At 65.7% G+C, this 55,526-nt stretch carries 54 protein-coding genes (1 of these 54 running past the window's edge); 23 read left to right on the top strand and 31 right to left on the bottom strand.

Annotated features, from left to right (window positions below; translation table 11 throughout):
* The 3 genes in view from DXK50_RS14965 to DXK50_RS14955 are tightly spaced (each overlapping or abutting the next) and all read left to right on the top strand, a layout consistent with a single transcriptional unit that may run on beyond the window.
* Positions 1-2,880, top strand: the 3' portion of a protein-coding gene (locus tag DXK50_RS14965; protein WP_212630859.1) for a CHASE domain-containing protein. 12 nt of this gene lie to the left of the window's left edge; 2,880 of the gene's 2,892 nt are visible here — the last part of the coding sequence; its start codon lies off the left edge, out of view; the stop codon is at positions 2,878-2,880.
* Positions 2,873-3,259, top strand: coding sequence for a response regulator (locus tag DXK50_RS14960; protein WP_161867902.1), 387 nt, complete (start codon positions 2,873-2,875; stop codon positions 3,257-3,259). Before DXK50_RS14965 ends, DXK50_RS14960 begins: the two co-directional genes overlap by 8 nt.
* Positions 3,252-4,928, top strand: a complete 1,677-nt coding sequence (locus DXK50_RS14955; RefSeq protein WP_212630858.1) for a diguanylate cyclase — start codon at positions 3,252-3,254, stop codon at positions 4,926-4,928. Before DXK50_RS14960 ends, DXK50_RS14955 begins: the two co-directional genes overlap by 8 nt.
* A gap of 121 nt (positions 4,929-5,049) precedes the next feature.
* On the opposite strand, the gene cysW (DXK50_RS14950) is transcribed toward DXK50_RS14955, so the two are convergent.
* From cysW (DXK50_RS14950) to DXK50_RS14905, 10 genes are all read right to left on the bottom strand, one after another.
* Entirely contained in the window at positions 5,050-5,877 is an 828-nt protein-coding gene (cysW, locus tag DXK50_RS14950; RefSeq protein ID WP_161867900.1) for a sulfate ABC transporter permease subunit CysW, read from the bottom strand.
* On the bottom strand, positions 5,874-6,713 hold the full coding sequence (cysT, locus tag DXK50_RS14945) for a sulfate ABC transporter permease subunit CysT (protein WP_161867899.1): 840 nt from the start codon (positions 6,711-6,713) through the stop codon (positions 5,874-5,876). Before cysT (DXK50_RS14945) ends, cysW (DXK50_RS14950) begins: the two co-directional genes overlap by 4 nt.
* A 220-nt stretch (positions 6,714-6,933) precedes the next feature.
* On the bottom strand, positions 6,934-7,950 hold the full coding sequence (gene cysP / locus DXK50_RS14940; RefSeq protein WP_161867898.1) for a thiosulfate ABC transporter substrate-binding protein CysP: 1,017 nt from the start codon (positions 7,948-7,950) through the stop codon (positions 6,934-6,936).
* Between the two features lie 362 nt (positions 7,951-8,312).
* The gene (locus tag DXK50_RS14935) at positions 8,313-8,528 is read right to left on the bottom strand and encodes a TOBE domain-containing protein (RefSeq protein ID WP_024309981.1); all 216 of its coding nucleotides are present in this window, start codon (positions 8,526-8,528) and stop codon (positions 8,313-8,315) included.
* Between the two features lie 89 nt (positions 8,529-8,617).
* A complete protein-coding gene (ssuB, locus tag DXK50_RS14930) occupies positions 8,618-9,433 on the bottom strand; it encodes an aliphatic sulfonates ABC transporter ATP-binding protein (protein WP_212630857.1) in 816 nt (271 codons plus the stop codon).
* A complete protein-coding gene (gene ssuC / locus DXK50_RS14925; protein WP_212630856.1) occupies positions 9,430-10,224 on the bottom strand; it encodes an aliphatic sulfonate ABC transporter permease SsuC in 795 nt (264 codons plus the stop codon). The genes ssuB and ssuC overlap by 4 nt, the downstream gene beginning before the upstream one ends.
* Before the next feature lie 276 nt (positions 10,225-10,500).
* Entirely contained in the window at positions 10,501-11,649 is a 1,149-nt protein-coding gene (gene ssuD / locus DXK50_RS14920; protein ID WP_212630855.1) for an FMNH2-dependent alkanesulfonate monooxygenase, read from the bottom strand.
* A gap of 91 nt (positions 11,650-11,740) precedes the next feature.
* On the bottom strand, positions 11,741-12,721 hold the full coding sequence (locus tag DXK50_RS14915; RefSeq protein WP_212630854.1) for a sulfonate ABC transporter substrate-binding protein: 981 nt from the start codon (positions 12,719-12,721) through the stop codon (positions 11,741-11,743).
* A 76-nt stretch (positions 12,722-12,797) separates the two neighbouring features.
* Entirely contained in the window at positions 12,798-13,391 is a 594-nt protein-coding gene (gene ssuE / locus DXK50_RS14910; protein WP_212630853.1) for an NADPH-dependent FMN reductase, read from the bottom strand.
* Between the two features lie 9 nt (positions 13,392-13,400).
* Entirely contained in the window at positions 13,401-14,039 is a 639-nt protein-coding gene (locus DXK50_RS14905; RefSeq protein ID WP_212630852.1) for a peroxiredoxin, read from the bottom strand.
* A 116-nt stretch (positions 14,040-14,155) separates the two neighbouring features.
* On the opposite strand from DXK50_RS14905, the gene DXK50_RS14900 reads away from it, so the two are divergent.
* Complete coding sequence (locus tag DXK50_RS14900) at positions 14,156-14,611, top strand: GNAT family N-acetyltransferase (protein ID WP_212630851.1); 456 nt, start codon at positions 14,156-14,158, stop codon at positions 14,609-14,611.
* Here DXK50_RS14900 and DXK50_RS14895 read toward each other — a convergent pair.
* From DXK50_RS14895 to DXK50_RS14855, 9 genes are all read right to left on the bottom strand, one after another.
* Positions 14,608-15,306, bottom strand: coding sequence for a response regulator (locus tag DXK50_RS14895; RefSeq protein WP_212630850.1), 699 nt, complete (start codon positions 15,304-15,306; stop codon positions 14,608-14,610). The two genes, DXK50_RS14900 and DXK50_RS14895, sit on opposite strands and share 4 nt — an antisense overlap.
* Positions 15,306-17,954: a sensor histidine kinase gene (locus DXK50_RS14890; RefSeq protein WP_212630849.1), complete on the bottom strand. Its 2,649-nt coding sequence runs from the start codon at positions 17,952-17,954 to the stop codon at positions 15,306-15,308. The genes DXK50_RS14895 and DXK50_RS14890 overlap by 1 nt, the downstream gene beginning before the upstream one ends.
* Before the next feature lie 10 nt (positions 17,955-17,964).
* Positions 17,965-18,522 (bottom strand): potassium-transporting ATPase subunit KdpC, encoded by a 558-nt coding sequence (kdpC, locus tag DXK50_RS14885; protein ID WP_212630848.1) that lies wholly within the window; start codon positions 18,520-18,522, stop codon positions 17,965-17,967.
* 174 nt (positions 18,523-18,696) lie between these two features.
* Entirely contained in the window at positions 18,697-20,754 is a 2,058-nt protein-coding gene (gene kdpB, locus DXK50_RS14880; protein WP_212630847.1) for a potassium-transporting ATPase subunit KdpB, read from the bottom strand.
* A 13-nt stretch (positions 20,755-20,767) separates the two neighbouring features.
* Positions 20,768-22,456 carry a potassium-transporting ATPase subunit KdpA gene (kdpA, locus tag DXK50_RS14875; RefSeq protein WP_212630846.1) on the bottom strand — a complete coding sequence of 563 codons (1,689 nt, stop codon included), beginning with the start codon at positions 22,454-22,456 and terminating at the stop codon, positions 20,768-20,770.
* 10 nt (positions 22,457-22,466) lie between these two features.
* Positions 22,467-22,556, bottom strand: a complete 90-nt coding sequence (locus DXK50_RS14870; RefSeq protein ID WP_021490657.1) for a hypothetical protein — start codon at positions 22,554-22,556, stop codon at positions 22,467-22,469.
* A 270-nt stretch (positions 22,557-22,826) separates the two neighbouring features.
* On the bottom strand, positions 22,827-24,161 hold the full coding sequence (chrA, locus tag DXK50_RS14865; protein WP_212630845.1) for a chromate efflux transporter: 1,335 nt from the start codon (positions 24,159-24,161) through the stop codon (positions 22,827-22,829).
* Positions 24,162-24,893: 732 nt separating this feature from the next.
* Entirely contained in the window at positions 24,894-26,138 is a 1,245-nt protein-coding gene (locus DXK50_RS14860; protein ID WP_212630844.1) for an MFS transporter, read from the bottom strand.
* A 434-nt stretch (positions 26,139-26,572) separates the two neighbouring features.
* Entirely contained in the window at positions 26,573-26,857 is a 285-nt protein-coding gene (locus DXK50_RS14855) for a hypothetical protein (protein ID WP_212630843.1), read from the bottom strand.
* Between the two features lie 174 nt (positions 26,858-27,031).
* Here DXK50_RS14855 and DXK50_RS14850 point away from each other — a divergent pair, with 174 nt between their 5' ends.
* The gene (locus tag DXK50_RS14850; RefSeq protein WP_212630842.1) at positions 27,032-27,661 is read left to right on the top strand and encodes a class I SAM-dependent methyltransferase; all 630 of its coding nucleotides are present in this window, start codon (positions 27,032-27,034) and stop codon (positions 27,659-27,661) included.
* A 57-nt stretch (positions 27,662-27,718) separates the two neighbouring features.
* On the opposite strand, the gene DXK50_RS14845 is transcribed toward DXK50_RS14850, so the two are convergent.
* The 3 genes from DXK50_RS14845 to DXK50_RS14835 all read right to left on the bottom strand — a co-directional run bounded on the left by DXK50_RS14845 (position 27,719) and on the right by DXK50_RS14835 (position 30,031).
* Positions 27,719-28,024, bottom strand: a complete 306-nt coding sequence (locus DXK50_RS14845) for an NIPSNAP family protein (RefSeq protein WP_212630841.1) — start codon at positions 28,022-28,024, stop codon at positions 27,719-27,721.
* Between the two features lie 139 nt (positions 28,025-28,163).
* Positions 28,164-28,790, bottom strand: coding sequence for a DUF998 domain-containing protein (locus DXK50_RS14840; protein WP_212630840.1), 627 nt, complete (start codon positions 28,788-28,790; stop codon positions 28,164-28,166).
* 23 nt (positions 28,791-28,813) lie between these two features.
* Entirely contained in the window at positions 28,814-30,031 is a 1,218-nt protein-coding gene (locus tag DXK50_RS14835) for an MFS transporter (RefSeq protein WP_212630839.1), read from the bottom strand.
* Positions 30,032-30,136: 105 nt separating this feature from the next.
* Between DXK50_RS14835 and DXK50_RS14830 the strand changes: the two genes are divergently transcribed.
* Positions 30,137-30,910 carry an AraC family transcriptional regulator gene (locus DXK50_RS14830; protein WP_161867877.1) on the top strand — a complete coding sequence of 258 codons (774 nt, stop codon included), beginning with the start codon at positions 30,137-30,139 and terminating at the stop codon, positions 30,908-30,910.
* Positions 30,911-31,057: 147 nt separating this feature from the next.
* Here DXK50_RS14830 and DXK50_RS14825 read toward each other — a convergent pair whose 3' ends face one another.
* The gene (locus tag DXK50_RS14825; RefSeq protein ID WP_212630838.1) at positions 31,058-31,969 is read right to left on the bottom strand and encodes a LysR family transcriptional regulator; all 912 of its coding nucleotides are present in this window, start codon (positions 31,967-31,969) and stop codon (positions 31,058-31,060) included.
* 101 nt (positions 31,970-32,070) lie between these two features.
* On the opposite strand from DXK50_RS14825, the gene DXK50_RS14820 reads away from it, so the two are divergent.
* The 5 genes from DXK50_RS14820 (at position 32,071) to modC (ending at position 38,141) form a co-directional block, all read left to right on the top strand.
* Positions 32,071-33,000 (top strand): DMT family transporter, encoded by a 930-nt coding sequence (locus tag DXK50_RS14820; RefSeq protein ID WP_212630837.1) that lies wholly within the window; start codon positions 32,071-32,073, stop codon positions 32,998-33,000.
* A gap of 195 nt (positions 33,001-33,195) precedes the next feature.
* Entirely contained in the window at positions 33,196-35,283 is a 2,088-nt protein-coding gene (locus DXK50_RS14815) for a sensor domain-containing protein (protein ID WP_249186879.1), read from the top strand.
* Positions 35,284-35,535: 252 nt separating this feature from the next.
* Positions 35,536-36,291 (top strand): molybdate ABC transporter substrate-binding protein, encoded by a 756-nt coding sequence (gene modA, locus DXK50_RS14810; RefSeq protein ID WP_212630836.1) that lies wholly within the window; start codon positions 35,536-35,538, stop codon positions 36,289-36,291.
* Positions 36,292-36,336: 45 nt separating this feature from the next.
* Positions 36,337-37,017 carry a molybdate ABC transporter permease subunit gene (modB, locus tag DXK50_RS14805; RefSeq protein WP_161867873.1) on the top strand — a complete coding sequence of 227 codons (681 nt, stop codon included), beginning with the start codon at positions 36,337-36,339 and terminating at the stop codon, positions 37,015-37,017.
* Entirely contained in the window at positions 37,017-38,141 is a 1,125-nt protein-coding gene (gene modC / locus DXK50_RS14800) for a molybdenum ABC transporter ATP-binding protein (protein ID WP_212630835.1), read from the top strand. The genes modB and modC overlap by 1 nt, the downstream gene beginning before the upstream one ends.
* A gap of 56 nt (positions 38,142-38,197) precedes the next feature.
* Here the strand turns inward: modC and DXK50_RS14795 are convergent, their stop codons facing one another.
* Positions 38,198-39,022 carry a sigma 54-interacting transcriptional regulator gene (locus DXK50_RS14795; RefSeq protein ID WP_212630834.1) on the bottom strand — a complete coding sequence of 275 codons (825 nt, stop codon included), beginning with the start codon at positions 39,020-39,022 and terminating at the stop codon, positions 38,198-38,200.
* 113 nt (positions 39,023-39,135) lie between these two features.
* Complete coding sequence (locus DXK50_RS14790; protein ID WP_212630833.1) at positions 39,136-39,717, bottom strand: alpha/beta hydrolase; 582 nt, start codon at positions 39,715-39,717, stop codon at positions 39,136-39,138.
* A gap of 245 nt (positions 39,718-39,962) precedes the next feature.
* Here DXK50_RS14790 and oscA point away from each other — a divergent pair, with 245 nt between their 5' ends.
* The 5 genes from oscA to DXK50_RS14765 all read left to right on the top strand — a co-directional run bounded on the left by oscA (position 39,963) and on the right by DXK50_RS14765 (position 44,068).
* Positions 39,963-40,142 (top strand): sulfur starvation response protein OscA, encoded by a 180-nt coding sequence (oscA, locus tag DXK50_RS14785; RefSeq protein ID WP_161867869.1) that lies wholly within the window; start codon positions 39,963-39,965, stop codon positions 40,140-40,142.
* 88 nt (positions 40,143-40,230) lie between these two features.
* Positions 40,231-41,232, top strand: a complete 1,002-nt coding sequence (locus DXK50_RS14780; RefSeq protein WP_212630832.1) for a sulfate ABC transporter substrate-binding protein — start codon at positions 40,231-40,233, stop codon at positions 41,230-41,232.
* A gap of 98 nt (positions 41,233-41,330) precedes the next feature.
* Positions 41,331-42,143 carry a sulfate ABC transporter permease subunit CysT gene (gene cysT, locus DXK50_RS14775; protein ID WP_212630831.1) on the top strand — a complete coding sequence of 271 codons (813 nt, stop codon included), beginning with the start codon at positions 41,331-41,333 and terminating at the stop codon, positions 42,141-42,143.
* Between the two features lie 10 nt (positions 42,144-42,153).
* Positions 42,154-43,020 carry a sulfate ABC transporter permease subunit CysW gene (gene cysW, locus DXK50_RS14770; RefSeq protein WP_161867866.1) on the top strand — a complete coding sequence of 289 codons (867 nt, stop codon included), beginning with the start codon at positions 42,154-42,156 and terminating at the stop codon, positions 43,018-43,020.
* A 55-nt stretch (positions 43,021-43,075) separates the two neighbouring features.
* Positions 43,076-44,068, top strand: coding sequence for a sulfate/molybdate ABC transporter ATP-binding protein (locus tag DXK50_RS14765; RefSeq protein WP_212630830.1), 993 nt, complete (start codon positions 43,076-43,078; stop codon positions 44,066-44,068).
* 186 nt (positions 44,069-44,254) lie between these two features.
* Here DXK50_RS14765 and DXK50_RS14760 read toward each other — a convergent pair whose 3' ends face one another.
* Entirely contained in the window at positions 44,255-44,947 is a 693-nt protein-coding gene (locus DXK50_RS14760) for an ArsR/SmtB family transcription factor (RefSeq protein ID WP_161867864.1), read from the bottom strand.
* 85 nt (positions 44,948-45,032) lie between these two features.
* Between DXK50_RS14760 and DXK50_RS14755 the strand changes: the two genes are divergently transcribed.
* Both DXK50_RS14755 and DXK50_RS14750 read left to right on the top strand, forming a co-directional pair.
* On the top strand, positions 45,033-45,392 hold the full coding sequence (locus DXK50_RS14755; protein ID WP_212631076.1) for an antibiotic biosynthesis monooxygenase family protein: 360 nt from the start codon (positions 45,033-45,035) through the stop codon (positions 45,390-45,392).
* Complete coding sequence (locus DXK50_RS14750) at positions 45,389-46,126, top strand: sulfite exporter TauE/SafE family protein (protein WP_212630829.1); 738 nt, start codon at positions 45,389-45,391, stop codon at positions 46,124-46,126. The genes DXK50_RS14755 and DXK50_RS14750 overlap by 4 nt, the downstream gene beginning before the upstream one ends.
* A gap of 10 nt (positions 46,127-46,136) precedes the next feature.
* Here DXK50_RS14750 and DXK50_RS14745 read toward each other — a convergent pair whose 3' ends face one another.
* Complete coding sequence (locus tag DXK50_RS14745; RefSeq protein ID WP_161867862.1) at positions 46,137-46,538, bottom strand: hypothetical protein; 402 nt, start codon at positions 46,536-46,538, stop codon at positions 46,137-46,139.
* Between the two features lie 122 nt (positions 46,539-46,660).
* On the opposite strand from DXK50_RS14745, the gene DXK50_RS14740 reads away from it, so the two are divergent.
* The gene (locus tag DXK50_RS14740) at positions 46,661-47,449 is read left to right on the top strand and encodes an MmyB family transcriptional regulator (RefSeq protein WP_161867861.1); all 789 of its coding nucleotides are present in this window, start codon (positions 46,661-46,663) and stop codon (positions 47,447-47,449) included.
* Positions 47,450-47,579: 130 nt separating this feature from the next.
* Positions 47,580-48,326, top strand: coding sequence for a hypothetical protein (locus DXK50_RS14735; RefSeq protein WP_212630828.1), 747 nt, complete (start codon positions 47,580-47,582; stop codon positions 48,324-48,326).
* Between the two features lie 177 nt (positions 48,327-48,503).
* On the opposite strand, the gene DXK50_RS14730 is transcribed toward DXK50_RS14735, so the two are convergent.
* Entirely contained in the window at positions 48,504-49,028 is a 525-nt protein-coding gene (locus DXK50_RS14730; protein ID WP_212630827.1) for an Mpo1 family 2-hydroxy fatty acid dioxygenase, read from the bottom strand.
* Between the two features lie 108 nt (positions 49,029-49,136).
* Between DXK50_RS14730 and DXK50_RS14725 the strand changes: the two genes are divergently transcribed.
* Positions 49,137-49,820: a Crp/Fnr family transcriptional regulator gene (locus tag DXK50_RS14725; protein WP_212630826.1), complete on the top strand. Its 684-nt coding sequence runs from the start codon at positions 49,137-49,139 to the stop codon at positions 49,818-49,820.
* 53 nt (positions 49,821-49,873) lie between these two features.
* Positions 49,874-51,862 (top strand): metallophosphoesterase family protein, encoded by a 1,989-nt coding sequence (locus DXK50_RS14720; RefSeq protein WP_212630825.1) that lies wholly within the window; start codon positions 49,874-49,876, stop codon positions 51,860-51,862.
* A gap of 69 nt (positions 51,863-51,931) precedes the next feature.
* Here DXK50_RS14720 and ycaC read toward each other — a convergent pair whose 3' ends face one another.
* Positions 51,932-52,561, bottom strand: a complete 630-nt coding sequence (gene ycaC, locus DXK50_RS14715) for an isochorismate family cysteine hydrolase YcaC (protein ID WP_013717727.1) — start codon at positions 52,559-52,561, stop codon at positions 51,932-51,934.
* Between the two features lie 156 nt (positions 52,562-52,717).
* Between ycaC and DXK50_RS14710 the strand changes: the two genes are divergently transcribed.
* Positions 52,718-53,623, top strand: a complete 906-nt coding sequence (locus DXK50_RS14710; RefSeq protein ID WP_212630824.1) for a LysR substrate-binding domain-containing protein — start codon at positions 52,718-52,720, stop codon at positions 53,621-53,623.
* An 87-nt stretch (positions 53,624-53,710) separates the two neighbouring features.
* Here the strand turns inward: DXK50_RS14710 and DXK50_RS14705 are convergent, their stop codons facing one another.
* Complete coding sequence (locus DXK50_RS14705; protein WP_212630823.1) at positions 53,711-55,333, bottom strand: MFS transporter; 1,623 nt, start codon at positions 55,331-55,333, stop codon at positions 53,711-53,713.
* 79 nt (positions 55,334-55,412) lie between these two features.
* A partial coding sequence (locus DXK50_RS24965; protein WP_249186896.1) for a hypothetical protein occupies positions 55,413-55,526 on the bottom strand: 114 nt, incomplete at its 5' end.

Genomic DNA, 55,526 nt, shown 5'->3' with positions numbered 1-55,526 from the left:
CGCGCCCTGCTCGCGTCTCTGTTCAGTCGCGTCAACCTGCTGGCCTGGGCGGTGCTGGCGCTGGCCTTGGGAGCGACGTTGCTGGCCTGGTACAACCTGCGCCAGAGCCAGACCGAGTCCGCCACCCGTCAGTTCGAACTGCTCACCGAGGAGCTGAGCCGGGCCATCGTCAAGCGTATGGAAGAACAGGAGAGTATCCTGCTCGGTGCCGCCGGTCTGTTCGATGCCAGCGAAGACGTCAGCCGTGCGGATTGGCGCGCCTATACCGAGCGCCTGCGCCTGGACGAGCGCTATCCGGGCATTCAGGGGCTGGGCTTTGCGCAGATGCTGGAGGCGCAGCAACTGCCAACATTCGAGAGCGAGATTCGCGCCGAGGGCTTTGCCGATTTTCACATGCAGCCACCCGGCCAGCGCGAACGTTACGCTGTGATCCGCTTCATCGAGCCTTTCACCGGGCGCAACCTGGCCGCCTTCGGCTTCGACATGCTGTCCGAGCCGGTGCGCCGCGCGGCCATGCTCGACGCCGGACGCAGCGGCCAGAGCCGCCTGTCCGGCCGCGTCATCCTGCGCCAGGAGACCCACGGCAAGGTCCAGCCAGGGCTGCTGCTGTACGTCCCGCTGTACTGGCCACAACGCCCGCTGGACACCCCGGAGCAGCGCCTGGCCGCGCTGCGCGGCTTCGCCTACAGCCCGTTCAGGATTCACGACCTGATGCATGGCATCCTCGGCGAACGTCAACGCGAGCTGGACTTCGAGCTGTACGCCGGCGGCGCCACCAGCGAAGGTGCCGAACTGCTCTATAGCAGTCGCGGCGACGTACCAATAACGCAGCCGGCCGACAGCCAACACCGACTTGAGATGTTCGGCCAGACCTGGCACCTGGACTTCCACTACGCACCGGGCTACCTCGCCCGCGAACACCGCGGCGAGGTGGCACTGCTGGTGCTCGGCGGCTGCATCAGCCTGCTGCTGTTCTTTCTGGTCAGCACCCTCAGCCTGCGCCGCGCTCAGGTACAGGAACTGGCCGCACGCATCACCGAGCAGTTGCATCGCAGCGAGGAACGTCTGGCGCTGGCGCTCAAAGGCAGCAATGACGGCTGGTGGGATATCGACGTCAAGGCCGGCAGCTTTTTCGCCTCGGCGCGCGGCTGGCAAATGCTCGGTTATCCAGAACAAGGGCCGCCAGGCTTTGCCGACGACCCCCTGGCCTGGGAAACGCTGGTGCACCCGGAAGACCTGCCGGCGGCACGCGCCCGTCTGTATCAGGCGTTTCATGAGGGCGCCAGCAACTTCACCCTCGACTGTCGCCTGCTGCGTGTCGACGGCAGCGAACTACCGGCGCTACTACGCGGGTATATCCAGCGCGACGCCAGCGGCTACCCGCTGCGCATCACCGGCACCACCATGGACCAGAGCGAAGCCAAACGCATCGAGCGTCTCAAGAGCGAGTTCGTCTCCACCGTCAGTCACGAGCTGCGTACCCCGCTGACCGCGATTGCCGGCTCGCTCGGGCTGATCAACGGTGGCGCCCTCGGCGCGGTACCGGAAGGTATGCGCACCATGCTGAGCATCGCTCAGGCCAACAGCCAGCGTCTCAGCCATCTGATCAACGACCTGCTGGACATGGACAAGCTGGAAGCCGGCAAGATGCAGTTCGATCTGCAGCCCTGCGAACTTGCTGCCCAGCTCGAGGAGGCGCTGGCCAGCAACCAGGCCTATGCAGCCCAGCGCCAGGTGCAGCTGCACCTGAGCGACTGCCCGCCGGTGCGGGTACGGGTCGATGCCATGCGCCTGCAGCAGGTGCTGGCCAACTTCATTTCCAACGCGGTGAAGTACTCGCCGCCCGGGGCCGAGGTACGTCTGCGTGCCGAACGTAGTGGCTCCCGCGTGCGTGTCGAAGTGATTGACCAGGGCCCGGGTATCGCCGCCGAATTTCGTCAGCGCATCTTCAGCAAGTTCTCCCAGGCTGACGCCAGCGACAGCCGCAGCAAGGGCGGTACCGGGCTCGGCCTGGCCATCAGCAAGGAGCTGATCGAGCGCATGGGCGGCCAGATCGGCTTCGACTCGGTCGAAGGCCAGGGTGCCTGCTTCTGGTTCGAGCTGCCGATGCTGGCCGAAGCCGCCCTGCCCGCTTCTGGCGACGGCCGTCGCAGCCTGCTGGTGGTCGAAGACGAACCGGACATTGCCAGCCTGCTGCGCCAGTTGCTGGAAGACGCCGGCTATCGCGTGCGCCTGGCCCACAGCCTGGACGAAGCACGTGCCTGCCTGCGCGAGGAAACGCCTGCCGCCATCAGCCTCGATCTGCGTCTGCCGGACGGCGACGGCCTGCAACTGGTGCAGGAACTGCGTGCCGATGCACGCTACCGCGAGCTGCCGATCCTGGTGGTTTCCGCCGCTTGCGAGGAAGGTCGCCTGGCGCTCGAGGGCGCGCCTGCGCTGGATTGGCTGAGCAAGCCGATCGACTCACAGCGCCTGCTCGGCAGCCTTGCCCAGGCCCTGCAGAACCTGCCGCACAGCCCACGCGTACTGCATGTCGAGGACGATTACGATCTGCGCCTGGTAGTCGCCGAACAAGGCCGCGGACTGGCCGAGTTCGTGCCCGCCGACAGCCTCGCCGAAGCACGCCGCCTGCTCGCCGAAGAGCCTTTCGATCTGGTCCTGCTCGACCTTGGCCTGCCCGACGGCAGCGGCCTGGAGCTGGTCGACGAACTGCAGCGCGAGCACCCGGGTCTACCGGTAGCCGTGCTCTCGGCCAGCGAGATGAACGGCTGCGAGTTGGCCGGGGTAAGCGAAACACTGGCCAAATCGCGCAATGATGGGCAACACTTCCTGCACATGCTTAACCGCCTATTACCCGCCAAGGAGACCGGCCATGACTGAGCTCAAGCGCATCCTTCACGTCGAGGACGATCCCTCGATCCAGGCCGTGGCCAAGGTCGCTCTGGAAGCCGTCGGCGGTTTTCAGGTACTGAGCTGCTCCAGCGGCCTGGAAGCGCTCGATCAGGTGCAAGGCTTCGCTCCCGACTTCATCCTGCTCGATGTGATGATGCCCGGTATGGACGGTCCGCAGACGCTGGAAAAACTGCGCGAACTGGTGGACATCGACAGCGTACCGGTGGCCTTCATGACCGCCAAGGTACAGCCCGGCGAAGTGGCCCATTACCGTAGTCTGGGCGCACTCGACGTGATCGTGAAACCCTTCGACCCCATGCAACTCGCCGCCCAGATCCGGCAGATCTGGAGTCAGCGCCATGGCTGAACAGGGCAATGCCATCCCGCAGACCTTGCAGCAGCACCTGCAGCGGCTTGGTCAGCAGTTCGCCGAGCGCCTGCGTCAGGAGCTTCCGCAACTGACGCAACAGGGCGAGCAACTGCTCGCAGCCGGCGACGAGCAGCGCGGGCAGCTGTTGCAAGCACTGCGCGACCAGCTTCATCGCCTCGCCGGCAGTGCCGGCACCTTCGGTTTCGATCAGTTGGGCCAGCAAGCGCGAGAACTGGAACAGCAGGCCGAACGCTGGCTGGATCAGCAGCAGCGCCAGCAGCAGGACCTCGACGTCTTCGTCGCCGCGCTGCTGCAGCTAGGCGAGCAGTCGGATGCCGACAGCAGCCCGGACGAACAACCGAAAGCAGCCAAGCCGCTGGCACGTACGGAGAGCGATACACGGCTCATCTACATTCTCGAAGACGAAATGACCGTCGGCGAAAACATGCGCCTGACGCTGAGCAACTTTGGTTATCGTGCCGAGCACTTCCGTACTACAACCGATCTCGATACCGCCCTGCTGCAGCAACTGCCCGATGCACTGATCGTCGACGTCAACCTGGCCAACGAAGACCGCAGCGGCCTGGATTACGCCGCACGTCTGCAGCAGCGCCTGGAAGTGCCTCTACCGTTGCTGGTGTTGACCCATCAGGACGACTTCGCCACCCAGCTGCAGGCGGTGCGTGCCGGCGCGCAGGGTTTCTTCGCCAAGCCGGTGGACATCCCGCAGCTGGAAAGCCGCCTGGAGCGCTGTTTCGCCCAGCAGAACGGCGAGCCCTACCGGGTGCTGATCGTCGACGACGACCGCGACCTGGCCAGCCGTTACAGCCTGGTGCTGCGCGACGCGGGCATGCTGGTGGAAATTCTTCAGGACCCGGCGCAGATCTTCGAGCATCTGCGCGATTTCAATCCGGAAGTGGTACTGCTCGACGTCAACATGCCGGACTGTACCGGCCCCGAGCTTGCGCAGATCATCCGCTGCAACGACGACTGGCTGCGCATCCCGATCATCTACCTGTCGGCGGAGACCGATATCGCCAAGCAGATGAATGCGCTGATCAAGGCCGGCGACGATTTCGTCACCAAACCGATTTCCGACAACGCCCTGGTCGCCGCCGTTTTCTCTCGCGCCCAGCGTGCCCGCCTGCTGTCCAATGCGCTGGCGCGTGACAGCCTCACGGGTCTGCTCAAGCATGGCGATATCAAGGAGCAGGTGGCGATCGAACTGGAGCGCGCGCTGCGAACCGGCAACCGGGCCAGCGTGGTGATGCTGGATATCGATCACTTCAAACGGGTCAACGACGAACACGGTCACGCGGCAGGCGACAACGTCATCCGCGCGCTGGCCAACCTGCTGCGCCAGCGCCTACGCCGGGTCGACAGCCTGGGCCGCTATGGTGGTGAGGAATTTCTCGCCGTGCTGCCGGACTGTACGCCGCAGCAGGCCAAACAGATCGTCGATGAGATTCGCGAACGCTTCGCCGAGCTGCGCTTCATCGCCGATGGCAGCGAATTTTCCTGCACCCTGAGTGCCGGTGTCGCCGGCACCGATCTGCACAGCCAGGCCGAACAGCTGCGCGAGCGTGCTGACAAAGCGCTATATGCAGCCAAGCATGGCGGCCGCAATCAGGTGCAGATAGCCGCGTCGGAAGAGCATCGCGGCTGAAGCCCGCTGCTACACCAGCACCACGCTCCGTAGGAGCGGCTTCAGCCGCGATAGGTCATAAGGCTACAGGCCGTAGGGTGGATGCCGCTCTCCACATCCACCACAACGCTGGCGCCCCTGATCACGCCTCGGCGCGCTGCATCAGGCGGCGCTGACGCCACTCCATGAAGGTCTTGAGAAACAGCGTGAGCAGCGCCATGCACGCCAGCAGCCCGGCCGCGGTGAAGGCCGCTGCCGGCTTGTAGTCGTTGTTGAGCTGGTCGACCAGCAGCGGCAGGGTCAGGGTCTGGTTGATGATGGTGCCGGACACCACCGACACCGCACCGAACTCGCCGACCGCGCGGGCATTGGTGACCACCACGCCGTACAGCAGCGCCCACTTGATCTTCGGCAGGCTGATGCGGCGGAAAATCTGCCAGCCGCTGGCACCCAGACACATGGCAGCGGTTTCCTCGTCCTGGCCCTGAGCCTGCATCACCGGAATCAGAATGCGCGCCACATAGGGCGCGGTGACGAACACCGTGACCATGACGATGCCCGGCCAGGCGAACATCAGCTGCATGCCGTGATCGTAGAACCAGCGGCCGATGAAGCTTTCCAGGCCATAGACCACCAGGTAGCAGAGGCCGGCGACCACCGGTGACACCGCATAGGGAATGTCGATCAGGGTGGTCAGCAGCTTGCGCCCGCGGAAGTCGTAATGGGTCACGCACCAGGCCAGGCAGATGCCGAAGCACAGGTTCAGCGGCACGGTGATCGCTGCCACCAGCAGCGTGAGGCCGATGGCGTGGAGCATGTAATCTTCGTTCAGATTGCTCCACAGCAGGTCGAGCCCGCCGGCCAGCGCCTTGGTGAAGATCAGCGCCAGCGGCACCAGCAGGATCAGCGCAACCACCATCAGACCGAGGATTACCAGCGCCCATTGGCGCCAATCTTGGGGCTTTTTCATCGACCTTGCCGTTGCCATGCGAACAGACGCCCCTGCGCGACCTGCAGGAGGAACAGAAGTGTCAGCGACGCGAGCAGGATCACCGAAGCGATGGCCGCCGCCGCCGGATAGTTGAATTCCTGCAGACGGACGAAAATCATCAACGAGCTGACTTCCGTCTGGTAGGGAATGTTGCCGGCGATCATGATCACCGCGCCGAACTCACCGAGGCTGCGGATGAACGCCTGCGAACCTCCGGTGACCAGCGCCGGCGCCAGGGTCGGCAGAATTACCTTGGCGAAGGTCTGCACACGGCTGGCGCCGAGGGTGCGCGCGGCCTCTTCGTATTCCGAACCGAGATCCTGCAGCACCGGCTGCACGGTGCGCACCACGAAAGGAATGCTGGTGAACACCATCGCCACCACGATACCGGCGTAGGCGTAGGCCACCTTGAAGCCCAGCCACTGGCCGATCCAGCCGTTAGGCACCAGCAGTGCGGCGAGGGTCAGGCCGGCCACCGAGGTCGGCAGGGCGAACGGCAGGTCGACCAGCGCATCGACGATGCGCCGGCCGGGGAAGTCGTAACGGGTGATGATCCAGGCCAGCAACAGGCCCAGCACCAGCACCGCCAGGGTCGAGTAGAGCGCGGCCGAGATGGTCACCTTGTAGGTCTGCACCACGCGCGGATCGCTGATGGCGAACCAGTACTGTGCCCAGGTCATGTCGCTGACGTATAGCAGCAGCGCCGACAGCGGCAGCAGGATTACCAGCGACAGGTACAGCACGCTGACGCCGAAGCTCAGGCCGAAGCCGGGCAGCAGCGGGGTCTGTCGGAAGAACAGCGTCGGTTTGCTCACGAAAAAGCTCGGCTCTACAAATGCAGTTGGCCGCCTGGAAGGCGGCCAACGGACCAGAAACTGAATAGCCCACGACGAATACAGCGCATGTGAGATCTCGCGAGCTAGAGCCCTGCAAGGCAAAAACAGGCGAGGGAGCGGAGTGTACTTTTGTACATGAGTATCCCGAGCCTGTTTTTAACGCCGCAGGGCCGACGCGCAGCAGATCGTTGACGAGCGCTTAGCGGCCGGAGGCTAGAAGCTGGTCAAGAATACCACCGTTGTCGAAGTGCTTGGCGGTGATCTCGTCCCAGCTGCCCAGCACCTCGGTCGGGTTGATCAGGCGCACCGGAGCAAACTGCGCCTTGGTCGCCTCGACCACTTCCGGGTTGTGCACGCGGTAGTTGTAGCGGGTCAGCAGTTGCTGGATGTCCTTGCTGTACTGGAAGTCGAGGAAGGCCTTGGCCTGCTCGCGGGTGCCGCGCTCGTCGGCCACCTTGTCGACGATGGCCACCGGGAATTCGGCCAGTACGCTGACTTCCGGCACCACGATCTCCAGGTTGGCGGACTTGAACTCGTCACCCTTGGCGATGTTGATCACTTCCGATTCGAAGGTCAGCAGCACGTCGCCCTGGCCGTTCTGGGCGAAGGCCACGGTGGCGCCACGGCCGCCGGTGGGGAAGTTCTCGACGTTCTTCAGCAGCTTGCCGACGAAGGCTTTCACCTTCTCCTGGTCGCCATTGAATTTCTCGTTGGCGAACAGCCAGGCGCCCAGGTAGCTGTAGCGGGCGTTGCCGGAGGTTTTCGGGTTGGGGAATACCAGCTTCACGTCATCGCGAATCAGGTCATCCCAGCTCTTGATGTTCTTCGGGTTGCCTTCGCGCACCAAGAAGGCGGTGGTGCTGTAGTACGGCGAGCTGTTGTTGGGGAACTGCTGGGCCCAGTCCTCACGCAGCAGCTTGCGCTTGGCCAGGATGTCCACGTCGGTCACCTGGTTGAAGGTGACCACGTCGACCTTCTTGCCCTGAATGATGTCCTGCGCCTGACGCGAGGTGCCGGCGAAGGACTGGATGATCTTCACTTCCTTGCCGCTCTGCTGCTTCCAGTGCTCGACGAACAGCGGGTTGATCTCGCCGAACAGTTCGCGGGCGATGTCGTAGGAGGCGTTGTGGAATGGCGTATCGGCAGCGGCATGGCTCAGCGAGCCAGTCAGCAGGGTGGCGCTGGCCACGGTGGCCAGAACGATCTTCTTCAGCATCTATGGCGTCCTTCTTATCGAGAGAGGAGCCTGCAGGCAGGCTATTTGATGGCGCGATTCTGCAGAAAAAACATATAGCTGAAAAATATCTTTTTCTTTTCTTCTTATAACCAGCATCTCTTTACCTGCGAAACACCCTGGAGCCCTCGCACGCAAGGGCTGCTCAGGCAACCACTCTTAGAACCTGTTCACGATCTTTATGTGCCTGAAGCGGCAACTACAAGGCAAAAACATTCGGTGAGCACGTAGGAGGGGCTTCAGCCCCGAGCTTTATTGAGGCGCAAAGAGCTCGCGGCTAAAGCCGCTCCTACAAGATCGCAAGCGGCTTATTTCGCCAATTGGCTGAAATCATGAAAAGGTTCTTACAGCTTGGCGATGGACACCTCGGTGGATTTGACGAAGGCAATCACCTCGCTGCCCACCTGCAGTTCCAGCTCACGCACGGAACGGGTGGTGATCACCGAGGTGACGATGCCGGCCGCGGTCTGCACGTCGATTTCCGAGAGCACGTCGCCGACGACGATCTCCTTGATGGTGCCCTTGAACTGGTTGCGCACGTTGATGGCTTTGATGGTCATGGTGTTTCTCCTGATGGTCCACTGATGTAGCCCGGATGCAAGCCGGGGAAATTGCACAACCGCACCCGGATGGCATCCGGGCTACGGCCTCACAGCGCCCAACGCAGTTGCGTGGGCAGGGGTGATACGGGGTCGGGCGGCGTCGGCAGCTCAGGCTGCGCCAGCACGCGGTCGAGCACACGCGCTTCCAGCGCCGCCAGCAGCGGCGAGCCATGCGGGCGCGGGCGCACCAGTTGCACGTCGAGGTCGAGGCCGATCTGGCCGTCCTCGATGAGGATCACCCGATCCGCCACGGCCACCGCCTCGGCAACGTCGTGGGTCACAAGCAGCACGGTGAAGCCATGCTGTTGCCACAGGCGCTCGATCAGGCGCTGCATCTCGATACGGGTCAGCGCATCCAGGGCGCCCAGCGGTTCGTCGAGCAGCAGCAGGCGCGGGCGATGGATCAGTGCACGGGCCAGGGCCACACGCTGCTTCTGCCCGCCGGACAGGGCCACCGGCCACTCACCTGCGCGATCGGCCAGGCCGACCGCGGCCAGCGCTTCCTCGGCCTGCTTGCGCCAGTTGCCGGACAGGCCCAGACCGACGTTGTCGATCACCCGCTTCCAGGGCAACAGGCGCGAGTCCTGGAACATCAGGCGGATGTCCTCGCGCACCGCGTTGAGCGAGCCGCTGCCGGCCAGCAGTTGACCGCCGCTGGGTCGATCCAGCCCGGCCAGCAGGCGCAGCAGCGTGCTCTTGCCGCAGCCGCTGCGCCCTACCACGGCGACGAACTGGCCGGCCGGGATATGCAGGTCGATGCCCTTGAGCACCCGACGCTCGCCGAAGGATTTCTCGATCCTCTTGATCGCCAACGGAACGCCGCCCGGGGGGATGTCCTGGCGGATGCTGTGCAGTGCAGTCATTGGCCACCTGCCTTGGCCTGATAGGCCGGATGCCAGCGCAGCCACACGCGCTCCAGTCTCCTGGCCGCGACGTCGGCCAGCTTGCCGAGCAACGCGTAGAGCAGGATCGCCAGCACCACCACGTCGGTCTGCAGGAACTCGCGGGCGTTCATCGCTAGGTAGCCGATGCCGGCGCTGGCCGAGATGGTCTCGGCGACGATCAGGGTCAGCCACATGAAGCCGAGGGCGAAGCGCACGCCGACCAGGATCGACGGCAGCGCGCCGGGCAGGATCACCTGGCGGAACAGCGAGAAGCCGGACAAGCCATAGCTGCGCGCCATCTCCACCAGCGCCGGGTCGACGTTGCGGATGCCGTGGTAGGTGTTGAGGTAGATGGGGAACAGCGTGCCGAGCGCGACCAGGAACACCTTGGCCGCCTCGTCGATGCCGAACCAGAGGATCACCAGCGGGATCAGCGCCAGGTGCGGCACGTTGCGGATCATCTGCACCGAGCTGTCGAGAAAGCGCTCGCCCCATTTCGACAGGCCGGTGATAAAGCCCAGCAGCAAACCAATGCCGCCGCCGATGGCGAAACCGATGCCGGCGCGCTGGCCACTGATCGCCAGGTGCTGCCAGATTTCACCGGAGGCCAGCAGTTCCCAGCCGGCAACCAGCACCGCACTGGGTGCCGGCAGAATGCGGCTTGACAACCAGCCGCTGGCCACCGCCAGCTGCCAGGCGGCCAGCAGCACCAGCGGCAAGGCCCAGGGCGCGGCGCGCAGGGCCAGTTTGTTAAGGGTCGTGTTGTTCATGGTTGCCTCGAAAACCTGTGTAGCGTCTGTATTCCCCGGATTGCATCCGGGCTACGGACTGATAAAAGCGCCCTCTCCCCCAGCCCCTCTCCCATAAATGGGAGAAGGGAGCCAACCGAGTCGCTGAACTAGACAGCACCGCCGGTCAGCTCCCTCGCCCCTCCGGGGAGAGAGTTGGGGAGAGGGGCATGTGCCCAGCCATCCCGGACTGCATCCGGGCTACATCTGCCCCCGTAGCCCGGATGCAATCCGGGAAAACCTTTGCCTGCGCTTACCTCAACTCGCCGAAGCCGCCTTCGGCAGAATGTCGCTGGAGATCATTTCGCCGAACGGGCTGACATAACCGCGACTCTCCGGACGCGCAGGCGCGGCCACATCCAGGTGCGGGAACAGCAGTTCGGCGACGCGGTACGACTCCTCCAGATGCGGGTAGCCGGAGAAGATGAAGGTGTCGATGCCGAGCTCCGCGTACTCCCTGACCCGCGCCGCCACGGTCGGGCCATCGCCGACCAGCGCGGTGCCGGCGCCGCCGCGCACCAGGCCGACACCGGCCCAGAGGTTCGGCGACACTTCCAGGTTGTCGGTCTTACCGCCGTGCAGGGCGGCCATGCGCTGCTGACCGACCGAGTCGAAGCGCGCCAGCGACGCCTGGGCGCGGTCTATGGTGTCCTGGTCCAGGTGGCTGATCAGGCGATCCGCCGCCGCCCAGGCTTCCTCATTGGTCTCGCGCACGATCACGTGCAGGCGAATGCCGAAGCGCACTTCTCGCCCCTGCTTGGCCGCCTTCTCACGGACCTGGGCGATCTTCTCGGCCACCGCAGCCGGCGGCTCGCCCCAGGTGAGGTACAGCTCGACCTGCTCGGCGGCCAGGTCCTGCGCCGCGTCGGAGGAACCACCGAAATACAGCGGCGGACGCGGCTGCTGGATCGGCGGGTAGAGCAGCTTGGCGCCCTTCACCTGGATGTGCTTGCCGTCGTAGTCGACGGTTTCGCCCTCCAGCACGCGGCGCCAGATACGGGTGAATTCGACCGACGCCTCGTAACGCTCAGCGTGCGACAGGTGCAGGCCGTCGCCGGCCAGCTCGTCTGGATCGCCGCCGGTCACCAGGTTGAACAGCGCGCGGCCGTTGGACAGGCGATCCAGGGTCGCCGCCTGGCGCGCAGCCACGGTCGGCGAAATGATCCCCGGGCGCAGCGCGACGAGAAACTTCAGGTTCTGCGTCACCGGGATCAGCGAGGCCGCCACCAGCCAGGAGTCCTCGCAGGAACGCCCGGTGGGAATCAGCACGCCGCCGTAGCCGAGGCGGTCGGCGGCCTGGGCGATCTGCGCCAGGTAGCCGTGGTCGACGGCGCGGGCGCCTTCGGCGGTGCCCAGATATTTGCCATCGCCATGGGTAGGCAGGAACCAGAAGATATTGAGGCTCATGGAGTGGTCTCCTTTTGCGAAAGCGTTGACGTAGCCCGGATGCAATCCGGGAATACCGTGCAGCTGTCCCGGATCGCATCCGGGCTAGGGGTTACTGAGCCTGGGCGACTTGGGCCGGCTGCCGCCAGATCACCTCGGCAATGCTCAGGCGCTTGGGGATCAGCTTCAGCTCGCTGAAGGTGTCGGCGATCTTCTGCTGTGCACTCGCCACTTCCGGAGTGATCAGCTGCGCGCCGTAGCTCTGCCGCTCAACCGCAGCACGGGTGATCTCGGGGGACAGGCCCAGTAGCGGTGCAACCTGGGCGGTGACCTCGTCAACGTTGGCGCGGGTCCACTCGCCGGTCTTGCGAATCTCGTCCACCAGGGCGACCACTACCTCGGGGTGCTTTTCGGCGAAGGGACGCGCGGCCAGATAGAATTGGTGGTTGCTCACCAGGCCCAGGCCATCGCGCAGGGTACGCGCCTGCAGCTGCTGTTCGGCGGCAGCCTGGAAGGGGTCCCAGATCACCCAGGCGTCGACGCTGCCACGCTCGAACGCGGCGCGGGCATCGGCAGGCGGCAGGTACACGGGGGTGATATCGGTGATGCTCAGACCGGCTTCCTCCAGCGCGCGCACCAGCAGGTAATGCACGTTGGAACCCTTGTTCAGGGCGACCTTCTTGCCCTTGAGTTCGGCCACCGTTTTGATCGGCGAATCCTTGGGCACCAGTATCGCCTCGCTGAGCGGCGCCGGCGGCTCGAAGGCCACGTAGAGCAGATCGGCGCCGGCTGCCTGGGCGAATACCGGCGGCGTCTCGCCCGTGGTGCCGAAGTCGATGGAGCCCACGTTGAGCCCTTCGAGCAGCTGCGGGCCCGCCGGGAACTCGGTCCACTGCACCTTGAAGCCCTGTTCGGCCAGGCGTTTTTCCAGCGCACCGCTGGATTTGAGCAGCACCAGGGTGCCGTACTTCTGATAGCCGATCCGCAACACGCTTTCGTTATCAGAAGCGGCCTGTGCTTGAGTGATGGCGCCGAAGGAAATGGCCGCGGCAAACAGGGCGACCAGACTCCGACGCAAAGTGTTGGCGCCCATGGCGACCTCCTTTGCAAGTTGAGTGTGGGCCTGCTTGCCCGTTGGCGGGCGAGTAAGGCGGGATGTTACGTGTGGTTCAGATGCTCCAGCGGGCGTTCACCAGCCGGTCGTTCAATAGGTTCGGGTCGATCGGTTGCTGCCGTCGCGCCAGGGCGGCGGTCAGTTGTTCCAGTGCCTCGTCGAGGCGTTCGCGCAATTCGGCGTCGATCTGCGCGGGCCTGCCCCCTTCCGGGTAGGCGATCTGCTTGTCGATGGCGAACACGCCGCAGAGTATTTCCTGCGCCTTCAGCGCAGCCAGCACCGGCTTGAGCGCGTAGTCCACCGCCAGCAGATGCGCCGGGCTGCCACCACTGGCCAGCGGCAGTACCACCTTGTGCGCCAGGGCACGTTCGGGCAGCAGATCCAGCAGCACCTTCAGCGCGCCGGTGAACGACGCCTTGTACACCGGCGTGCCGACCACCAGGCCATCGGCGCTGGCCACCACGGCCTGCAGCTGGCGGACAGCCGGGCTGCCTGCGCGCGCATGCAGCAGATCCTCGGCGGCAAAATCGCGCACCCGCAGCAGGCTCACTTCCACCTGCTGCGCCTCCAGGCGCTGGCGTACATGGTCCAGCAGCACTTCGGTGCGCGAACGCGCCGCAGGGCTGCCGGAGAGCAACACGACATGCATGTTCGATCCTTACTTGTTGGGCTGCGGGGTCAGGCGCAGATAGGGCTTCACCGCGCGATAACCTTTGGGGAAGCGCTGCTTGAGCTCGGCTTCATCCTTGAGCGAGGGCACGATCACCACCTCGTCACCGTCCTGCCAGTTGGCCGGGGTGGCCACCTTGTGGTTGTCGGTCAGTTGCAGCGAATCCACCACGCGCAGGATCTCGTGGAAGTTGCGCCCGGTGCTGGCCGGATAGGTGATGATCAGGCGCACCTTCTTGTTCGGGTCGATGACGAACAGCGAACGTACGGTCAGGGTGTCGTTGGCGTTCGGGTGAATCAGGTCGTAGAGGTCGGAGACCTTGCGGTCGGCATCGGCGATGATCGGGAAGTTGACTCGGGTATTCTGCGTCTCGTTGATGTCGTCGATCCATTTCAGGTGCGAATCCACCGGGTCGACCGACAGGGCGATGGCCTTGACGCCGCGCTGGGCGAATTCGTCCTTGAGCTTGGCGGTGAAGCCCAGCTCGGTGGTGCACACCGGGGTGAAGTCGGCCGGATGGGAGAAGAGGATGCCCCAGCTGTCGCCCAGCCACTCGTGGAAACGAATGCGGCCTTCGCTGGAATCCTGTTCGAAGTCAGGGGCGATGTCGCCCAGGCGGATGGTCATGGCAGTGCTCCTTGGCAGTGGCTTGCGTGGTGCTCACTATGCTCAGGAACGAAACGAAACAAAAAGAATAAATAATGATTTATTTATAACCAAATAATCTTTTAAGAAAGACCGTCATGACCTCCCCAACCTTGCACGAGATTCCCGGCGAACAGGCGCCCATGGCACTGCTGCTTGAAGCCGACCCCAGCATCGCCCTCATCGCCCGCTATCTGGCGGACGGCCATTGCGTGGTCGCGCGCCTGAACGACGTGGTCGTCGGCGTCTACGTGATCAAGGCCCTGAGCGCCGATACCTGGGAACTGATGAACATCGCCGTGGCGCCTGAACACCAGGGTCAGGGCATCGGCGCCCTGCTGCTGCACCACGCCATCGACCAGGCCCGGCAACTGGGCGCAAAGCGCCTGGAACTGGGCACCGGCAGCTTCGGCCACCAGCTGACTTTCTACCAGCGCGCCGGTTTTCGCGTGGTGGCGGTGGAGTCGGATTACTTTCTGCGGCACTACCCCGAGCCATTGTTCGAGAATGGCCTGCAGCATCGGGATCGTTTGCGCCTGGCCCTGGAGCTTTAGGCAGAGTCGCGCAGGCGATAGCCGACACCAGCCTCGGTGATCAGGTAGCGTGGTGCGGCCGGGTCGTCGCCGAGTTTCTGCCGCAGATGGCCGACCACCACACGCAGGTAGTGGCTGTCGCCGATATGGCTCGGCCCCCAGACATCACGCAACAGTTGCTGCTGGGTCACCACCCGCCCGAGGTGCTGGGCGAGCAGCGCCAGCACCGCGTATTCCTTGGGGGTCAGGGCGATTTCGGCGCCGTCGAGGCTGACCCGGCGATAGGCCAGGTCGATATTCAGCGCACCACAGGCGATGCTCGCCGGCAACGCTTCGCGGCCCTGGCCCTGGCCCTGGCGCAGCAGCACGCGCACCCGGGCGAGGAATTCCTGGATGCCGAACGGCTTGGTCACGTAGTCATTGGCGCCGCCGTCCAGCGCCAGCACCTTCTCGCCCTCGCTGGCACGCACCGAGAGCACCAGCACCGGCACCTGGCTCCATTCGCGCAGGCCACGCAGCACCTGCTGGCCATCGAGATCGGGCAGGCCAAGGTCGAGCACGACGAGATCGGGGCTGTGCAGCGCCGCTTGGGCCAGGCCGTCTTCGCCGTTGGCCGCCTCCAGCACCCGGTAGCCCTGGGCGCTGAGGGCGATGCGCAGGAACTTGCGAATCTGCGCTTCGTCGTCGATCAGCAGAATGCTCGGCCCCTGGCTCATCAGTCGTCCTCGGCTTGCGGTTGCGCGGTCAATGGCAGGTGCAGGATCAGGCTGGCGCCACGACCATCGAGGCCCTCGCCGACCGTGACGCGACCACCATGGGCGCCGACCATGCCTTGGCAGATGGCCAGGCCCAGACCGGTGCCCTGGCCGCCGCGATCGCCCCGCGCTGCGGTGTAGAACATGTCGAAGATCTTCGCCCGTTCCGCCTCGGGAATGCCAGGGCCCTGATCGGCGACCACGAAGCGCAGCTCCTGCTCATCGTATTCCAGCGCCACGCGCAGGCGCCCGCCGGGCGGCGAGAAGCGCGCGGCGTTCTCCAGCACGTTGATCAGCGCCTGCTCGATCAGCGCCGCATGCACGTGCAGCAATGGCGGCTGTGGTGGCAGCACGCACTCGACCTGCAGCGGCGCGAGCACCGCGCGCAGGCGCTGCAGGGCGCTGGCGACGATATCGCTGGGCGCCACCCAGTCGCGCGCCAGCTTGAGCCCGCCATGGCCGAGGCGGGTCATGTCGAGCAGGTTCTGGATATAGCGGTCGAGGCGCTCGGCCTCGTCGCGGGTGCCTTCCAGCAGTTCACGGCGATCCGCCTCGGGGATCGCCTCGCCCAGCGCCAGCAGGCTGTCGATGGAACCGCGCATGGCCGTCAGCGGCGTGCGCAGGTCGTGCGACACCGAAGCCAGCAGCGCGCTGCGCAGCTCCTCGGTCTGCCCGTGCAGGCGCGCCGCCTCCAGCTCCTCGGCCAGTTGCGCGCGGGCCAGGGCCTGTGCCAGGGGTTGGCCAAGGGCAGCGATCAGGCGCCGCCGCTCATCGGCCAACGGCGCGCCCTGCGCACTCTGCAGACCGATCAGCAGCAGCGGCCCCTCCTCCCCGCACAATGGCCACCACCACCAGCGGCTGCTGGGCAGGGTATCGGTACCCAGGCCCGCCGCCTGCTCGTGCTGCCAGGCCCAATCGGCAGCGGCGCGTTCGGCATCAAGCAATTCGGCGTGCAGGCCACCCTCATGGCACCACTGCCCGTCAGCGCTGCGCGACAGCAGCGTCAGCTGCACGTCCGGCCAGCCACCCAGTTGCTGCTCGGCCACCGCCAGCACGGCCTGGCGATCGGCGGCGACGGTAAGCTTGCGCGACAGCTCCAGCAGCGCCGTGGTTTCGCCCTGCGCCTGGCGCAACGCCTGCACCTGGCGGCGCTGGCGGCTGGCCAGGTTGCCGGTCAGCCCGGCCATGAGCAGGAAGAACAGCAGGGTCAGCACATCCTCCTGACGCTGGATGCGCATGGTCAGGGTCGGGGGGATGAACAGGAAGTTGTAAGCCAGGAACGACAGCCCCGCGCAGGCCAGCGCCGGACCCAGGCTGCTGCGCACCGCCACCAGCAGCACGGCGGCGAGGAACACCAGGGAGATGTTGGGCAACTCCAGCACCCGCGCCAGGCCGAGGGAGATCAGCGTGGCGCAGGTGGCGGCCAGCGCGGCCAGCAGGTAGTTGCGCCAGCGCGGCGCGAGGCGTGCGCGTCGGCCTGCCGGGAGCTGATCACCTGCCGCATCCAGCACACTCACTTCCAGCCCGGCACCAGCGGCCAGCAGGCGCTCGCCAAGGCCACGGCCGAACCAGCGCCGGCGCAGGCGCCGTGTGCTGCTGCCGGCCAGGATCAGGCTGGCGCGGCGTTCGCGGGCGTGGTCGAGCAGCGTGCGCGCCACCGAGTCGCCATGCAGCGTCACCACCTCGCCACCGAGGCGCTCGGCCAGGCGTAGCGCGGCTTGCAGACGGCCTCGCTGTTCCTCGTCCATGGCTCGGCGGCCGTCCACGTGTACCACCGACCAGGGCAGATGACGCCGCTCGGCGACCCGGCAGGCGTGGCGCACCAGGCGCTCGGCCTCAGCATCGCCGTCCACCCCCACCAGCAGGCGCCCGAGTACGCTGGGCGCGGCCTGGCCGAGCTGGCGATAGCGCTGGTCGAGGTCGGCGTCGACCCGCGCGGCGGCGGTCTGCATGGCCAACTCGCGCAGCGCGGTGAGGTTGGTCGGCGAGAAAAAGGCGTCGATGGCCGCCCGCGCCTGCTCGGGCATGTACACCTTGCCGTCGCGCAGGCGTTCGAGCAGTTCGCGCGGCGGCAGGTCGACCAGCTGGATCTCGTCGGCCTCCCGCAGCACCCAGTCCGGCACCGTTTCGCGCACCAGCACGCCGGTGATGTCGCGGATGCGGTCGTTGAGGCTTTCCAGGTGCTGCACGTTGACCGTGGTGTAGACGTCGATACCGGCGGCGAGCAGTTCCTGCACGTCCTGCCAGCGCTTGGCGTGGCGGCTGCCGGGGGCGTTGCTGTGCGCCAGCTCGTCCACCAGCGCCAGCTTGGGCGGGTCGGCCAGCAGGCCGTCGAGATCCATCTCGCTCAGCTCCAGGCCGCGATAGGGCAGGCGCAGCGGCGGCTGTTGCGGCAGGCCCAGCAGCAGCGCCTCGGTTTCGCTGCGGCCGTGGCTTTCCACCACCCCGGCGCGCAGCGCCACGCCCTGGCGCAGTTGCGCATGGGCGGCCTGCAGCATGGCGTAGGTCTTGCCCACGCCCGGCGCCGCGCCGAGAAACACCTTGAGCCGCCCGCGCCCTTCGCGGGGCAGGTCGGCGAGCAGCGCTTCGGCGCGCAGGCTGTCGTTCATCGAGCACTCGTCACTGGGTGGAAGTGGAGGGATTGTCGGCCAGCGCCAGGTTCAGAGCCAGTACATTGACCACCGCCGGGCCGAACAGCGGGCGCTCGGTGTGCGCTTCGATCAGGCGCAGCAGCTCCACCTCCGCCAGGCCACGGGCCCGGGCGATACGGGGCGCCTGCCAGGCCGCCGCCTCGGGCGACAGGTGCGGGTCGAGGCCGCTGCCCGAGGTGGTCGCCAGTTGCATCGGCAGCGGCGCCTGGCCGCTCAGGCCGACGCTGGCCTGCTCGATGCGCTCGCGCAGCTCGGGGTTGCTCGGCGCCAGGTTGCTGGCGGCGCTGGCCACGGTGGCGTAATCGCCGGCCGAGGGGCGCGGCTGGAACCACTGATCGCCGTCGAAGGCCTGGGCGATCAGGCGGCTGCCGCGTACCTGGCCGGAATCATCACGCACCAGGCTGCCGGCTGCCTGATCGGGGAAGGCCAGGTGCGCCACGCCGGTGACGCTCAAGGGATAGGCGACCCCGACCAACAGGGTCATGAAAGCCAAGGTGGTGATGGCGGGGCGAATATGTTCGAGCATGATGAGTCTCCTGATTCGTGTGGTCCCGGATTGCATCCGGGCTACGTCGCTTATTTCGCGGATAACGGCCGGGCATCCGGCTCTTGTAGGAGCGAATTCATTCGCGATGGCCTTGCCTGCGTGCCAGCCATATCGCGGATAAATCCGCTCCTACAGAACGGTCGAACAACGCGGTCACACCCAGCCCAACCCCACCAGCAGCAGGTCGAGCAGCTTGATGCCGACGAAGGGCGCGAGCAGTCCGCCGAGGCCGTAGATCAGCAGGTTGCGCCGCAGCAACTGGCCGGCGTCCAGCGCCTGGATGCGCACGCCGCGCAGCGCCAGGGGGATCAGCGCGACGATGATCAGGGCGTTGAACACGATGGCCGAAAGGATCGCGCTCTGCGGGCTGTGCAACTGCATCAGGTTGAGCGTGCCAAGCTGCGGGTAGATGCCGGCGAACAGCGCCGGGAGGATGGCGAAGTACTTGGCCACGTCGTTGGCCACCGAGAAGGTGGTCAGCGCGCCACGGGTCACCAGCAATTCCTTGCCCACCTGCACCACGTCGATCAGCTTGGTCGGGTCGCTGTCCAGATCCACCAGGTTGGCGGCCTCGCGCGCGGCCTGGGTGCCGTCGTTCATGGCCAGCCCGACGTCGGCCTGGGCCAGTGCCGGGGCGTCGTTGGCGCCATCGCCGCACATGGCCACCAGCTTGCCTTCGGCCTGCTCGGCGCGGATGCGCGAGAGCTTCTTCTCCGGCGTGGCCTCGGCGATCACGTCGTCGACACCGGCCTCGGCGGCGATGGCGGCGGCGGTCAGCGGGTTGTCGCCGGTTACCATCACGGTGCGGATGCCCATGGCGCGCAGCTCGGCGAAGCGCTCGCGGATGCCCGGCTTGACCACGTCCTTGAGGTGGATGGCACCGAGCAGACGCCCGTCCCCGGCCACCAGCAGCGGCGTTCCGCCGCTCTGGGCGATCTTCTCCACCTCGCGCGCCAGCGGCGCCGGCAGATCAGTTCGGCCCAGACCGAGGTAGGCCAGCACGGCATCCACCGCGCCCTTGCGGTAGGCCACGCCACCAACATCAGCGCCGGACAGGCGCGTCTCGGCGCTGAAGGCGATCAGGTTCATGCTGCTGCGCTCGGGCACCTCCATCGGGTGCAGCGCCGCCAGGTATTCGACGATGGACTTGCCCTCCGGCGTGTCGTCACCCTGCGAAGCCAGCAGCGCCGCCTCGGCCAGCTCCAGCGTGGTGACGCCCGGCGCCTTGACCATGGCGCTGCAGCGACGGTTGCCGAAGGTGATGGTGCCGGTCTTGTCCAGCAGCAGGGTGTGCACGTCGCCGGCGGCCTCCACGGCGCGGCCGGACTTGGCGATGACGTTGAGGCGCACCAGGCGATCCATGCCGGCGATGCCGATGGCCGAGAGCAGGCCACCGATGGTGGTGGGGATCAGCGTCACCAGCAGCGCCGCCAGGTAGATCAGCGGCAGGTCGCCACCGGCGAAGCGGGCGAACGGCTGCAGCGTGGCCACCACCAGCAGGAAGATCAGGGTCAGGCCGATCAGCAGGATATCCAGCGCCACTTCGTTGGGCGTCTTCTGCCGGCGCGCGCCTTCGACCAGGGCGATCATGCGGTCGAGGGTGGACTCGCCGGGGTTGGCGCTGATCCGCACCAGCAGCCAGTCCGACACCAGCCGGGTGTTGCCGGTGACCGCCGAGCGGTCGCCGCCGGACTCGCGGATCACTGGCGCGGACTCGCCGGTAATTGCCGCCTCGTTGACCGCCGCCACCCCTTCGATCACCTCGCCGTCGCCGGGGATCAGCTCACCGGCCTCGACTCGCACCACGTCGCCCTTGCGCAGGCTGCTGGCCGGTACGGGCTGGAACTGCGCGCCGACCTGCTTGCGCGCCATCAGGCCCTGGCTGCCGGACTTGAGGCTGTCGGCACGGGCCTTGCCACGACCCTCGGCCAGGGCCTCGGCGAAGTTGGCGAAGAGCACGGTGAACCACAGCCACAGGGCGATCTGCACGCCTAAGGCAGTGCTTACCGCAGGGTTGGGGACAAAGCACAGCACGCTGGTGACCAGCGCTGTCAGCTCCACCACCAGCATCACTGGCGAGCGCACCAGCTGGCGCGGGTCGAGCTTGACGAAGGCCTGTTTGAGGGCCGGGCGCCACAGCGCGCCGAGGCCGGTCTGCGGCTGGCTGCTGGACGATTGGGCGCTGCGTTGCGCCGTTACGGGGGCATTCATCACGGTCTCTCCTTCAGAACGCCAGGTGTTCGGCCAGCGGGCCCAGGGCCAGCGCCGGCATGAAGGTCAGGCCACCCACCAGGAGGATGGTCAGGGTCAGCAGCACGACGAACAGCGGCCCATGGGTGGGAAAGCTGTTCTGCCCCTGCGGCGCGGCGCGCTTGGCCGCTAGGCTGCCGGCAATCGCCAGCACCGGCAGGATGTAGCCGAAGCGCCCGAGCAGCATCGCCAGGCCGAGCATCAGGTCGTGGTAGGGCGTGTCGGCGCCGAAGCCGGCGAAGGCCGAGCCGTTGTTGCCGGTGGCCGAGCCGTAGGCGTACAGCGCCTGGCTGAAACCGTGCGGGCCAGGATTGCCGATGGAGGCCGCCGGGCCCGCGATACTCACCGCCAGAGCGCCGAACACCAGCACGCCGACCGGCATCACCAGCAGCGTGGCGACCATCAGGCGCACTTCGCGGGCTTCCAGCTTCTTGCCCAGATAGGCCGGGGTGCGGCCGATCATCAGGCCGGCGAGGAATACCGCGATCAGCACGAACAGCAACATGCCGTAGAGGCCGGCGCCAACGCCGCCGAAGACGATCTCGCCGAGCAGCATGTTGACCAGCGGCACCAGCCCGCCAAGGGCGCTGAAGCTGTCGTGCATGGCATTCACCGAGCCGTTGGATGCCGCCGTGGTGGTAGTCGCCCAGAGCGCCGAGGCGAAGCTGCCGAAGCGCGCCTCCTTGCCCTCCAGCGAGCCCACCTGCTCGATGGGCAGCCCGGCCAGCGCCGGGTTCGGCTGCAGCTCCGCCCAGGCGCACACGCCCAGGCCGATGACGAACAGCAGCAGCATGCTGGCCAGGATCGCCCGGCTCTGACGCAGGTCACGCACGTAATGGCCGAAGGTGAACACCAGCGCCGCCGGGATCATCAGAATAGATGCCAGCTCCAGCAGGTTGCTCAGCGCCGTGGGGTTCTCGAACGGATGCGCCGAGTTGACGCCGAAGAAGCCGCCGCCATTGGTGCCCAGTTGCTTGATCGCAATCTGGCTGGCCGCCGGCCCCATCGGCAGGCTCTGCTCGTTGCCCTGCAAGGTGGTGGCGGACACATAGTCGCTGAAGTTCTGCGGCACGCCCTGCCACACCAGCAGCACGGCCAGCACCAGGCACAGCGGCAACAGGCCGTAGAGCACGGCGCGAGTGATATCGACCCAGAAGTTGCCCAGGCGGTCGCTGGACTGCCGCGCCAAACCCCGGCACAGCACCACCAGCACCGCCAGGCCCACCGCCGGGCTGACGAAGTTCTGCACGCCAAGGCCGAGCATCTGGCTGAAGTAGCTGAGCTGCGCCTCGCCGCTGTACGCCTGCCAGTTGGTGTTGGTGACGAAGCTCACCGCCGTATTGAACGCCAGGGGCAGGCTCATCCCCGCCACCTGCTGCGGGTTGAGCGGCAAGGCGCCCTGCAGCAGCAGAATGCTCATCAGCGCCAGCAGGCAGACCAGGCTGAAGACCAGCAACGCCAGGGCGTAGCCGCGCCAGCTTTGCTCTCGCTCAGGGTCGACGCCGGCCACGCGGTAGCACAGGCGCTCCAGCGGCAGCAGTACCGGGCTGAGCCAGGTGCGCTGGCCCTCCATCACGCGATAGAAGTAGCGCCCGAGAAAGGGTGCCGGTGCCAACACCAGCAGGGAAAAGGCCGCCAGCAGCAGCCAGTCGTAGTCGTGCATGGCCGCCTCCTCAACCACGCCCTGCGGTCAGCAGGGCCGACAGCAGATAGGCGAAGAGGCCGACCACCAGGATCAGCGACACACCATCGATTGCGTTCATCTACAAAGCTCCACGATGCGGGGAATCCGCTCGCGAGCATTGTCGAAAGGCTGGCCGTAAAGATTCGATTGGCGCCCCGCCACCGGGGCGTAAAGAAATCGTATTGATGTGGTGGAATCAGCCCGTGGGAGGCGCTTCAGCGGCGACAGGGCCGCTACGCTGCATGGACGTGGCACCCGTAGGGTGGTTAGCGGCGCAGAACACTACCCCGACAGATACTCCCGCGCGCAACGCTCCGCGTAACCCACCAAGCGATACCAAACCCACCCATCAAACCAGCACATGCACCGCCAGCCCGACCACAGCGCAACCAGCAATGGTCTCGATCACCCCGCGTTTGAAAGCGAACAGGGCCAGCGCCGCGCCCAAGGCGATCAACGCCGACACCCAATCGAAGGTGCCGGCAAAGCCCTGCGGCCAGAGCACGTGATAACCAAAGAACAGCGCCAGATTGAGGATCACCCCCACCACAGCGGCGGTGATGCCGGTCAGCGGCGCGGTGAACTTCAGCTCGCCATGGGTCGATTCCACCAACGGCCCGCCGGCGAGGATGAACAAAAACGACGGCAGGAAGGTGAACCAGGTGACCAGGCAGGCCGCCAATGCCCCACTGGCGAAGGCCGAGTCGCCACCGAACACCGGCTGCCCATAGGCGCCGACGAAGGCGACGAAGGCCACCACCATGATCAGCGGCCCCGGCGTGGTCTCACCCAGGGCCAGACCATCGATCATCTGCGTCGGCGTCAGCCAGCCGTAGTGGCCCACCGCGCCCTGATAGACATAGGGCAGTACCGCATAGGCACCGCCGAAGGTCAGCAGCGCCGCCTTGGTGAAGAACCAACCCATCTGCGTCAACGTGCCGTCCCAGCCGAACGTCAGGGTCAGCAGGCCCATCGGCAGCAGCCAGAGCGCTGCGCCGACCAGCAGGATCAGCGCTAGGCGGCTGGAACGAAAATGTGTGTGCGCCAGACGCGTGTCGTCATCGATCATCGCTGGCGCATGCGCCCCGCCCTTTTCGCCATGCCCACCACCGACCGCGAAGTGCTGCGGCGCCAGCCGTCCACCGATATAACCCACCAGCGCCGCGCCCAGCACGATCAGCGGGAACGGCAGCTGCAGCGCGAAAATGGCGACGAAAGCCGCCGCGGCAATGGCCCACAGCCAGGCGTTCTTCAACACCCGCCCGCCAATGCGCCAGGCCGCCTGCACCACGATGGCCGTCACCGCCGGCTTGATGCCGTAGAAGATCCCGGCCACCAGCGGTACATCGCCGAACGCCAGATAGACCCAGGACAGCGCGATCAGAATCAGCAGCGACGGCAACACGAACAGCGCCCCGGCGATCACCCCGCCCCAGGTGCGGTGCATCAGCCAACCGATATAGGTGGCCAACTGCTGCGCCTCCGGCCCGGGCAGCAACATGCAGTAGTTCAGCGCGTGCAGAAAGCGCCGCTCGGACAACCAGCGACGCTTCTCCACCAACTCCTGATGCATGATCGAAATCTGCCCCGCCGGCCCACCGAAACTGATCAGCCCCAGCTTCAGCCAGAACCAGAAAGCCTGCAGCAAACTGACCGGAGCGGGACGCGCAGCGGACTCGGACATCGAAGGGCTCCATCGGTGGAAAAAATCGACCGGCCACTATAGCTGCAGAACATGACCGCCGCGCGACAGCGCACGAAAAATCACCATCGCCGCGCAGCCCTTGCCCCACCTGGCCTGGGCGAGTTTTCCCATAACTTATCCACAACGCTTTCCCCAGATTCTGTGCACGACACCCAGTAACGCGTCTTCGCCCTGCGCTGCTGTGGAGAACCCGAGCCAAGTGATTGATTAAAAGTGATATTCCGCCTGGCGATAACGCCAGGAGAGTGTCATTGGGCAAAAACTGAACGACCCACCGAGGTCCGCTTGAATGCTAGGTGTGGAGGGCTTTTGCAAAGGTTATCCACAGTGGTGTTCACAGAAATTGTGGGTGGCCGCGGGAAGGCTTGAATTCAAGCCCAACGGCAAACCAGCCACATGGCATCTTGCCCACGAAGCGTGGACAGCTCGTGGTGGATGGGATAGCAAGTAGCCCGGACGCCCCCGCCCAACGGTGGATGAAAAAAGCGTCATCCACCCTGCGGAGAATCGTGGCGTGGGGTGGACAACGCGGAGCTTGTCCACCATGCCTTGGGATAGGAACAGCAAGTAGCCTGGGTAGAGCAAAGCGATACCCGGGGCAATGGCGGCGATGAGTTTCGCGTTGCTCTAGCCATGCGATCGTTGATCTGCGCATGTCCGCACTCTCAGGGACATTGCCGGAATCACGCCCCCGGATTGCATCCGGCTACGTCAGCCTAGCTTGCTTGGCGAAGCATCCTCGAAGCGATCCACCTTGCGCAGGCTCTTGAAGCCGAGCATCCAGCCGCCGGTCACCGTCAGGGTGCAGGCGCAGCCGATCAGCGCCGCCGGCACCACGCCGAACCAGGCGGCGCTGGTGCCGGCGCGGAATTCGCCCAGTTCGTTGGAAGAGCCGATGAACAGCATGTTCACCGCATTGACCCGGCCGCGCATGGCGTCCGGGGTGGAGAACTGCACCAGGGTTGAGCGGATATACATGCTCACCATATCCGCGCCGCCAGCTACCACCAACGCCGCGAACGACAGCCAGAACAGACTGGACAGGGCGAACACCAGGTTGGCCAGGCCGAACAGCGCCACGGCGCCGAACATCACCAGGCCGACATGGCGGTTGAACGGTTTCATGCTCAGGTACAGGCCGACGGACACCTCGCCGATGGCCATGGCGCTGCGCAGCAGGCCGAGGCCGGTCGGGCCGACTTCCAGCACTTCCTGGGCGTAGATCGGCAGCAAGGCCACCACGCCGCCGAGCAGTACGGCGAACAGATCCAGCGAGATGGTGCCGAGGATGATCGGCCGCGTGCGGATGAAGTGGATACCCGCCGTGAAGCGCGCCCAGGCGGTGGACTCCAGCGCCTGCATCTTCTCCGCATACAGCACCGGAACCCGCTGCAGCAGTACGCAGCCGGCGAGGAAGCAGGCGAGGCACACCGAGTAGGTCAGCCCGCCGCCACCGATGGCGTACAGGCCACCGCCAATCACCGGCCCGGAAATGGTCGCGCCGCGCATGATCATGCTGTTGGCGGCGATGGCCGCAGCCAGGCGCTCGCGCGGCACGATCTGCGGCAACAGGCTCGACAGCGCCGGCCCGGTGAAGGCACGGCCGCAGCCGTACAGCACCAGCACCGCGTAGTACCAACTGACCGCCGCCTCGCTCAGCGACAACCAGAGCAGCGCCGCCGCACATACCCCCTCAACCAGCCAGCTCAGCATCAGGATCAGTTTGCGATCAAAGCGGTCGATCAGGTCCCCCGCCGGCATCAGCAACAGCAGCATGGGGATGAACTGGGCCAGGCCGACATAAGCCAACGACAGCGGATCGCGAGTCAGGTCGTAGACCTGCCAGGCCACTACCACGGCCTGAATCTGCACCGCGAAGACCACCACGATGCGGGCGATGAGAAACGGCAGGAAACCGGGAAGGCGATAGACGGAAGCGGGAACAGCAGCGGACACGGCGAGGACTCAAGGCATGACTGGCGAGAGCCGGTCGAGGTTAGCCGGGCAATTTAAGGTAAAGCTTCGCCCGGGAGCAAATGCGGGAACAGGCTGTTGCGTTTATTGCGATCTGACGCACGCCGTATCCCAGCATGTGCACCTGACGCATGCATTTCGGTGACGGTAGGAGCGCCGACCCGGCGCGAAGGGGATACAGGCGCGCCGCGGCGTCGAGGCGCCTGCCCTATTCGCCGCGGGGCGCGGCTCCTACAGGTATCGTCAGAGCCATCGAGCGCAATCTACTGCTGTAGGAGCGCCGCCCCCGGCGCGAAGGTGTATGCAGGCACATCGCAACATCGAGTCGCCTGCTCCTTTTGCCGCAGGGTGCGGCTCCTACAGGTATTGGCGGCGCGGGCAGATGCAGGAGGTCATCCCTCCCGCAACTATCCAGGCTAGACGAATGACTGGTCGCCGAAACCACGGGGCAGGCGCTGCGGGCCTGGCAAGGCAGCCAGACGCGCCTCCCAGGAAGTGCGCCAGTCATTGGCGGCGCGGGCCACCTTCTGCCGGCGCGCGGCGCGTCGGGCGGCATTGCGGGCGTTACGACGCGCTTCGGTGAAGACTTCGGTCTTGCGGCAGTTGCGGCATTTGACCTTGGCCAGTTCGGTGGTAGAGGCCAGCTTTTCACCATGAGAGCCACAGGCGAGGTGGCCAGAGACCTTGTAGTGCGTAACCATCGCATCATCTCCTGATTGTGGGCGCCCGGCTGCAGCCAGCCGGCCTACACCCCTCGGGAAATCGGACTGTCACAGCGCAGCGGTGGTTCACTGGCGGCCATGTGGCATCACCCGCCTCGCTGGCCAGCGGCCCCCGCCAGCGGGTTTAATGTCGCCTTTTGCCGGAACATCGCCATGCCCCTGAGCCCCGACGAACTTGCGCAGATCAGTACCCTCACACTGGCCCATTACCAGAGCAGCGCCGAGGATTTTCGCGAGGGCACGCGCGACCACGACGTGAGCCAGAACATCGCTGCCCTGCTGCGTCATATCGAGGGAGAAAAGCCCTGGCGCATCCTCGACTTCGGCTGCGGCCCGGGGCGTGATCTGCGCACTTTCAGCGGCCTTGGCCACGAGGCCATCGGCGTCGATGGCTGCGCCGAATTCGTGGCCATGGCGCGTGCCGACAGTGGCTGCGAGGTGTGGCAGCAGAGCTTTCTCGAACTGGACCTGCCGGCCGCTCATTTCGACGGCATCTTCGCCAACGCCAGCCTGTTCCATGTACCGGATCAGGAGCTGCCGCGCGTACTCGGTCAGTTGCATGCCGCGCTCAAACCGGGCGGAGTGCTGTTCAGCTCCAACCCACGCGGCGAGAACCAGGAAGGCTGGAACGGCCCGCGCTACGGCAGCTACCACGACCTCGAACGCTGGCGCGCCCGGCTCACGGCAGCCGGCTTCGTCGAACTGGAACACTACTACCGCCCCGCCGGCCTGCCCCGCGAGCAGCAACCCTGGCTGGCCAGCGTGTGGCGGCGAGTCGGCTGAGGTTTTTCAAGCCGGCGATGAAGGCGCTGCCAAGAGACCGGGCAGCGCCGTCTCTTCCTATGCGAATACCGGACGGAAGAAGCTGCGCTCATAGCTGAGGATGCAGCGCGTCTGTTCGGCATAGCGAAAGGCTGCCTGGCACTCGGGGTCGGCGAAGGAGTCCTGACGATAGCGCTCGTAGTCGGCCAGGCTGGGGAAGCTGAACAGCGCCAGGGCCACGTCATTGGCGCCCTCGGACGGCAGGAAATAACCGTGGTGCGTGCCCCCGAAGCGCTCTACCAGCGGAATCCACAGCTTGGCGTAGTGCTCGAACTCCTTGAGCTTGTAAGGGTCGACGATGTAGCGCAGGTAGCAGGTGATCATGGCTGTCCTTCCTTACGGGTGGCTTCGATAAGCGCCCGATATAAACACGGCCCGACCGACAGGTGCATCTGCTACGCAGCGGCATCGCCCTCGTAGCACCGGCCCCGCTGGGCGTTCTGCGCAACGCCTCAAGCAGTGACTAAGTGGCACGACCTCGCCACAGCATCAGCGCCAGGCCTGCGACCCAGATCACCGAAATGCCGTAGTTGATCCGCTGATAAAGGCCGAACCACTGCCCGGCCTCGACCGCCCGGGCCATCAGCACCACGGTGGCCACGGCCAGCACGGTGCAACCGAGGGAGAACAGGCCGAAAACGCGCGAACCCAGCAGGCGACTGCTCAGGAACCCCCAAAGCAGGCTGGCCAGAGTCAGCGAGAGGAACATCAGCAGACCGGCCAGGTTGTGCATCTGCTGCGAGAAGGATGGCTGTGCCGGCGCGCAGCCCTGATCACAGGCGAAGTAGCCGGTGGCGAAGCTGGCCAGCCCGTGAACGAGGATCAGCACGGCACTGAACAGCGCCAGCCGCGAGCCGCGCACCTGACGCATGACCCCAACGGCAAAGAGCACGAAAAACACGCCCAGCGGCAGATTGTTGAGCCAGGCCGAGAAGCCCTGAGTAGGTGCCCCCTGCGCCCCCAGCTGGCTCATCGCCTGGTCCAGGTGGCTGTAACCGGGATATGCCAAGGCAGTCAGCAGCACCCCGAAGAACAGCCAGAACGGTATCAGTACACCCAGGCCAAGCAGTATTCGATCAACGTCTTTCATTCGTCCCTGTTCCTTGCGGCTAATTAGTGCTTCTTGAGCGACGGCAACAGTGCGGTCAGGATGCCCAGCAAGGGCAGGAAAGAGCAGATCAGGAACACCTCCTCGATGCCGTGAATGTCCGCCAGGTAGCCCAGCAGCGCCCCGCCGATGCCACCGAAGCCGAACATCAGGCCGAAGAACAGTCCGGCGATCATGCCGACGTTGCCCGGCATCAGCTCCTGGGCGAAGACCACGATGGCGGAGAACGCCGAGGCGAGGATGAAGCCGATCAGCATGCTCAGCACGCCCGTCCAGAACAGGTCGACGTGCGGCAGCAGCAGGGAGAACGGCGCCACGCCGAGGATGGAGAACCAGATCACCTGCTTGCGCCCGATGCGATCGCCGATCGGCCCGCCGAAGAAGGTGCCGGCGGCCACCGCGCCGAGGAAGAGAAACAGATAGAGCTGCGAGCTGGCCACCGACAGGTCGAACTTCTCGATCAGGAAGAAGGTGAAGTAGCTGGTGAAACTGGCCATGTAGAAGTATTTGGAGAACACCAGCAACGCCAGGGTCAGCAGGGCGAACTTCACCCGCCCGGCCGACAGGCCGTGGGTAGCCGCGCTGCCCTGCTTGAGCTTGAACAGCGTCAGGTGGTGGCGATACCAGCGGCTCAGGCCGTACAGCACGACGATGGCGAAGGCCGCGAACAGGCCGAACCAGGCGACGTTGCCCTGGCCGTAGGGAATGATGATCGCCGCCGCCAGCAGCGGGCCGAAGGCGGTGCCGGCATTGCCGCCGACCTGGAAGGTGGACTGTGCCAGGCCGTAGCGTCCGCCCGAGGCCAGGCGAGCGATGCGCGACGCCTCGGGGTGGAAGGTCGAGGAGCCGATGCCCACCAACGCCGAAGCCAGGAGGATAGCCGGGAAGCTGCCAACGAAAGCCAGCATGAGGATGCCGACCAGGGTGCACAGCGAGCCGGCCGGCAGCAGCCAGGGCTTGGGATGGCGGTCGGTGTGATAGCCCACCCAGGGCTGCAGCAGCGAGGCGGTTAGCTGGAAGGTCAGGGTGATCAGGCCGATCTGGGCGAAGCTCAGGCCATAGTTGAGCTTGAGCATCGGGTAGATGGCGGGCAAAACCGCCTGGATCAGGTCGTTGATCAGGTGCGCCAGGGCGCAGGCGCCGATCACGCGCATCACCAAGGTATTGGCCTGGCTGACGGGCGAGGCGCCGGCCAGGGAGGTAGCGGCGGGGCTGCTGGACATGTTTGAAACTTCCGAACCAGTTGAGGAACGGCGCTATGCTAGGCTCCGCCCTGTCGCCTGTCTCACGAAGAAAAGGCAGCCACCTTCGCAAAAAAGGCACAAAGCATGCGTCTCCCTGATAAGCGGCTGGCCGAGATCGATGCCGCGCCCTGGCTGGTCAGCAGCAGCGCCACCGATTACCCGCTCAACGCCGTCATCGAGCCGCACTCGCACCGCAACAAGCATCAGTTGATCTACGCCATCTCCGGGGTAATGGTGGTGACCTCGGCGATGAACCAGTGGACGGTGCCGCCCAGCCGGGGCATCTGGATGCCGTGCGGCCAGGTGCATGCGATCCGCTGCGTCGGCAGCGTGAAGATGCGCAGCATGTTCGTGCGCCCCGACAGCCTGCCGGACATGCCCGACGAGTGCCGCGCCGTGGCCATCTCGCCGCTGCTGAGCGAACTGATCCGCGCCGCCGTGGACATCACCCAGCCCTACGTCGATGACTCGCGCGAAGCGCGGGTAATGCGCCTGATCCTCGATGAGCTGCGCATCCTGCCGACCCTGCCGCTGCATCTGCCGCAGCCGGCCGACCCGCGCATCCAGCCGATCTGTTCAACGCTGCAGGACAACCCCGGCGACGCCTCCACCCTGGCCAACTGGAGCGCCCGCCTGGGCCTGGACGAGAAAACCATCCAGCGCCTGTTCCAGAAGGGCACCGGCATGACCTTCGGCCAGTGGCGCCAGCAGGCGCGCCTGCTGCTGGCGCTGGAGCGCATCGCCCTGGGCGAGAAGATCATCGACATCGCCGGCGAGCTGGGTTACGACAGCCCCAGCGCCTTCACCACCATGTTCAAGAAGCAGTTCGGCCTGACGCCCAGCCAGTTCTTCAAGTGATGCGCGGTGGGCGGTTCTTGAGCGGCGATTGTCGCGGCTGAAGCCCCTCCCACATCACATGCGTCAACGCCGGAGCGCAGTTGGTCAAGCCGTGGGAGGCGCTTTAGCGGCGATCGTTCTATCGCGGCTGAAGCCGCTCCTACCGAATCAAAAGCGCAGGCTGTCGGTGGATGGTCGCTCGGGCGAGAGATAACTGACCAGTTGCCGCGCATGAGATGACAGCGCCTCCCAGTTGCGCACGCACAGACGCAGCTCACGGGTGGCCCAGACATCCTCCAGCATCACCACCGCCACCGGCAGCTCCTGGGCGAAACGGGTCGCGGCCACCTCGGGCAACATCGCCACGCCGACGCCCTGCGCCACCAGTTGGGCGATGGCATCGAAGCTCGGCGCGCGCACGCGCACCTTGAGCGGTAAGGCGTTGCGCACCGCCATATATTCGATGAAGCGCTGCATCGCGCGCTCGGCCGGCAGGCAGACGAAGGGGAAGTTCAGCGCGCTGCGCAGTGACGCCGGACGCTGCCCGATCAGCGCGTGCCCCTGGGGCACCAGCAGCACCAGGCGGTCGTTGCGAAACGGCAGTGACAGCAGGCCATCGGTGGGCAGGTTGCCGTCGTACACGCCGATATCGATGCCGCCATCCCTGATCGCATGCAGCACATCCTTGCTGTTGTACTCGGCCAGCTGCAGATCCACCTCCGGGTAATCGGCCAGAAACGGCCCGAGCGCCGCAGGCAGAAAGGTACTGTTGGCCACGGTGGAAGCCGCCAGGCGTAGCGTGATGCGCCGCTCGCCCTTGAGCTCCTGCAGGGTATCGCTGAGCTGGCGGGCCTCCTTCAGCACGCCCTGGCAGGCCTCAAGCACCAGCCGCCCGGCAGGGGTCAGGCTCATGCCATCGCTGCTACGCAGGAACAGCGTCAAGCCGCAGCGCTCCTCGAACAGGCGCAGGCGGGTGCTGGCCGCCGACACGGCGACAGGAAAGGTGGCCGCCGCCTTGCTCAGGCTGCCGGTGGCGGCAATCGCCGCGATCAGGCGCAGGTCGGGCAGATCGAAATGCATGAGCCTTCTCCAGATCAGAAAGCTGTCTTCGTGAAATTGCGATTCTTGCCGGGTGGCTTTCCACGCAGAATAACAGCTCGATCCCTAGCGCAGCCTTGATCATGAACGCACTGACCGCCTCGTACCGTCGCAGCCTGGACAGCGGCGTGCTGTTCGCCGTGCTCTCTGCCACCGGCTTCAGCCTGAAAGCCGTGTTCGTCAAACTCGCATACGCCGCGGCGCCGGTGGATGCCGTCACGGTGCTGAGTCTGCGCATGGGCCTGGCGCTGCCGCTGTTCGCCTGGCTGCTGTGGCTGAGCCGGGGCACCACGCAAACGCGCTTGTCGGCGAAGGACTGGGCGCACGTTCTGTTGCTGGGGATGTTCGGTTACTACCTGTCGAGCCTGTTCGATTTCTATGGCCTGCAGTACATCAGCGCCGGACTGGAGCGGCTGATCCTGTTCACCTACCCGACGCTGGTGGTGCTGTTGCAGATGCTGGCGATAGGTGAGCGACCAGGGCCGCGTACCTTCCTGGCCATGGGACTGTGCTACCTGGGCCTGGGCATCGCCCTGGTGCATGACATTCGCGTCGAGGGCGACAGCGAGCAGATCCTGCTGGGTGCGGCCTGGGTGTTCGCCAGCGCGGTGACCTACGCCCTGTATTACCTGGGTACCGGCGTGGTGATTCGCCGGGTCGGCTCGATGCGCCTCGCGGGGCTGGCCGGCGGCGCCTCGGCGATCATGGTGCTGGTGCATTACGGCCTAACCCGCGACCCCGCGCATTTGCTCAACCTGCCGGCGGCGGTATGGCTGCACGGCTCGCTGATGGCGCTGCTGTCAACGGTGCTGCCGATCTACTGGATGGCACTGGCCGTGCAGCGCATGGGCGCCAGTCACGCCGCGCTATTCGGCAACCTGGGCCCGGTGCTGACCCTGTTCGCCGCCTGGGCGTTGCTCGGCGAAGCCATCACCCTGTACCAGATCGGCGGGCTGGCACTGGTGCTGCTGGGCGTCTCGCGCCTGTCGGCGGGCAAGCACAAGGCGCGCTGACCGGCACACCGCCAGGCCACGCACCAGAAGCCTCGGTGCCTGCGCCTGGCTGGCAAAACACCGTCCATGCGGGCAAACTTTCCAGCAGCCCGCTTCTGAACGATCTACTGTGCAAACCCCGGGCTGCGTCCAGCCAGGACGGCAGATACGCAGGCCCGAACCTGCGTCGCTATTCTTCACGCAGGTACCGTTGCAATGCCGCCTATCGATCTCAATTCCGACACGATGTATCGCCTGCTGGTACAGAGCGTGGTGGATTACGCCATCTACCTGCTCAGCCCGGAGGGCGTGGTCACCAACTGGAATGCCGGCGCGCAACGTGCCAAGGGCTACCAGGCCTCGGAAATCGTCGGCCAGCATTTTTCGGTGTTCTACAGCGAGGAGGAGCGCAAGGCCGGTGTGCCGCAAAGGGGCCTGGAGCAGGCGCGCGAAACCGGTCGTTTCGAAGCCACCGGCTGGCGGCGACGCAAGGATGGCTCGTCATTCTGGGCGCATGTGATCATCGATGCGGTGCGCGACGAGGATGGCCGGTTGATCGGCTTCGCCAAGATCACCCGCGACATCACCGAACGCCGCCGCCACGAGCAGGAGTTGCTCAAGGCCAAGGAGCTGGCAGAAAGCTACAGCGAGGAAATGCGCAAGTTGTCGCGTTTCCTCGATTCGGTGATCGGCAATATCCCTGCCAGCCTGATCGTCCGCAATCTCCACAGCGGGGAGATCCTGCTGGCCAATCCGCAGGCTGAACGCCTGTTCGGCTGCGATGCTCAGACGATGATCGGCCAGCATCCTCGTGTCTGCCTGGCGCCGGACATAGCCCGCTATATCGAGATGCAGGCCGATCAGGGCGCACGCAGCGACAGCGCCCAGCCGACCGAAGAATGTCTGCAAACACCCTCAGGGGCACGTACGCTGCGTACCCGTGTGGTAGTCAGCGAGAGCGAAGCAGACCAGAGCGGCTATGTGCTGATGATCGCGGAAGATGTTACCGACGAGCTGGCCGCGCATGCCCAGATCCACCACATGGCGCATCACGATGCGCTGACCGGGCTGGCCAACCGCACCCTGTTCGCCGAGCGCCTGCACGAGGCGCTCGCCGAAAGCAGCGTCGGGCGATCACTGGTCGGCGTGCTGTGTCTGGACCTGGACAATTTCAAGAACATCAACGACGCCCTCGGCCATGCCTTCGGCGATCGCCTGCTGCGTTCGCTGGCGGCGCGGCTCAAGGGCACCCTGCGCGATCAAGACACCCTGGCCCGGCTCGGCGGCGACGAATTTGCCGTGGTCCTGCGCCATCTGGAGCACGCCGAAGATGCCCATCGCACCGCCCAGCGCCTGATCGATGTGGTGGCGCCGGCCTTTCTCATCGACGATCACAGTTTCACCGTCGGCCTGAGCATCGGCGTAGCCATCGCGCCGCACGACCATGACAGCGCAGACCAGCTGCTGCGCTATGCCGACATGGCACTGTATGAAGCCAAGCGCAACGGGCGCAATCGCTTCGAATACTTTCATCCGGAACTGGACGCCGCCGCACGGCGTCGGCGCACCATGGAAACGGACTTGCGCACGGCCCTGCATCTGGGTCAGCTGCAGCTGCATTATCAGCCGATCATCGACCAGCAGAGCGAACACATCTCCGGCTATGAGGCGCTGATGCGCTGGCACCATCCACTCAACGGCCTGGTGATGCCCATGGACTTCATTCCACTGGCCGAGGAAACCGGGCTGATCAACGAGATAGGCGCACGCGCGCTCAACCTGGCCTGCCAGGAAGCGGCCAGCTGGGGCACCGAGCAGACGGTGGCAGTCAACCTGTCACCCGCGCAATTCAGAAACGCTGAGCTGGTGCACATCGTGGCGCTGGCACTGCAGGATTCCGGCCTGGCGCCGCAGCGCCTGGAACTGGAGATCACCGAGTCCGTGCTGCTCGACAACAGCGAAGGCAATATCGAAACGCTCAAGCGCCTCAAGGCCCTGGGGGTGACCATCGCGCTGGACGACTTCGGCACCGGCTATTCGTCGCTGAGCTACCTGCGCTCGTTCGCCTTCGACCGCATCAAGATCGACAAATCGTTCATCAACGACATGGTCCACAGCCCCGAAGCGATGTCCATCGTGCGCGCCATCACCGGCATGAGCAGCAGCCTGCAGATCAAGACCACCGCCGAGGGCGTGGAAACCGAAGAGCAGCTCGAGCAACTCAAGGCCCAGGGCTGCTCTCACTTCCAGGGTTTCCTGTTCGGCCATCCCGTGCCGGCGAGCGAGCGCAAGCAAGAGCCGTGACATTCGCGCAAACTCCAACGGAAGAACCGCGCCCGTAGCCGAGAAGCAACGTGCCAAGTTGCCGGGCTTCTCCATCAAGGCAATCCTCAGCCTGACCTAGCCCACGAACCTGCGCATTTTCAGTCTCGCACGTGGATACCCTCCCGCCCTGCCAGACAAACGCTATATACAAAATAATATAACGAGGTAGGATTGCCGCATTCAGCCTGCTGCCCGGGCCGAGTGCTCGCCTAAAAACGACAGGGAATCCACATGCTCAAGCCTCTCAAGCGCAGCCTGCTCGCCCTTGGTCTGCTGTTCGCCAGCGGCGCCTTCGCTGGCGAAGTCAAGGTTGCGGTAGCCGCCAACTTCACCGCGCCGGTCCAGGCCATCGCGCCTGCATTCGAGAAAGCCACCGGGCACCAGCTGGTGGCTTCCTTCGGCGCTACCGGGCAGTTCTACGCACAGATCAACAACGGTGCGCCGTTCGATGTGCTGCTCAGCGCCGACGACACCACGCCGGCCAGGCTGGAGCGTGAAGGGGCGACCGCTCCGGGCTCGCGCTTTACCTATGCCATCGGCAGCCTGGTGCTGTGGTCGGCCGATGCCCGCTACCTCGATGGTACGGACGCGGCGCTGCAGGCCGGCCAGTTCAGGCACCTGTCCATCGCCAACCCGAAGGCCGCCCCCTACGGCCTGGCCGCAACGCAGGTGCTGGACAAGCTGGGCCTCAGCGAAGCGGTGAAAGCCAAGCTGGTCGAGGGCCAGAACATCACCCAGGCGCACCAGTTCGTCTCCACTGGCAATGCCGAGCTGGGCTTCGTCGCGCTGTCGCAGGTGTACAAGGACGGCAAGCTCAGCAGCGGCTCGGCCTGGATCGTACCGGACGCCATGTACGAGCCGATCCGGCAGGATGCGGTGATCCTCAAGCACGGCGCGGGCAACCCGGCCGCGGCGGCGCTGGTCGAGTACCTGCAAGGCCCGGAAGCAGCCAGGGTGATCGAATCCTTCGGCTATAAACTGCCGTAGCCCGGATTGCATCCGGGCTACATTCGCCACTTCCGGAATCCCTGCATGCCGCTGTCCAAGAACGACCTCGACGCCATTCTCCTGACCCTGGAGCTGGCCTCGCTGACCACCGTGCTGCTGCTGATCATTGGCACGCCCATCGCGCTGTGGCTGACCCGCACCGACTCCTGGCTCAAGCGCCCGGTCGGCGCCATCGTCGCATTGCCGCTAGTGCTGCCGCCGACGGTGATCGGCTTCTACCTACTGGTGAGCATGGGCCCCAACGGTTTCTTCGGTCAGCTGACGCAGAGTCTCGGCCTTGGCACCTTCACCTTCAGCTTCACCGGCCTGGTGATCGGTTCGATCTTCTACTCCCTGCCCTTCGTCGTGCAGCCCTTGCAGAACGCCTTCGAGGCCATCGGCCGCGGCCCGCTTGAGGCCGCCGCGACCCTGCGCGCCAACCCTTGGGATACGTTCTTCAGCGTGGTGCTGCCGCTGGCCCGCCCGGGATTCGTCACCGCCGCGATCCTGGCCTTCGCCCATACGGTCGGTGAGTTCGGCGTGGTGCTGATGATCGGCGGAAATATCCCCGGCAAGACCCAGGTGGTGTCGGTGCAGATCTACAACCACGTGGAGACCCTGAACTACGCCCAGGCGCACTGGCTGGCTGGCGGCATGGTGGCGTTCTCCTTCATCGTCCTGTTGGCGCTATACGGCGGCCGCAGCACCAGGGTGAGGGCGCTGTGATGTTCGGATTCGGCAAGGCCAAGGCGCCTGTCGTCAGTGACGACGGGCGTATCCGCGCACGCTTCGTGCTGCAGCGCGCCGAGTTTCGCCTGGATATGAATCTCGACCTGCCGGCGCGGGGCGTCAGCGCCCTGTTCGGTCATTCCGGCTCGGGCAAGACCAGTTGTCTGCGCTGCTTCGCCGGGCTGGAGCGCCCTCAGCAGGGCTACCTGCAGGTGGCCGGCGAACTCTGGCAGGACAGCGGGCGCGGCTTCTTTCTGCCGGCGCACCAGCGCGCCATCGGCTACGTGTTCCAGGACGCCAACCTGTTCCCGCACCTGAGCGTGCGCGGCAATCTGCAGTACGGGCAGAAGCGCATCCCGGCCGCGCAGCGCAGGGTGGCGCTGGATCAGGCGCTGGAGCTGCTGGGCATCGGCCATCTGCTCGAGCGCATGCCCTCGGCGCTGTCCGGTGGCGAACGGCAGCGCGTCGGCATCGCCCGCGCCCTGGTGACCAGCCCGCGCCTGCTGCTGATGGACGAACCACTGGCCTCGCTCGATCTCAAGCGCAAGCAGGAGGTGCTGCCTTATCTGCAACGGCTGCACGAGGAGCTGGACATTCCCGTGCTTTACGTCAGCCACGCCCCGGACGAAGTGGCGCGCCTGGCCGATCACCTGGTGCTGCTCGACGACGGCCAGGTGCGCGCCAGCGGCCCGCTCAAGGAAACCCTGCTGCGCGCCGACCTGCCCTTCGCCAGCGATGAGGATGCCGAGGCGGTGATCGACGGCGAGGTCTGCGGCCATGCTGCCGCCTATGACCTGCTGGAACTGCGCCTGCCCGGCAGCGAGGCGCGCCTGCGCCTGCCTCACGCGGTATTGCCCAACGGCCATCCGGTGCGGGTGAAGATCAAGGCGCGCGACGTCAGCCTCAGCCTGCAACGCGCCGAGGGCAGCAGCCTGCTCAACCTGCTGCCGGCGACGGTGGAAAGCTGGCAGGCGCTCGATGCGCAGATGCTGCTGACCTTGCGCCTGGGCGAGCAACGCCTGCTGGCGCGGATCACCCGCTATTCCTTCGATCAGCTGGACATTCATGCCGGCCAGGCGCTGTGGGCGCAGATCAAGTCGGTGTCGGTGCTGGCGCCTTAGGGTGCGCCGAGTACACGCAGATGCCGCAGGTTCGTAGCGGATGCAATCCGGGGCGATTACACGCTCCCAGGCAACTCCAGATGCTCCGGTCCGATTTCGCCGTTGCCGGCCAATAGCAGGCCGAAGTGGATGACGTTCTCCAGCTCGCGGGTATTGCCCGGCCAGCGGTGCGACTCCAGCACGGCCTGCGCCGCCGGGCTGATCGGCGGGATGGCCAGGCCCAGGCGCGAGGCGTGGATGCCGAGGAAGTACTCAGCCAGCGGCAGGATGTCGCCGACCCGCTGGCGCAGCGCCGGGAACAGCAGCTGACCGTCGCACAGGTAGGCGTACAGGCGCTCGTCGAAGGTGCCGGCGGCCACCGCGCGGGCCAGATCGATGCTGCTCGCCGCCACCAGGCGCACATCCACCGGCAGGGCCTGGCTGGCGCCGACGCGATACACCTCGCGGGTTTCCAGCGCGGCCAGCAGCTTGCTCTGCAACGGGCGCGAAAGATCGGCGATTTCGTCCAGGTACAGCGTGCCGCCATTGGCCGAACCGAACCAGCCGGCGCGGCTGCTGGCGGCCCCGACATGGGCGCCGCCGACATGGCCGAACAGCTCGGCCTCGCCCCATTGCGGGCTGACCGCAGCGCAGCTCAGTGCGACGAACAGGCCGCCGCGCTCGCTATGCCGGTGGATGTAGCGCGCCAGCAATTCCTTGCCGGTGCCGGTCTCGCCAAGGATCAGCAGCGGCTGACCATTGCCCGCCAGCGCCTCGGCGCGTTCGCGCAACTGGCGTGAACACGGGTCGACGAACACCAGCGCCTTGGCCCGGATGCTCAGCGGGCTCTTGTCCGAATCGGCGAAGGTCAGCGGCGCCGGGAAGTCGGGTGCAAAGCTCATGACGTGCAGCTCCAAGGCCGCGCCTCGGTAGACGCAGCCCGTAGTCGAGTAAAAAAGAGCGGGCGGCTGCCTGGCCCGTTCCCGCTCCGAAAGGGTTCGCCCCGAGGGGACGTTCAGGCGCGCAGGCGCGTCTGCTGTTCGATGCGACTCTGCAGGCGATACAGATAGCCGAAGCCCTGCTCCCAACGGCGGTGCCCGGACTTCACGTTGATATGCCCGACCCCGCTCAGAATCGCCGCCTCGCTACCCCAGGCACGCGCCAGCTCCAGGGCACGCAGGGCGCTGGCCGCCGCGTCGTTGTCGGAGCCCACCAGCAGGCTGGGAAAGGGCAGCAGATCGCGCGGCATCGGTGCGAAGTTCTGCAGTGCTGCGGGGCAGCCCGGGCGCTCGACATCGGCCGGCGCCACCAGCAGGGCGCCGCGTACGCGACGCAGCAGATCGATCGGTGCCTGCGCCGCCCAGTGGGCGACGGTGACGCAGCCCAGGCTATGGGCGATCAGGATGGCAGGCCGCGGGTCGGCGGCCACGGCGCGGTTCAGTTCGCTCACCCAGTCGGCGCGCCCTGGATGGAGCCAGTCGGCCTGCTCCACCCGCGTGCTGTTCGGCAGGCTGCGCTGCCAGTGGCTCTGCCAGTGTTCCTCGGGCGAGCCCTGCCAGCCCGGCAGAATCAGATAACGGATTGCTTCGCTGCCCATGATGGCACCTCCTTGAATCGAATGGCGTCAGTCTAGGCAGCTCAAATCAAATACAAAAAGAATAAGAATTTCTTTGTTTATTCCATTAGATCATCTACGCCACGCAGCATTTTATATTTCCAAAAGGCATATAAATGTTCTTAAACAATATTTTTAAGAATATTTCGCCCTCTCTACTATCCGCTCCACGCCAGCGTCGGCACTCGTTACGCCGCCGTGGCGACCTGTTCATAAGGAGCCTGGAAATGACCGCGACGCTGAGAAACCTCGAAGGCCAGGATGAAGCCAGCATCCTGCACGAGATCCAGACCGCCCTGCATGGCCTGAAATTCGGCTCGGTGGAGATCACCGTACACAACGGCCAGGTGGTGCAGATCGAGCGCAAGGAAAAGATCCGCCTGCAACAACCGAACACCAAGAACTAACCATGCTGCAGCCCGACTGGACCACCAGAGGGCCACAACCCCAACGCCTCCGCCAACACAAGAACCTATCCAGTCCAGGAGCTGCACCATGTCCATTCGCCGTTTCGCCCTGGCCGCGCTGGCCAGCACCCTGATCGCCGGCCCGGCCATTGCCCAGCCGCTGCTCAACGTGTCCTACGACCCGACCCGCGAGCTGTACGTCGGGTACAACGCCGCCTTCAACAAATTCTGGCAAGCGCAAGGCAACCCGGCCGTCGCCATCCAGCAGTCCCACGGTGGCTCGGGCAAGCAGGCCCGTGCAGTGATCGATGGCCTGCGCGCCGATGTGGTGACTCTGGCACTGTCCGGCGACATCGACGCGCTGAACCTCAACCAGCAGCTGATCGACCCGAACTGGCAGGCACGCCTGCCGGACAACAGCACGCCCTACACCTCGACCATCGTGTTCCTGGTACGCAAGGGCAATCCGAAAGGCATCAAGGACTGGGATGACCTGGTCAAAGACGGCGTGGAAGTCATCACCCCGAACCCGAAAACCTCCGGCGGCGCACGCTGGAACTTCCTCGCCGCCTGGGCCTACGCCCGCGAGAAGTTCGGCAGCGAAGACAAAGCCCTGGAATTCGTCACCGAGCTGTACCGCCACGCCCCGGTGCTGGATACCGGCGCCCGTGGCGCGACCATCAGCTTCGTCCAGCGTGGCCTGGGTGACGTGTTGCTGGCCTGGGAAAACGAAGCCTATCTGTCGCTGGCCGAAGAAGGCGGCGACCAGCTGGAGATCGTCACCCCGTCGCTGTCGATCCTTGCCGAGCCGCCGGTAGCGGTGGTCGACGCCAACGTCGAGCGCAAGGGCACCCGTGCCCTGGCCGAGGCTTACCTGAAACATCTGTACAGCGAAGAAGGCCAGCGCATCGCCGCGAAGAACTTCTATCGCCCACGCAACGAAAAGGTCGCAGCCGAGTTCAAGGACCAGTTCCAGGACCTCAAGCTGGTGACCATCGACAAGGACTTCGGCGGCTGGAAACAGGCCCAGCCCAAGTACTTCGACGACGGCGGCGTGTTCGACCAGATCTTCAGCAAGATCAACCAGTAGCAGCGAATTCATTCGCGATTGCCTCGCGAGATTCGCCACTGGAGCCGCGCCTGCTGGGCGCGGCTCCCGATCGCTGTCTTTGGGTAATAGGACACTCCATGTCTCGTCGAACTTCCCCGGTCATACCCGGCTTCGGGCTGACCCTGGGCTACACCATCACCTACCTGGCGTTGATCGTGCTGATTCCGCTGGGGGCGATGTTCCTCTTCTCGCTGCAACTGACCGGCGAACAGTGGTGGGCATTGCTGAACAACCGCCAGCTGCAGTTCTCGCTGAAACTCTCGTTCGGCACCGCACTGGCCGCCGCCCTGCTCAATGGCATTCTCGGCACCATCATCGCCTGGGTGCTGGTGCGCTACACCTTCCCCGGCCGGCGCATCATCGACGCCATGGTCGACATGCCGTTCGCGCTGCCCACGGCCGTGGCCGGCATCGCCCTGACCGCGCTGTATGCGCCAACCGGCCTGATCGGCTCGCTGTTCCCCTTCAAGATCGCCTACACCCCGCTGGGCATCACCCTGGCGCTGGTGTTCGTCACCCTGCCGTTCGTGGTGCGCACGTTGCAGCCGGTACTGGCCGATATTCCCAGGGAAATCGAGGAGGCGGCAGCCTGCCTGGGCGCCAAGCCGCTGCAGGTGTTCCGCCACATCCTGCTGCCGAGCCTGCTGCCCGCCTGGCTGACCGGCTTCGCCCTGGCCTTCGCCCGCGGCGTCGGCGAGTACGGCTCGGTGGTGTTCATCGCCGGCAACATCCCGCTGAAGACCGAGATCCTGCCGCTGCTGATCGTGTCCAAACTCGACCAGTACGACTATCCGGGCGCCACCGCCATCGGCGTGATCATGCTGGTGGTGTCGTTCCTCCTGCTGCTGCTGATCAACATCCTGCAGCGCCGCATCCAGCCGCAACTCTGAGGAGCCCGTCATGAGCCTTGCAACCCTTGGCCAGAGCGCGGCTGCGCGCCCGGCCAGCCGCTCCGTCGGCGCCATCGTCCTGATCGTCATCGCCTGGGCGGTGTTCGCCGCGATTCTCGTATTGCCGCTGTACATGGTGGTGACCCAGGGCCTGAGCCGCGGCCTGGAATTCTTCTGGGAGGCGATCAGCGAGCCGGACGCCATCTCGGCGCTGAAACTCACCCTGCTGGCGACCGCCATCTCGGTACCGCTGAACCTGGTGTTCGGCCTCGCCGCGGCCTGGGCGGTGACCAAGTTCGAGTTCCGCGGCAAGAGCATCCTGATCACCCTGATCGACATGCCCTTCTCGGTATCGCCCGTGGTCGCCGGCCTGATCTACGTGCTGCTGTTCGGCTCGCAGAGCGTGCTCGCACCGTATCTCGACTCGCACGACCTGCAGATCGTCTACGCCGTGCCCGGCATCGTCCTGGCCACCATCTTCGTCACCTTCCCCTTCGTCGCCCGTGAGCTGATCCCGCTGATGGAGGAACAGGGCACCACCGAGGAAGAGGCCGCACGCCTGCTCGGTGCCAACGGCTGGCAGATGTTCTGGCATGTCACGCTGCCTAACGTAAAATGGGCGCTGATCTACGGCGTGGTGCTGTGCACCGCCCGTGCGATGGGCGAATTCGGCGCAGTTTCGGTGGTTTCCGGACATATCCGCGGTTACACCAACACCCTGCCGCTGCATATCGAGATTCTCTACAACGAGTACAACATCGTCGCGGCCTTCAGCGTGGCGATCCTGCTGCTCGTCATGGCCCTGGTGGTGCTGCTGCTTCGCCAATGGAGCGAAGCGCGCCTGACCCGCCAGTTGCAAGCCAACCGAGAAGACTGACCGCCGTAGCGCCGCCTGAAAGCGGCCCGGCCCACGGAACCACCAGGAATAAGCCATGAGTATCGAAGTCACAGGCGTCAACAAACGGTTCGGCCAGTTCAAGGCGCTGAACGAAATCAACCTGAGCATCCAGAGCGGCGAGCTGGTCGCCCTGCTCGGCCCGTCCGGCTGCGGCAAGACCACCCTGCTGCGCATCATCGCCGGCCTGGAAACCCCGGACAGCGGCAGCATCGGCTTCCATGGCGAGGACGTGTCCGAGCACGACGTGCGTGATCGCAACGTCGGCTTCGTGTTCCAGCACTACGCGCTGTTCCGCCACATGACGGTGTTCGACAACGTTGCCTTCGGCCTGCGCATGAAGCCCAAGCGCGAGCGCCCGAGCGAAGAGGTGATCAAGCAGAAGGTGCACGAGCTGCTCGATCTGGTGCAGCTCGACTGGCTCGGCGACCGCTACCCGGAGCAACTTTCCGGCGGCCAGCGCCAGCGTATCGCCCTGGCCCGCGCCCTGGCGGTGGAGCCCAAGGTGTTGCTGCTCGACGAACCCTTCGGCGCACTGGATGCCAAGGTGCGCAAGGAACTGCGCCGCTGGCTGGCGCGCCTGCACGAGGAAGTGCATCTGACCAGCGTGTTCGTCACCCACGACCAGGAAGAGGCCATGGAAGTGGCCGACCGCATCGTGGTGATGAACAAGGGCGTGATCGAGCAGATCGGCACCCCGGCCGAGGTCTACGAGCATCCGGCCAATGATTTCGTCTACCACTTCCTCGGTGACGCCAACCGCCTGTACGTCGGCAACGATCACCACGTGCTGTTCCGCCCGCACGAGGTCGACCTGTGCACCGAGCCGGCCGCCGATCACCAGGCCGGCGAAGTGCGCGACATCCGCCTGCTCGGCGCGATCACCCGCATCACCCTCAAGGTCGAGGGCCAGGACGAACTGATCGAGGCCGAGGTGGCCAAGGATCACGCCAGCCTGGACAACCTCGCCCGCGGCACCACCCTGTACTTCAAACCCAAGGGCGGCAAGCCGGTGAGCGCCCAGGCCTAAGGCCACACCCGCAGGAGTCGCGCCCCGCGACGAAAAGCTTCGCCCCGGGGCGGGGCTCCTACGCGGTGATGCATTGGCATCCCTTGGTACGTAGAGCGGCGCAAGGTGGGCTTCAGCCCACCGAAACTGCGTTCAACCCTTGTTGGGTGGGCTAAAGCGGATCGCCGCCCGGCCTGCCCTACGAAACTACAAAGCCGCGATCGCCATGATCGCCCTGCGCCCCTGCGGGGAAACCTGCAGCGCACGCGAATCCTTGCTGCGCCGCAGCCAGCCCTCGCCTTCGCACAGGTTCAGCAACGCCGCACCCAGTGCGCCGCCCAGATGCGGCTTGCGCTCGCTCCAGTCCGGGCAGGCGCACAAACGCTGGCGGCGCTGACGGCCTACCTGCTGCAGATCGATACCCAGCGCCTGCAGGCCCTGCTCGCCGCTTGCGGTCAGTTTCAGCGCACCGCCCGCCTCGCTCAGCCAGTTGGCGGCGCGCATGCGTGCGAACACCCCGACCGCCAGCTCGCCGGCCAGATGGTCATAGCAGGTGCGCGCCTCGCGCATGGGCTGCGGCGTGCCGCGCGAGGTCGGTATAGCGCGAGCTTGCCGGGGCTGTGCAGCCAGTGCGGCACTGGCCAGCGCCTCCACCAGTTGCCCGACCTCCGGCCCGGCCAGGCGGTAATAGCGATTGCGCCCATGCCGCTGCTGCGCCAGCAGGCCGCCCTCCACCAGCCTGGCCAGGTGCGCGCTGGTCGACGAAGGCGACAGCCCCGCCAGCAAGGCCAGCTCGCCGGCCGGCCGCGCACTGCCATCCATCAGTGCCCAGACCATGGCAGCACGCCCGGCATCGGCGAGCAGGGCGGCGATCGAGCTGAATCCCGGTGCGTATTCCATAGTTCACCTCATGACGAAACATGGTGTGCAGCAAATGTGGATACTGACAGGCAACTTCAGCCAGAGCCAGCCAGGGAGAAAGCCGATGCTCGCCGTGATCTTCGAAGTCGAGACCAAGCCGGACCAACGACAGGACTATCTCGACCTCGCCGCAGAGCTGCGCCCGCTGCTCGCCGAACAGCCGGGTTTCATCTCCATCGAGCGCTTCCAGAGCCTGACCCAGCCGGGGAAGATCCTGTCGTTGTCGTTCTGGCAGGACGAAGCCTCGGTCCAGGCCTGGCGCCAGCGTGATGAACACCGACGCGCACAGACGGCAGGACGCGAGGAGGTCTTCAGTCACTATCGGTTGCGCGTGGCCCAGGTGCTGCGCGACTACGGCCTGAATGAGCGCGAACAGGCACCGGCCGACAGCCGCGCGATCCACCAACAGGGGGCGGCGCGATGACCGACAACATGCCGCTGATCCTCGTCACCTTTCTGCTCGCCGGCATGGTCAAGGGCGTGGTCGGCCTTGGTCTGCCGACCATCGCCGTCGGTCTGCTCGGCCTGGTGATGGCGCCACTGCAGGCCGCTGCGCTGCTGATCATCCCGTCGATGGTGACCAACATCTGGCAACTGTGTGACGGCCGCAGCCCGCTGCCGATGGCACGCCGTCTGTGGCCGATGCTGCTGGGCATCCTCTGCGGCACGCTGCTGGTCGCCGGCCTGCTGCAGAGCCTCGACCTGCCCGGCGCAACCCGCTGGCTGGGCGCAGCCCTGGTGCTCTACGCACTGCTCGGCCTGGCCAGGGTGCACTTTCGCGTGGAGCGGGCCAAGGAAGCGTGGTTAGGCCCGGTGATCGGCGCCATCACCGGTGCGATCACCGCGGTAACCGGCGTTTTCGTGATTCCCGCCGTACCCTATCTGCAGGCCATCGGCCTGGAAAAGGACGACCTGGTGCAGGCCCTGGGGCTGTCGTTCAGCGTCTCCACCCTGGCCCTGGCGGCAGCGCTCGGTCATAGCGGTGAACTGCTGCAACCGGCGGTGCTCGGGCTGTCTGCCCTGGCCCTGCTGCCTGCCCTGCTGGGTATGGCCGCCGGCCAGTGGCTGCGCAAGCGCATCAGTGCGGAGCGCTTCAAACGATGGTTCTTCATCGGCCTGTTGCTGCTCGGCGCCGAGCTGGCGTTACGCGGCCTCTGAGCTGACCTCATCAGGCCACGGCAGCCTGCGAGTGCTTGAGGCCGAACCATTGCAGTTCGGCCAGCAGCCCGACCGCCAAAGCCTGAGCGATGACGAAGGCATGGCCGAACAGGTTCGGCGACACCCATCCCACCACCAGCAACAGCAGGCTGTCGACCACCCAGACGACGTTGACTGCAATCACCGCCCAGATCGCCTGACGGCTGATTTCGGCGCGGTTGGCCAGCCACACCAGCATCGCCGCGAAGGGCAGCAACGCGCTGCCGGCGACCAGCAACAGCAGACGCGGCAGTTCGAGGAAGGCGCCCAGCCAGCCGGCCGCCAGTACCAGCAGCAGGCCGGTGAAACCGCTGAGCAGGCCATCGATCAGAAGAGCGTTACGTAGCATCGGGGAAGGTTGCAGTGTGTTCATGGCGAATCCTCCATAAGGGCACCGGAGTGGTGCCTGGCCTACAGAGTTCGCCGAAACCGGCAGCGCGTCGATTACCTGCCAGGTAATGGCTGACATGACCTGGCTGGACTATCGTGCAGGCCATGAACAGCCAATCCCAGACCGCCGGCGCCCTGTTGCGCCAGTGGCGCCAGCGGCGCCGCCTGAGCCAGCTCGACCTCGCCTGCGAGGCCGAGATTTCCACGCGTCATCTGAGCTTCGTCGAAACCGGACGCGCCCAGCCCAGCCGCGACATGCTGCTGCACCTGGCGGAACAGCTGGACATGCCCCTGCGCGAACGCAACCGCCTGCTCGCCGCCGCCGGCTTCGCCCCGCTGTACAGCCAGCACGACCTGGCCGACCCGGCGCTGGCACCGGCGCGCCAGGCCATCGAGCAATTGCTCAAGGCCCATGAGCCCTATCCGGCCCTGGCCATCGACCGCCAGTGGAACCTGCTGGCCGCCAACGCGGCAGCCACCGCCTTCCTCGCCGGCATGCCAGACTTTTTGCTCGGCCCACCGCTCAACGTGATGCGCCTGTCGCTGCACCCCGAAGGCCTGGCTCCGCGCATCGCCAACCTGGCGCTGTGGCGCGCGCACCTGCTGATGCGCCTGCAGCGCGACGCGGAGATCAGCGGCGACGAAACCCTGTTCGACCTGCTCGATGAGCTGCGCGGCTACCCGGCGCCGGCCGAAGTCCCTGCGCCACCGAGCGACGCCGTGCTGGTACCGCTGCAACTGCACAGCGAACAGGGCGTGCTCAGCCTGATCAGCACCATCACGGTGTTCGGCACACCGAATGACGTGACCCTCGCCGAACTGGCACTGGAGACCTTCTTCCCCGCCGACGCCTTCACCGCCGAGTACCTGCGCAATCTGATGAAAGGCCCCTGAACGGTGGCGATTTCCGACGAAATCACTCTTTCGGGTCATGCTCCGCTACGCTTGGCGCAGTAGTCTTGGCCGTGCGTCGTTGACGCTGCCAATGCATACCTGCTCAAAACAATAACAAGGAGCACCCCGGATGCGCTGTAAAGCACTGTTGCGTCATGCTTTTCTCTGGTCGCTCGGACTCTTCGTCGGACTTTCGCCCGTGGCCTTCGCCGAAGCCGTCAGCCCGCAGGAACAGATACAGATACACGCCAGCCGCGCCACCAGCAGCCTGATGCTGTTACGTGGTGAAGGTTTCCAGAAGACTCATCAGCAGCGCCTGGAAGCCGATCTGGCCGCTCTGGCCGGCGCCATGCAGAGCCTGCCGCAGGGCAGCGCCGAACTGGCAAGCGCCCATCAGGCCCTCGTTACCCAATTGCGCAACGGTGTTTCCTATGGCCCCGGTGACGAGAACGTGCCCTGGCGCTTTCCCGAAGACCTCAGCCGTGCCCTGCGCGACTTTCTCAGCGCGGCCCGCGCATTGCCCGGCGCCGAGGGGCAAAGCGAGCTGGCGGCGAAGGTCGAGTACCTCAGCGTGCAGTACCTCAGCCGTTCCTATCTGGGCACCTTCGAGATCGCCCGCGAGCAGCCCGGCACCTACCTCGGCCAGGACGAACGTCTGCTGTTGCCGGCCATCGACAGCGAGCTACAGGCGCTCAAGGAGCAATCCGATCCGCAGGTGAGCAAGTTGCAGACGCGCTGGAGCTATCTGCGCGCCGCGCTGGCCGACATGAACAGCCAGAGCAACACGCTGCAAAGCGTTTCCGGCCGCCCCTTCGCGCCCATCACAGTGGATCGCCATGCGCGCTCGATGACGACCCAGTGGATGGCGATGTACTAGAAAGGCTCGCGGCTAAAGCCCCTCCCACAGTCTCTCGAGCTTGTGGGGGGACTTCAGCCGCGCTCCGGCGATTTCGTAGGAGCCGCGCCCCGCGGCGAATCGTGCCGACAACGCCAATCGGGCGCCACGGCGATGATCGTTTCGCGCCGGGGCGGCGCTCCTACAGCTAGGACAGAGTCAGGCCAGCGCTTTCTTCTCGCGAATGCAGGTCGGCCCGGCGATTTCCACCACGGCATGCTCGACTTCCTTGCGCAGGCCGAGCAGGAAGGCCAGTTCAGCGACCACGAACAGCGGGCCGACTACCAGCCCCATGATGTCGTCGACGAACGCCGGCTTGCGCCCTTCGTAGTAGTGGCCGATGAACTGGATGATCCAGCCGACCACGAACAGACCGATGCCGGCTGACAGCCACATCGCGGTGGAGGCGCTCGCCAGGCCGGCTCCAGCCCACAGGCACAGCCCCAGCAGCAGCGTCATGAGCAAACCGAAGCGGGTATCCAGGCGCAGATAGAACACGGCAGCGGCCAGGGCAGTAAGGGTGGCAGGCGCCAGCCAGAGGCCGGCGAGCTCGAAGCCCGGGCGCGACAGCAGCACGGCGACGGCCAGCACGATCATCGGGATACCGATGAAATGGCTGGCGATGTTGCGTCGGTCGCGGTGGTAGGCGGCATACTGCGCCAGGTGATCGACGAGGGTTTTCATTGTTATCGTCCTCATATGTGAAACAGGCCAAAGCATGATCACCTCGCCGCGACCCGACGCACTGTCGGCTAGCCGACAATGGCGCCGCGCAACCTCACAGGAGCCGTAATGCCCGACCCCCGCCGCTACGTCAGCCAGCTGAGCCAGGGCCACTGGTTCGCCGCACTGCCCCAGGCGTTGAGTCAGAGCCTGCTGGACATGGCCCAGGTGCAGCGCCTGGACGCCGGCCAGCGGCTGTTTCGCCGTGGCGACAAACCCAGCGGGCTGTATGCGGTGGTGGAAGGTGCAGTGCGTGTCGGCGCCGTCAGCGAGAACGGCAAGGAGGCGCTGCTGACCCTGGTCGAGCCGCCTTACTGGTTCGGCGAGATTTCCCTGTTCGATGGCCTGCCGCGCACCCACGATGCCTTCGCCGAAAGCCCCAGCACCCTGCTGCTGCTACCCCAGCATGAACTGCTCGCGCTGCTCGAGCGCCAGCCGCAGTACTGGCGCGACTTCGCCCTGCTGATGAGCCACAAGCTGCGCCTGGCCTTCATCGCTTTGGAGGACATGAGCCTGCTGCCCGCCGCGCCACGCCTAGCCCGACGCCTGCTGCTGATCGCCGAGAACTACGGCGAAAGCGAACCACGCCGGGTGCTGCACCTGGCCCAGGAACAGCTGGCGCTGATGCTCTCGCTGTCGCGCCAGACCACCAACCAGATCCTCAAGGACCTGCAGGCGCAAGGCGTGGTCCAGCTGACCTACGGCGAAATCGAGATTCTCGACTTCGAGCGCCTGCGCCAGCTGGCCTCCTGAACTGCCGGCGCCCTGCCACTGTCCAAGGCCTGTATTTTCCCGGTAGTTTCTGCATGTCCGATAGCGCCCGCACCCCGTTGCCCGATGTACTCGCCGGCCCGCTGCTGCGGCGCATGGAGCCTGGCCGGCTGGTGCTCTGGCTGGTGGCCAGTCGGGCGCTGGACCTGCAGCTGTGGCTGCAGGCCGACGGTGAACAGCCGCGCACTCAGAGCCTAGAAGCGCATTGTCAACGCCTGCCGCTGGGCCGCCACGCCGTGCTGCACCTGATCGACCTGCCGCTGGAGCAGGCGCTGCCGCAGGATGTGCGCATCGCCTATGACCTGCAGATCGTCGAGGACCAAGGCACTCGTGGCATGGCCGACTGGGCGCCGCACCTGCTCTACGACGGCGCCGAGCATGCTGATTTCGTCCTGCGCTCACGCGTCAACCACCTGCTCCACGGCTCCTGCCGCAAGCCGCACCACGCCGCTGCTGACGGCCTGCTCTGCGCCGACCGCCTGCTGGCCGGGCAGCACGACGCTGCCCAACGCCCGTCGTTGCTGCTGATGAGTGGCGACCAGGTCTACGTCGACGACGTCGCCGGGCCGATGCTGTGCGCCATTCACCAGCTGATCGCCCGCCTCGGTCTGTTCGACGAGTTTCTCGAAGGCGCCGTCGTCGAGGACAGCCAGGCGCTGTATGGCCATCCGGTCGGCTACTACCAACGCGCCGACCTGCTGCCGGCGGTGAAGAGCAACCAGACCCTGCGCGACAAGTTCTTCGGCGGTGTGGAAAAGCCGGTGTTCACCAGCAGCAGCGCCGACAACCACCTGGTGACCTTCGCCGAGATGATCGCCATGTATCTGCTGGTCTGGTCGCCGCTGCCCTGGACGCTGATCAGCGAAGAACAGCCGCCGCTGGACCAGCAACAACAGCAGCGTTATGCCGACGAGCGCCAGCGCATCGACGCCTTCCGCCAGAGTCTCGACCAGGCCGCGCGTGTGTTCGCCCACCTGCCGACGCTGATGATCTTCGACGACCATGACGTCACCGACGACTGGAACCTGTCCGCGCGCTGGGAGCAGACCGCCTACGGCCACCCCTTCTCCAAGCGCATCATCGGCAACGCCCTGCTCGCCTACCTGCTGTGCCAGGGCTGGGGCAACAACCCGGACGTGTTCGAGCAGCCGCTAAAGACCTTTGCCGAACTGCTGCAACAGCGCCAGAACGGCCACCTCCAGGCCGAGATGCAGGACGGGCTGATCGACCAGCTGCTGCATTTCGAGCAATGGCACTACGTGCTGCCGACCACCCCGGCGCTGCTGGTGCTGGATACGCGCACGCGCCGCTGGCGCAGCGAAGGGCACCTGTCGAAACCCTCGGGGCTGATGGACTGGGAGGCGCTGTGCGACTTCCAGCAGGCGCTGCTCGACCACCCCAGCTGCATCATCGTCTCGCCGGCACCGATGTTCGGGGTGAAGCTGATCGAGGGCATCCAGAAGCTGTTCACCTACGCCGGCCACCCGCTGATGGTCGATGCGGAAAACTGGATGGCCCATCGCGGCGCGGCCAGCGTGATGATGAACATCTTCCGCCACTCACGTACGCCGGGGGACTTCGTCATCCTCTCCGGCGATGTGCACTACTCCTTCGTCTACCGCGTGAGCATCCGTCACAAGCGCGCCAGCCCGACCATCTGGCAGATCACCAGCAGCGGCATCAAGAACGAATTTCCGCACAAATTGCTGGACTGGTTCGACCGCCTCAACCGCTGGCTCTATGCGCCCTGGTCGCCACTCAACTGGCTGACCAAGCGCCGGCGCATGCGCGTCACCCCGCTGATCCCCGACCGCAGCCGTGCCGGCGAACGCCTATGGAACGGTGCCGGCCTCGGCCAGGTGTTCTTCGACGACCAGGGCCGGCCCAAACGCATCATGCAGCTCAATGCCGATGGCTCGGCGCCCGCCACCTTCGTCGCCGAGCGCGAATCAGGCCAGGCCAAGGCGACGCAAGCCAGCCCCGCGAATAGCGGCGCGGTGAGCGGAGACGAGCACCTGCGCTGAGCAAGCGAAAGCAATCGCCCATAAAAAAACCGGAGCCTTTGCAGGCTCCGGTTGCGTTTCAGGCGAGGATCACTTGCCAGCGGTCAGCGCGCTGTAGCTGGTGATCAGGTTGCGGTAGTCCGGGATGTGATCCGAGCAGATCTTGGCCAGGCCTTCCACGTCGTTGCGCCAGTCGCGGTGCAGCTCGCAGGCTACGGCGAACCAGTTCATCAGTTGCGCGCCGGCTTGGGTCATGCGGCTCCAGGCCGAATCACGGGTGATCTGGTTGAAGGTGCCCGAGGCATCGGTCACCACGAACACGTCGAACCCTTCCTCGATGGCCGACAGGGCCGGGAACGCTACGCAGACTTCGGTGACCACACCGGCGATGATCAGTTGCTTCTTGCCGGTGGCCTTGATCGCCTTGACGAAGTCTTCGTTGTCCCAGGCGTTGATCTGGCCAGGGCGGGCGATGTACGGCGCGTCCGGGAACATTTCCTTCAGCTCGGGAACCAGCGGGCCGTTGGGGCCGGTTTCGAAGCTGGTGGTGAGGATGGTCGGCAGGTTGAAGAACTTGGCCAGATCAGCCAGCGCCAGCACGTTGTTCTTGAACTTGTCCGGCTCGATGTCGCGAACCAGGGAGAGCAGGCCGGCCTGGTGGTCGACCAGCAGTACTACGGCGTTGTCTTTGTCCAGGCGGTTGTAGGTGGCGTTGGTCATGGTGAAGGCCTCGAGTTGCTTTCGGTGTTTCCAGCTTAGCTGGAAGGTTGGTTTGGTCCAGCAGTGCGTCACTGCATGGAAGAAAGATTAAATTCGAGACGACCAATCGACTAGACTACGAAAATTGCCTCTAGCGTTCTATTTGGAGAACGATAAATGGAAGACCTCAACAGCCTCTATTACTTCACCCAAGTGGTGGAGCATGGCGGCTTCGCCGCGGCAGGGCGCGCGCTGGACATGCCCAAGTCCAAGCTCAGCCGGCGTATCGCCGAACTCGAGGAGCGCCTCGGCGTGCGTCTGCTGCACCGTACCAGCCGGCACCTGTCGCTCACCGAGATCGGCCAGGAGTATTACCGGCGCTGCCTGGCCATGCGCGTCGAGGCCGAAGGCGCGGCGGAGGTGATCGAGCGCAACCGAGCCGAACCACGCGGCCTGGTGCGCCTGGCCTGTCCGACGACACTGCTCAATTCCTGGGTCGGGCCGATGCTGACGCGCTACATGCTCAAGTACCCGTTGGTGGAGCTGTACATCGAGAGCACCAACCGCCGGGTGGATCTGCTGCATGAAGGCTTCGACGTGGCCCTGCGGGTGCGTTTTCCGCCGCTGGAAAACACCGACATGGTGATGAAGGTACTCGCCGCCAGCACCCAGTGCCTGGTGGGACACCCGGATCTGCTGGCCTCGCTGCCGAAGGATTTTCACCCCGAGGAACTCGGACGTCTGCCGAGCCTGCACTGGGGCGGCGCGCAGCGCGACTATCAGTGGGAGCTGCTCGGCCCTGACGATGGCAAACTGGTAATCACCCACCGGCCACGGATGATCACCGATGACCTGCGGGCCCTGCGCGACGGCGCGCTGGCAGGCGTGGGTATCGTCCACCTGCCCTGTGTGGCGGTGCGCGACGACGTGGCCGCCGGCAAGCTGGTGGAGATGCTGCCGGGCTGGGCGCCCAAGTGCGGCATCGTCCACGCCATCTTCCCGTCGCGGCGCGGGCTGCTGCCCTCGGTGCGCACCCTGATCGATTTTCTCGCCGAGGAATTCAGCCAGAGCGACATGGCCTAGAAATGCCGAAGGCGCCGTCAGCCAGGGCTAACGGCGCCTTCGGCGCAGGAAGATGAGCCGCCCAGCGGGTGCTGGGCGCCCATGGTGTCACGACGCGGCCTGGCCAACCTCGGCTGGCTGAGCGGCCTGCCGGGCCGGCATTAGGAAATGGTCGATACGGATCGTCACGCCGGCCGTCTGGAACTGCCGGGCGGCAGCCTCGATGCGCTGCTCGGCACGCGTTACCCGGCCGTGGTGGCGCAGATGCTCGAGCCAGGATTCGTCGAAGAAGAACTCCTGCCAGTGCCGCGGGTTCTCGCTGTTCTGCACCAGCCCCCAGGAGAAGGCACCGTTGCGCCGGCGCATGCGCGCCACTTCGCTCATCGCCTGGCGGAAGGCTGCAGCATGCTCGGCCGCGATGTCGTAGTGCAGGGTGACCATCACCGGGCCGCGCTCGAGATCGGCCTCGTCGGCGAGAATCGGCGCAGGCCAGTGCAGCGAAGGCGCGAGGTCTTCGCTTTCGGTGACCGGCAGCGGGAACCTGGCGCTCAGCAGCAGGCCCAGCACCAGGCAGCCGGCGGCGGCGAACAGCGCCAGCGGAATCGACGCATGGCTGGCGACGAAGCCCCAGAGCGCTCCACCGGCGGCCATGCTGCCGAAGAACACCAGGATGTACACCGACAGCGCCCGTGCCCGCACCCAGTCGGGCACCGAGGTCTGTGCGGCGACCTGCAGGCTGGACAGCACGGCGATCCACGCCGCGCCGCTGAGCAGCATCACCGGCAGCAGGGCGGCGAAGTGGCGTACGCTGGCCAGGGCCAGCAATACCAGCGCATAGAGCAAGCTGGCCAGCAGCACCAGGCGGTCACTGCTGATGCGCTCGCGAATGCGCGGCAACAGGGTGGCGCCGAGTACGGCACCGACGCCGACGCTGCCGAGCATCAGGCCGAAGTCGCTGGCGCTGCCCTGCAGCTCGCCACGCACGATCAGCGGCAGCAGCGACATGCCGGCGCTGGCCCCGACGAAGAACGCCGCCGCGCGCACCAGCACCGCCTGCAGCGGCCTGGAGGCACGGCTGTAGCGCCAGCCGGCGCGGATCGCGCCCAGCAGACGCTCGGCCGGGAAGGCCGCCACCTGGCGCTCGCGCTTCCAGGTCAGCAGCACGGCCATGACCGCGAAGAACGACAGGGCATTGAGGGCGAAGGTCGCCCAGGGGCCACTCAGGCTCACCAGCACGCCGGCGATGGCCGGGCCGAGCGCGCGGGCGACGTTGATGCCGAGGCTGGACAGGGCGATGGCTGAGGGCAGGTCACGCTTGCTCACCAGCTCCGGAGTCAGCGCCGACCAGGCCGGCATCATCAGCGCGGTGCCGACGCCCATGGCCAGGGTCATGCCCAGCAGCAGCCAGACACTGGTCAGCCCGAGCAGGGTAAGCGTTGCCAGTGCGGTAGCCACGGCGGCCATCCACAGCTGCACGCCCAGCAGGTAGCGGCGCTTGTCGACGATATCGGCCATGGCCCCGGCCGGCAGCGCCAGCAGGAACATCGGCGCCGACCCGGCGACCTGCACCAGCGCCACATGCATGGGGTTGGCCGACAGGCTGGTCATCAGCCAGCCGGCGCCGACTTCATGCATCCAGGTACCGATGTTCGAGGCAATGCTGGCCAGCCACAGCCAGCGGAAGGTGCGGTGGTTCAGGGCGCCCCAGGGCGACGGTTTGGCGGTGGTCATCTCGGCACTGGCCTTGTCGTGGGATGTTTTAGAATTCGGCGCACTGCCGCCAACCCGGCCGGGCTGGCGGCAGGCGAGCTCAGAAGGCGAAGCAGGAGCAGCCGAACGCGCCCCAGAAGCCCTGATGATCACTGACCGGCACATTGCTGCGGCGCGCACGATCATGCTGGTGCTGATGCACGGCGCAGGAGCC

This window comes from Pseudomonas sp. KB-10 (genome assembly GCF_018221585.1).
GTDB lineage: Bacteria > Pseudomonadota > Gammaproteobacteria > Pseudomonadales > Pseudomonadaceae > Aquipseudomonas > Aquipseudomonas yangonensis.
The sequence above is the reverse complement of the archived record's forward strand: the minus strand, read 5'-3'. Positions and strand labels throughout refer to the sequence as shown.

Excerpts from the sequence above, each read along its gene's own strand:
- DXK50_RS14835 (WP_212630839.1), bottom strand. The coding sequence starts at position 30,031 with ATGTCCAGCAGCCCCGCCGCTACCTCCCTGGCCGGCGCCTCGCCCGTC.
- DXK50_RS14725 (WP_212630826.1), top strand. The coding sequence starts at position 49,137 with ATGCCCGACCCCCGCCGCTACGTCAGCCAGCTGAGCCAGGGCCACTGG.
- DXK50_RS14840 (WP_212630840.1), bottom strand. The coding sequence starts at position 28,790 with ATGAAAGACGTTGATCGAATACTGCTTGGCCTGGGTGTACTGATACCG.
- DXK50_RS14935 (WP_024309981.1), bottom strand. The coding sequence starts at position 8,528 with ATGACCATCAAAGCCATCAACGTGCGCAACCAGTTCAAGGGCACCATC.
- DXK50_RS14795 (WP_212630834.1), bottom strand. The coding sequence starts at position 39,022 with ATGAGCTTTGCACCCGACTTCCCGGCGCCGCTGACCTTCGCCGATTCG.
- DXK50_RS14705 (WP_212630823.1), bottom strand. The coding sequence starts at position 55,333 with ATGACCACCGCCAAACCGTCGCCCTGGGGCGCCCTGAACCACCGCACC.
- DXK50_RS14870 (WP_021490657.1), bottom strand. The coding sequence starts at position 22,556 with ATGAACGCAATCGATGGTGTGTCGCTGATCCTGGTGGTCGGCCTCTTC.
- DXK50_RS14780 (WP_212630832.1), top strand. The coding sequence starts at position 40,231 with ATGTCCATTCGCCGTTTCGCCCTGGCCGCGCTGGCCAGCACCCTGATC.
- DXK50_RS14740 (WP_161867861.1), top strand. The coding sequence starts at position 46,661 with ATGAACAGCCAATCCCAGACCGCCGGCGCCCTGTTGCGCCAGTGGCGC.
- DXK50_RS14745 (WP_161867862.1), bottom strand. The coding sequence starts at position 46,538 with ATGAACACACTGCAACCTTCCCCGATGCTACGTAACGCTCTTCTGATC.
- kdpB (WP_212630847.1), bottom strand. The coding sequence starts at position 20,754 with ATGAATGCCCCCGTAACGGCGCAACGCAGCGCCCAATCGTCCAGCAGC.
- ssuE (WP_212630853.1), bottom strand. The coding sequence starts at position 13,391 with ATGCATGTCGTGTTGCTCTCCGGCAGCCCTGCGGCGCGTTCGCGCACC.
- DXK50_RS14850 (WP_212630842.1), top strand. The coding sequence starts at position 27,032 with ATGCCCCTGAGCCCCGACGAACTTGCGCAGATCAGTACCCTCACACTG.
- cysW (WP_161867900.1), bottom strand. The coding sequence starts at position 5,877 with ATGAAAAAGCCCCAAGATTGGCGCCAATGGGCGCTGGTAATCCTCGGT.
- DXK50_RS14895 (WP_212630850.1), bottom strand. The coding sequence starts at position 15,306 with ATGAGCCAGGGGCCGAGCATTCTGCTGATCGACGACGAAGCGCAGATT.
- cysT (WP_212630831.1), top strand. The coding sequence starts at position 41,331 with ATGTCTCGTCGAACTTCCCCGGTCATACCCGGCTTCGGGCTGACCCTG.
- DXK50_RS14830 (WP_161867877.1), top strand. The coding sequence starts at position 30,137 with ATGCGTCTCCCTGATAAGCGGCTGGCCGAGATCGATGCCGCGCCCTGG.
- DXK50_RS14905 (WP_212630852.1), bottom strand. The coding sequence starts at position 14,039 with ATGACCATCCGCCTGGGCGACATCGCCCCTGACTTCGAACAGGATTCC.
- DXK50_RS14730 (WP_212630827.1), bottom strand. The coding sequence starts at position 49,028 with ATGAAAACCCTCGTCGATCACCTGGCGCAGTATGCCGCCTACCACCGC.
- ssuD (WP_212630855.1), bottom strand. The coding sequence starts at position 11,649 with ATGAGCCTCAATATCTTCTGGTTCCTGCCTACCCATGGCGATGGCAAA.
- modB (WP_161867873.1), top strand. The coding sequence starts at position 36,337 with ATGCCGCTGTCCAAGAACGACCTCGACGCCATTCTCCTGACCCTGGAG.
- DXK50_RS14855 (WP_212630843.1), bottom strand. The coding sequence starts at position 26,857 with ATGGTTACGCACTACAAGGTCTCTGGCCACCTCGCCTGTGGCTCTCAT.
- DXK50_RS14820 (WP_212630837.1), top strand. The coding sequence starts at position 32,071 with ATGAACGCACTGACCGCCTCGTACCGTCGCAGCCTGGACAGCGGCGTG.
- DXK50_RS14765 (WP_212630830.1), top strand. The coding sequence starts at position 43,076 with ATGAGTATCGAAGTCACAGGCGTCAACAAACGGTTCGGCCAGTTCAAG.
- modC (WP_212630835.1), top strand. The coding sequence starts at position 37,017 with ATGTTCGGATTCGGCAAGGCCAAGGCGCCTGTCGTCAGTGACGACGGG.
- DXK50_RS14755 (WP_212631076.1), top strand. The coding sequence starts at position 45,033 with ATGCTCGCCGTGATCTTCGAAGTCGAGACCAAGCCGGACCAACGACAG.
- DXK50_RS14720 (WP_212630825.1), top strand. The coding sequence starts at position 49,874 with ATGTCCGATAGCGCCCGCACCCCGTTGCCCGATGTACTCGCCGGCCCG.
- kdpC (WP_212630848.1), bottom strand. The coding sequence starts at position 18,522 with ATGCTCGAACATATTCGCCCCGCCATCACCACCTTGGCTTTCATGACC.
- DXK50_RS14790 (WP_212630833.1), bottom strand. The coding sequence starts at position 39,717 with ATGGGCAGCGAAGCAATCCGTTATCTGATTCTGCCGGGCTGGCAGGGC.
- cysP (WP_161867898.1), bottom strand. The coding sequence starts at position 7,950 with ATGCTGAAGAAGATCGTTCTGGCCACCGTGGCCAGCGCCACCCTGCTG.
- DXK50_RS14825 (WP_212630838.1), bottom strand. The coding sequence starts at position 31,969 with ATGCATTTCGATCTGCCCGACCTGCGCCTGATCGCGGCGATTGCCGCC.
- ssuB (WP_212630857.1), bottom strand. The coding sequence starts at position 9,433 with ATGACTGCACTGCACAGCATCCGCCAGGACATCCCCCCGGGCGGCGTT.
- modA (WP_212630836.1), top strand. The coding sequence starts at position 35,536 with ATGCTCAAGCCTCTCAAGCGCAGCCTGCTCGCCCTTGGTCTGCTGTTC.
- ssuC (WP_212630856.1), bottom strand. The coding sequence starts at position 10,224 with ATGAACAACACGACCCTTAACAAACTGGCCCTGCGCGCCGCGCCCTGG.
- DXK50_RS14955 (WP_212630858.1), top strand. The coding sequence starts at position 3,252 with ATGGCTGAACAGGGCAATGCCATCCCGCAGACCTTGCAGCAGCACCTG.
- DXK50_RS14760 (WP_161867864.1), bottom strand. The coding sequence starts at position 44,947 with ATGGAATACGCACCGGGATTCAGCTCGATCGCCGCCCTGCTCGCCGAT.
- ycaC (WP_013717727.1), bottom strand. The coding sequence starts at position 52,561 with ATGACCAACGCCACCTACAACCGCCTGGACAAAGACAACGCCGTAGTA.
- DXK50_RS14845 (WP_212630841.1), bottom strand. The coding sequence starts at position 28,024 with ATGATCACCTGCTACCTGCGCTACATCGTCGACCCTTACAAGCTCAAG.
- DXK50_RS14815 (WP_249186879.1), top strand. The coding sequence starts at position 33,196 with ATGCCGCCTATCGATCTCAATTCCGACACGATGTATCGCCTGCTGGTA.
- DXK50_RS14890 (WP_212630849.1), bottom strand. The coding sequence starts at position 17,954 with ATGAACGACAGCCTGCGCGCCGAAGCGCTGCTCGCCGACCTGCCCCGC.
- DXK50_RS14735 (WP_212630828.1), top strand. The coding sequence starts at position 47,580 with ATGCGCTGTAAAGCACTGTTGCGTCATGCTTTTCTCTGGTCGCTCGGA.
- DXK50_RS14960 (WP_161867902.1), top strand. The coding sequence starts at position 2,873 with ATGACTGAGCTCAAGCGCATCCTTCACGTCGAGGACGATCCCTCGATC.
- DXK50_RS14710 (WP_212630824.1), top strand. The coding sequence starts at position 52,718 with ATGGAAGACCTCAACAGCCTCTATTACTTCACCCAAGTGGTGGAGCAT.
- kdpA (WP_212630846.1), bottom strand. The coding sequence starts at position 22,456 with ATGCACGACTACGACTGGCTGCTGCTGGCGGCCTTTTCCCTGCTGGTG.
- DXK50_RS14900 (WP_212630851.1), top strand. The coding sequence starts at position 14,156 with ATGACCTCCCCAACCTTGCACGAGATTCCCGGCGAACAGGCGCCCATG.
- oscA (WP_161867869.1), top strand. The coding sequence starts at position 39,963 with ATGACCGCGACGCTGAGAAACCTCGAAGGCCAGGATGAAGCCAGCATC.
- cysW (WP_161867866.1), top strand. The coding sequence starts at position 42,154 with ATGAGCCTTGCAACCCTTGGCCAGAGCGCGGCTGCGCGCCCGGCCAGC.
- DXK50_RS14750 (WP_212630829.1), top strand. The coding sequence starts at position 45,389 with ATGACCGACAACATGCCGCTGATCCTCGTCACCTTTCTGCTCGCCGGC.
- chrA (WP_212630845.1), bottom strand. The coding sequence starts at position 24,161 with ATGTCCGAGTCCGCTGCGCGTCCCGCTCCGGTCAGTTTGCTGCAGGCT.
- DXK50_RS14915 (WP_212630854.1), bottom strand. The coding sequence starts at position 12,721 with ATGGGCGCCAACACTTTGCGTCGGAGTCTGGTCGCCCTGTTTGCCGCG.